The organism is Pseudoxanthomonas sp. PXM04 (assembly GCF_014851695.1).
Taxonomy (GTDB): domain Bacteria; phylum Pseudomonadota; class Gammaproteobacteria; order Xanthomonadales; family Xanthomonadaceae; genus Pseudoxanthomonas_A; species Pseudoxanthomonas_A beigongshangi.
Map to the genome: position 1 here is coordinate 110,767 of NZ_JACVAG010000004.1, position 55,105 is coordinate 165,871.

A 55,105-nucleotide genomic window follows, 5' to 3' on the forward strand; every position below is an offset into this window, starting at 1 on the left:
TGTCGGCATTGAGGGTTTCCCGGATCGGCTTGCCGTTGTCCCAGGTCTCGGCGTGCGCCAGCAGTTCCAGGTTCTGCTCGATGCGATCGGCAATCCGCAGCAGCACGTTCGCACGCTCGGTCACCGAAGCCTTGCCCCACGCCTCGCGCGCGGCGTGCGCGGCGTCCAGCGCGGCCTCGATGTCGTCGGCGTTGGAACGCGGCACCTGGGTGAACACCTTGCCGTTGACCGGACTGGTGTTGTCGAAATACTGCCCCGAACGAGGTTCCACCCAGCGCCCGCCGATGAAGTTGGCGTAGCGCTGCTTGAAGATGGCGGACGGGTCCACGGCCTGTGGACGGGGGGCGGCGACTGCGTTCATCGGAATCTCCTGGCTTGTTCGGTTGGGGTTCCCGTCCAACGCAGGCCGCGTGCCAGCTTTTGTTGCTGCGCCGCGCCACGCCGCTACGCCGCCATTCCGCAAGGAAACCGCGTCGCCGCTGCGGCAACGCAACAAGCGTGTCGCTTGCGGAGTGTCCGCGGGTGTGCTGTGTATCGGGACAGCGGGCGGTTTTCCTGTCGCAAAATGCGACACATCGCCCGGCGAGGACTTCCGGCATGTCCCGACCATCCGCTCCACCCGACGAGCAACGCATCGCGCAGGCCCGGCGCGCCTTCTTCGAGGCCGGGCGCACGCCGGTGGGCCAGGTACCGCCGGCCATCCTGCAATCGTGGCGGCGCTGCCTGGGCCTGGGACTGGCGGCGAATGCGCGCCCGGCGATCGAACCGATCGACGCGCCCCGCCTGCGTACCCTGCGCGAGCAGCACGAACAGCTCTGGCGACTGGCGCGCGCCGAGGTCGAAATGCTCGCCGCCGACGCCGCCAATACTGGCAGCATCGTCATCCTCACCGATGCCGAAGGCTGGATCCTCGACGCCGAGGGCAACGCCGAATTCCTCGACAAGGCCGGCCGGGTCGCACTGATGCCGGGCGCGTGCTGGAACGAAGCGCGGGTGGGCACGAACGCGATCGGCACCGCGATCGCCGACGCCCGCGCGGTCGAAGTGCGCGGCGCCGAGCACTACGCGGCGCCGCACCGCATCCTCAACTGCTCGGCCGCGCCGGTGTTCGATCCGTTTGGGCGCATGGTCGGCGTGCTGGACATCTCCGGCGACGCGATGGTCGCGCCCATGCACGCACTCGGTCTGGCGCAGTTGGCGGTCGCCAACATCGAACACCGCTACTTCGACGAAGGCATCACCGACGCCGACCTGCTGCGCGTGCATGCCAACCCGGCGCTGCTGGGCAGTGCGCGCGAGGGTCTGCTGGCGTTCCGCAACGGGCGGCTGGTGGCGGCCAACCGGGCCGGGCTGGCGCTGTTCGGACTGGAGCGGGCCGATCTCGGGCGCGCCTCCTACGAGGCGATGTTCGACGGCGCGCTGTCACGCCTGCGCGACGACGGCGTCCTACAGGACCGCAGCGGCCGCCTGCTGCACGGACACGTCGATGGGCCGACCCACTCGCGGCGCGCCCGCGCGGCATCGCCAATCACGGTGTCGGCGTCCGGTTCGGGAACCGAAGCCGGCGCACCGCTGTTCGACGCGAAACTGGAAGCCGAACTGGGACGCGCCTGCCGCGTGCTCGATGCCGGCATTCCGGTGCTGGTGCTGGGCGAGACCGGCACCGGCAAGGAAGTGTTCTCGCGCGAACTGCACCGGCGCAGCGCCCGCGCCGGCAAACCCTTCGTGGCGGTCAATTGCGCCGCGCTGCCGGAGGGGCTGATCGAGGCCGAACTGTTCGGCTACGAGAGCGGTGCCTTCACCGGCGCGCGCAAGGACGGCAGCATCGGCCTGCTGCGGCAGGCCGACGGCGGGATCCTGTTCCTGGACGAAATCGGCGACATGCCGCTGGCGTTGCAACCGCGCCTGCTGCGCGTCCTGCAGGATCGCGAACTGTCGCCGCTGGGCGGCGGCAAGCCGGTCAAACTGGATTTCGCCCTGGTCTGCGCGACCCACCGGCGACTGGAAGACGCGGTGGCCGAAGGCCGCTTCCGGGCCGATCTCTACTACCGCATTTCCCATCATCTGGTCGAACTGGCGCCGCTGCGCGAACAGCCCGGACGCGAAGGGCTGGTGCATTCACTGTGGCAGCGCATCGGCCAGGGGCGCCGGCTTTCCGACGAGGCGGTCGAACGGCTCGCGCGCTATGCCTGGCCCGGCAACCTGCGCCAACTGGTGGCGAGCCTGCGCACCCTCGCCGCCCTGAGCGAACCCGGCAGCCTGATCGGCGCCGATGCCCTGCCCGCCTACCTGCAGGCGCGCATGGATACGCCCGCCGTTGTCGCGCCGCCCGCATCCGCGCCGCTGGATTCGATGACCCGCGCGGCCATGCGCGCGGCGGTGGAAGCCTGCGACGGCAACGTCGCCCGCGCGGCGCGCCAACTGGGCATCAGCCGCAGCACCCTGTATCGCCAATTGGGCCGGGATCCGCGCCAGCGGCACTGACGCGCACGGGCGGCGCGCCGTTCAGCGTGCCGCCGCGCCGTCCACGAACAGGCGCGCGGCGTCGGCAAACTCGCGTTGCAGCGAAAGTCCCGGCACGGTCAGCCAGCGCAGCAGCGCGGCCAGGTACAGGTGGTGGAACCAGGTCGCCAGTTGCGCGGGCGGGAACCTGTCGCCCAGTTCGCCGCTCTCCTGCGCCGCGGCGATCAGGCGCTGCCACAGCGCGACGATGCCGCCATCGCCGATGTCCGCCTGCTCCGCCTCGTTGCCGAGGCTGGTGAAGCGGTAGCGCAGATAGGCCATCAGGTGTTCCGGATGCGCGCTGCACCACGCCGCTGAGGCGTCGAGGATGCAGGCCGCCCGCGAGGCGAAGCTCCGGCGGCGGGCGATGCTGTCGGCCAGGTGCGCCAGATCCTTCTCCAGTTCGGTATCCAGCCAGCGCGCCAGCAGCGCTTCCTTGGTCGGGAAGTGGTTGTACAGCGTGCGCTTGGCGACGTCGGCTTCGGCCGCGATCTGTTCCATGGTCACCGCCTCGTAGCCCTGTTGCTCGAACAGGCGGGCGGCGGTGCCGGTCAACAGGTCCAGCATCCGCGCGCGCTTGCGCGCCCGGCGCCCGGGTTCCGCGGTTTCATCCATGGGGCCTGCCTCTTACATCGGGTATACGATGTAAATTAGTATACGTCGTGCACATTTATTTCTGTCCATCCGCCGGGTCGTCCGGCGTCCGGAGACTCCCATGAAGTTCGCGGTTGCAACCTATGGTACCGAAGGCGATACCCGTCCCCTGGCCGCGCTGTGCCTGGCGCTGAATGCCGCCGGCCACGACACCCGGCTGCTCGCCGACGCGGCCACGCTCGGCTCCGCCCATGCCGCCGGCCTGGCGGCAACCCCGTTGTCCGGCGACATCCGCGGCGCGCTTTCGCCCGGACAGGCGCTGGCGACGGCGGTCGACCGCAAGGGCGGCTTCAACCGCACCGCCCGGGCGCTGGCCGATATCGCCAACGCCAACGTCATGCGCTGGATGGGCGAGATCCGGGATGCGGCGACGGGATGCGATGCGCTGATCGTCTCCGGGCTGGCGGCGTTCGCCGGGCTTTCGGTTGCCGAGGCGCTGGACATTCCGGCCATCGGTGCGGGCCTGATTCCGATCACGCCCACCCGCGATTTCGTCTCGCCTTTCCTGGCATCCGCTCCCGTTCCGCACGCGTTGAACGCGTTCAGCCATCGATTCGTCAACGGCCTGCTCTGGCGCGCTTTCCGCAGCAGCACCAACGAGGCGCGCGCGCGTGTGTTGGCGTTGCCGGCGAGAAAGCGGCTGTGGACCGAACATCCCATGCTGTATGGCGTGTCCCCCACCCTGCTGCCGCAACCGGCGGATTGGCCGGACAATGCGCGGGTCTGTGGCCAATGGACGCTGCCGGCGCCGGCGTGGACACCACCGCCCGCGCTGGAGCGCTGGCTCGACGCGGGCGAACCGCCGATCTACCTGGGCTTCGGCAGCATGGCCGGTTTCGACCGCCCCCGGCTGGTCCGGGCGATGGTCGACGCCGTCGCGGGCCGGCGCGCGTTGTTCCATCCGGGCTGGAGCGGCGTGGCGCGCGACGCGCTGCCGGACAACTTCTTCATCGTCGACGAGACGCCGCACGACTGGTTGTTCCCGCGCACCTCGCTGGTGGTCCATCACGGTGGCTCGGGCACCAGTCATTCGGCCACCCGCGCCGGCGTGCCTTCGGTGGTGGTGCCGTTCGCCGGCGATCAGCCGTTCTGGGCGGATCGGCTGCGCCGCCTGGGCGTGTCCGGTCCGGCGGTGAACGGAAAGCGACTGGAGGCCTCCGCGCTGGCGCGGGCGCTCGCGTTCGCCGACCGGACGGATACCCGTGCGCGCGCGGCCGAGCTCGGCCAGCGCATGCGGGCGGAGGATGGCGCGCGGGTCGCGGTGCGCGCAATCAAGCAACTGCTGTCAATCTGAGCCGTGCATCGTGGCGGAGCCGGCGACGGAACGCGTCGGCTTTCTTCCCCTCCAACGAGGAACGCCCGATGCCAATGTCCCGAGTCCTTCCCATCCTGCTGCTGGCCGGCGCGCTGCCGCTGCCAGGCGCCGCGACGGCGCCCGAGCCACCGGGCACCGCGCCTTCCACGGTGCGCGTGCGCGACCTGTATCCGCTGATCACCACGCCGGCGATGACCGCCGCGCGTGATTTCCATGTGCGGCATTTCGGATTCCGAGTCCTGTTCGAAGCCAACTGGTTCGTCTATCTGTCCGGTCCCGCCGATGGCGACGGTCGTGGCGCCACCCTGGCGTTCATGACCCCGGATCATCCTTCCCGCCCGCCGGGAGCCGAGGTCTTCAATGGCGAAGGCATGCTGCTGACCGTCGAGGTGGCGGATGCGTCGCTGCTGTACGAAAAGCTCCGTCGGGAAGGCGCGCCGATTCTGCATCCACTCACCGATGAACCGTGGGGCCAGCGGCGCTTCATGACCCGGGATCCCGCCGGCGTAAGCGTGGATGTGGTCCAGCAGATTCCGCCGCAAGACGGTTACTGGGAGCGCCATGCGCCGGCGGCGCGTTGAGTGGCCGCGCCGAATCAGCCCGTGGCCGTTTCGCCGCTCTCCGACAGGCTGTCGATCAGGGCGCGCGATGCCGCCGACAAGCGACGATGCGGTGCGTAGATGAGGGAGAACGGACGCGAGCGTCCACGCAGTTGCGGCAGCACCTCGACCAGGCGGCCCTCGCGAAGATGGCCGTCGGCGATGAAATCGTAGGTCTGGCAGATACCGGCGCCGCCGCTGGCCAGCGACACCACGCCGAGCACGTCGTCCGATACGGTCAGCCGATCCGGCGGCGTCCATTCCAGGTCACGTCCGTCTTCGCGGAACAACCAGGGCGCGATGCGCCCGCTGCTGGGCATCACGAACGGGATGCAGGCGTGCTCGGCCAGTTGCTCCCTTCGGGTCGGCGTGCCGACGCGGCGCAGGTAATCGGGTGATGCGACCATGCACAGCGCGGCATCCTCCAGCCGGCGCGCGGCCAGTCCGCTGTCGGGCAACGCGCCCAGCCGCACCGCCAGGTCGAAGCCTTCGGCCACCAGATCGACGTTGCGGTTGGAGATGTTGAGTTCGATGTGCACCTGCGGATGCTCGCGCGAGAAACGCGCCAGCTTTTCCGGTAGCCGGTAATGGCCGTAGGTGGTGGGCACGCTCAGCCGCACGCGTCCGGTCAAAGTGCCCGACCTGCCCTGCACCGTGCGCTCGGCTTCGTCGAACAGCGCGAACGCCGCACGCGCCTGCTCCAGGTACAGCTGGCCGGCCTCGGTCAATCCCAGCCGGCGGGTGGTTCGCCGCAGCAACTGGTTGCCGAGGCGGGTTTCCAGCCGCGCGATGGCGCGGCTGATGACCGAGGGCGTGGTGCCCAGGGCGACCGCCGCGGCGGTCAGCGATCCCTGCTCCACCACGATCACGAAGACCTCCGCGTCACCCAGGTGATCGAACCGGCGCGCCATCTTTGCCTCGGGAGGAAAAATAAATTGCCAGAGAGCGAGTTTATCGCGGTTCGGGCACGAAATAGAGTGGCGCCACTTCCGCCGGTCCGGCGGTCCATTTCGAGGAATGCTCCATGAAATCGCTCAAAGTCCTGGCCGCCGCCCTCGCGCTGGCGCTCCCCGCCGCCCATGCCGACGCGGCCCATGTGCTGGTCGTGCTGTCCGATGCGGACCACCTGGATCTCAAGGATGGCCGGGTTTTCCCGACCGGCTTCTACCTCAACGAACTGATGCAGCCGGTCAAGCTGTTCCTGGACGCGGGCCACCAGGTGACCTTCGCCACCCCGTCCGGCGTGGCGCCGACGGTCGATCGGGGCTCGCTGGACCCGATGTACTTCGGCGGCGACGCCGGCGCGTTGAAGACGCACCAGGATCTGCTCGACCGCCTGGCTGTGACCCGGCCGGCGCAATCGCCGGTGCTGAGCCTCGCCCGGGTCGAACAGATGGGCTACGGCCAGTTCGACGCGGTGTATGTGCCGGGGGGCCACGCGCCGATGCAGGATCTGCTGGCCTCGCCGGCGATGGGGCGCCTGCTGGCGGATTTCCATCATCGCGGCAAGACCACCGCGCTGGTATGCCACGGTCCGATCGCGTTGCTGTCCACCCTGCCGGGCAACGGCGCCTTCATCGGCGCGCTGGAAGCGGGCGGCAAGCCGGCGGCACCGGCCGACTGGATCTATGCCGGTTACCGGTTCACGGTGATCAGCAACCAGGAGGAGGAACAGGCCAAGGGCGCGCTGGGCGGTGGCGAGATGAAGTTCTACCCGCAGACCGCGCTGGAAACGGCCGGTGCGCGCCACGTCAGCAACACTTCACCCTGGGCCGCCAACGTGGTGATCGATCGCGAACTCGTCACCGGCCAGAATCCGGCGTCCGCGATCGGCGTGGCCAACGCCGTGCTCGAACGGCTGAAGTGAGGGTGCGGTGGATCCCGGGAACGCGTCGACCGCGTTCCCGGATCAATGCAGGCGCAGGCGCGAGTCGCGTTCGAGCGGCGGCGTGACCCGCAGGCTTTCCAGCGGCGCGCCCATGCGCAGCCAGACTTCGCGCAGGACGGCCTCGGCGCGCGGCCACGGCAGCATGCTCCAGCTGTCGAAGGTCTCGACGTACTTGTGGTGGAGGACGTCGATGACGTCGGCCAGCGGCTGCGCGTGATGGCGCAGGTAGGCGTCGTAGGCGAACCTGAGCACCGGCTCGTAGCGTGAGAACGACGTGCCCGGTTCATGGAAGTCGTGGGACACGTATTCCAGTTTCCAGTACCTCAATTCGGCCTGGACATCGACGACTTCGCAGCGATACCAGCGGCGCGCTGGGGGATGGATCGAACCCATGTGCCTAGCCTCCCGTGACGAGCGGCAGGAATATCACGCCGCCTGTATTCATATCGTCAAATGCGCCCTGAACAGCGCCGGCCGATAACGCTTTCGCCACACTGGCTCCACCCGCTCTTGCCATTGCCGAAGGCATGGTGGGCGCGTGGCACCGGCACACCCTCCTTTGACGATACGCCGGTCACGCCGACATTCAGCGGGGTTCGTTTTCCGCAGTTTCCGGACCCACGGACCATCGGCAGCCACAGGAGAACCCACGCCGGGCACACCGCTTCTCGCCCGGTGGACAAAGGGCCGGTCGATCGTCTGGATGACCCTTCGGTTCTCCACAGGAGCCTTTCGCAGGGCACATGAGCAAAGGCGACGGTCGGAAACGGCCGTCGCCTTTGTTTTTTTGATGCGGTTCCGCCGTCGTCGTCCGCTTTTCCCGGGTCGGCCGCGTCACGCGGCGCGACCCGGTCCCCCCATCAATTGCGGTCGAAGTCGTACTGCGCCGACGCGGCGTTGCTGATGATGCCCGACAACGGCAACAACTGGGTCAGGAAGCGGTTCCAGCGGGTCACGCCGGCCGGTCCCACCCACACCACGTCGCCGGCGCGCAGCGGGAAGCGATCCGCCAGCGCGAAGGCCGCGGGCGAACCGGCGTCCAGGTGATAGACGGTGGCCGGTTCGCGCTGCAGATCCTCCATGCCGCGGATCACGTAGACCGCGCTGCCCTTGGCGGTGGTCGGGTTCAGGCCGCCGGTGCGGCCGAGCGCCTGGGTCAGGCTCATGTCGGTGGTCTTGAAGTTGATCGCCTGCGGGCGCATCACTTCGCCGACCACGTAGACCTCCTTGCGGTCGTTGAACGGCAGGTACAGCCGATCGCCGGGCTTGAGGTAAACGTCGGCGGCGACCTTGCCATCCCGGTTCAGTGCATCCAGATCCAGCGGATAATCGTGCCCGTCGCGGGTCAGCACGAAGCCGGCGAGATCCGCTTCCTCCACGTTGATGCGCGCCTTGCCGACCGCCTGCGCCAGCGTCAGCGGCACGGTGGTGAATTCCTGTGGCGAGGTGTCGACGAACGCGCCCTGCAGGGCGACGCGTCCGCCGTGGCCGACCACGTTGACGTCGATCTGCGGGGAACGCAGGTACTGCCCCAGACGCGTGGACAGGCCGCTGCGCAGTTCCTCGATGGTCATGCCCTTGACGTTCATCTTGCCCGCGTACGGATAGAAGAACGTGCCATCGGGCTGTACCAGCCGACCGTTGGTGACGGCCTGCTGCTGGTTGCCCGCGGGCGTGGTCAGTTCCGGGTGATCCCAGACGGTGACGAGGATCGTGTCGCCGGGCTGGATGCGGTAAATCTCGGGCTTGTAGCCGGCAAGCTCGGTCGGCAGCGTGACCGCCTGGCGCGGCGCGGCGACCAGTTCGGGCGTGATCGCGACCATGCGCGCGTCGCTGCCCTCGACGGTGCCGCCATTGGCGGAACCGCGGTGGGTCATGTGCTGGCCCGCGCAACCGGCCAGCAGCGCTGCCAGCAACAAGGAAGTGGATAGGGATTTCACTCGCACACCTCTGTCAGCGGAAACGATGCGCGGCGCGGCATGGCCGTGCCCGCTCGGGCATGGTGTCAAGCGCGGCGTGAAAAGAACGGCGTCGGCAAGACAATGGCGGATGAACGCGCGTGCGCGAAGCGCCGGACGGTCACGCACATCCCTGTTCACCGACGCGGCCTTCACAAATGCAGATGGGCGGCGGTGAGCGCGACGATTTCCTTGAACGCGCGGCCGCTGCGCCACAAGGCGCGTTGCGAAGGCAGCCAGTAGCGCCACCAGCTGCGCGGCGCCCTGCCCTCGGGCACGGGTACCGGCATGACCCGCGCGCCCGCCTGCTCGAACAGCAGGGCCGCGCGCGGCATGTGCAGGGTGGAGGTCACCAGCAGCAGGCGCGGATGTTCGCGGCCGGCCAGTGGCAGGCTGTAGCGCGCGTTGTCGCGGGTGTTGCGGCTGCGTTCTTCCAGCACCAGCGCCGAGCGCGGCACGCCGAGGCGCTCGATCGCCTTGGCCATGCGCCGCGCCTCGGTGGTGTCGCCCTCGCCGCCTCCGCTGAGAATCACGATCGGGGCGCGTCCGGCCTGCCAGGCGCGCGCGCCGGCGGCCAGGCGGCTGTAGCGCAATTGCTCGGGACGTACGTCGGGCCTTTCCAGCCATGCATAGTGGCTGCCGCCGCCGAGCACCACGATGGCGTCCGCGCGCGGAAGATCGGCCGCATCCTCGACCACCGGATAGCGGAATTCCAGCAGCCCGCGCAGGGTGTCGGAAGCGAAGGGAAACGACCACAACGCCGACCACATCACCGCCGCCATCGCCACGCCCGCTCCGATCCGGCGACGGCGCCACCACCACAGCAGCGCCGCCAGCACCAGCAGCGACAGGGTGAGCGTGGGTGGATAGGTCAGTGAAACCGCGAACTCCCGGAGCATCGACGCCGCGCCTCCACTCATATGACGATTCCGCGGCTGACGTAGATGTAGAACACCCCGCAGGAGGCCAGCAGGCCGGCCCGGATCAGCAGCGGGTTGCGCAGCGGCGCGATGCGCGCGTGGCAGAGCACCGCCGCCAGGATCATCGACACCGCCAGCCAGGCCGGCAACAGGTAACGGTTGGAGAAGAAGCCCCAGCCGATCAGGAAGAACGGCAGCGACATCACCAGATAGACCGAGGTGCTGTCGAGGATGCGCTGGCGCCACTGCGCCTGGACCAGCGGCGCCAGAAAATGCGGCAGCAGGTACCAGAAGATGGTGAATACCGCGAAGTCGATGCGCACGCCGGATCGGTACAACGGATTGGCGGTGTACTCCATCACCACGTCGTAGAAGCCGGGCGCGCCGGCGCGCACCGCCAGCATCGAGAGTCCGGAGACGTAGGCCAGGAACGCACCCGCCGCGACCACGCGCAGCCAGCGCGTGCTCAACAACAGCGCCGGCGCGCAGGCCAGGTACATGGCGGACGACAGGTGCAGGCTGGCCGCGAGCGCGCCGGCCAGCGCGAACGTGCCCCATCGCCGCCGATGGAACCCGAGCAAGGCCACGAACACCAGCGGCGCCGCCAGGCCCTGGCGGATCGCGTTGATCGAGGCGTTGGTGAACATCGGCGAGATGAACAGCAGCATCAGCGAGGCGCACAGCAGGGTCTGCCAGCTCACCGGCGTTTCCAGGTAGAACCGGTAGCGGCGCACCGCCAGCGCGACCATCACCAGCAGCAGGCCGAACAGGGCGAACTGGTAGCCGGTGACGCCCAGTCCCAGCTTGTACAGGGCGTAGCTCAGATAGACGAAGCCCGGTTCCAGCCGGGTTTCCGGCATGCCCTGCACCAGATTCTCGAAGAAGCCCGCATAGGTCTCGGTGTCGCTGCCGATGTCCAGCGGACGGGTGCCGACCAGCCAGCACGCGAACAGCGCCACCCCGCCCAGCAGGATCATGCCCAGCCACCACCGCGCCATCGCCTCGCCCTGGCTGCGCCGGCTGGCCTGCAGGTAGCGGGCCTGGACGGTGTTCACGAGGCGATTCCGGTCTGGCGCGAACGCATGGCCAGCAGCAGGCGCCGGCGGGTGCGCCGGACCAGCCCGATGCTGCGCGCGAACCAGTGTTCGGCGGGCGTGACCAGGCCCTTGCGCAGCAGCTCGCGCCGGACTTCCTTGCCGGCGCGGTGCATCGCGTCCAGATCCGCGCTCAGGCCGCCGGCGCCGAAGGTCGGCTTGTGCCAGTACGCGAGCACCTGGTTGAGCTTGGCGCAGCGGTAGCCGGAGAAGCCTATCTCCGCCCACAGCAGGAAATCCTCCACCCGGCGGAAACGTTCGTTGAAGCGGAACGGCAGGTCCCGGCGCAGCACCACCGAGGCGGTCGGGAACGGATTGTTGAGCAGGAAGCGGCGGCGGCCGATCGCGGTCGCGCGCACCGGCGGGCGCAACGGCAAGGTCCTGGCGCCGCGTTCGCGGACCGCCATCCGGTGCGCGACCAGGGCCAGATCCGGATCCGCCTCCAGCACCTCCATCTGCAGCGCGATCTTCTGCGGCGCCCAGGTGTCGTCGGCGTCGAGGAAGGCCACGTACGGCTGGCTGGCGCGTTCCCAGCCCAGGTTGCGCGCGCGCGACGGCCCGCCGTTGGCGGGCGCGGCCACCACCACCACCCAGCCCGGCGGATGCAGTTCGGCCAGCGCGTGCAGCGCGTCCAGGGTGCCGTCCCCGCTGGCGTCGTCGACCAGGATGACTTCCACCGGGCGCCGGGTCTGCGCGACCACCGAGGCCACCGACGCGGCAATCGTGCCGGCGCAGCGATAGCACGGAATCACCACGCTGACCGGCGCGGTGGTGGAGGGATCCGGCGGAAGATGCGGCTTCATGCGTGTGCGTGCTCCAGCGCCCATGGTGCGCATTTGAATATGTCCTCGGCCTGGTCGGCGTACAGGGCGGGTGAAGAGCACTCCGGTTGGCGTTCGCGCAGCAAGGTGGCGATCACATCGCTGAACGGATACCCCTGCGCGGTGGTGATGCGCCGCCGCTGCGGCAGCCCGATGTCATCGGCGAAATCGCGGCACTTGCGGTGGTAGTCGACGATCGCGAACGGCACCCCGCACAGCCACGAGACGATGGCGCCGTGCAGGCGCGCGCTCACCATCGCGTCGCAACGCCCGATGGCGGCCACCATCGCCAGCGGATCCGGCTGGGTATAGCGCAGCACCTCGACCGCGACGCCGCCCTCGCGCAGGCGCCGCGCGATCGCGTCGGCCAGTTCGCTGTCGCCGTGGCGCGGGTGCTCGTTGAGGCTGAACACATCCACCACCAGCCGGCGCACGCGCGATTCGGCCAGGAGGGTTTCGACGAACGCGTCCTCCCAGGCGCGCATCGCCGGCGCGCCGTGCGCGCCGCCTTCCGTGTAGCGGCACGGCGCCACGCCCACGCGCAGGGGCGCGCCGGGTTCGGGCTGCGCACGCACCGGCATCGACACCAGGCGCGGCAACAGCACCGCCAGATCGCAGCCGGCGTGCGCATGCGCGGACAGGCCCATGCGCTGGATCCATTCGTGCGAGCGGCGATCCCGCACCGACAGGTAGCTGAAGCGATCCAGGAAGGATGCCGCCGCGGCTTCCTGCTCGGTGTTCGCGAAGGGCCCGATCGAGACCCCGATTGCGGACAGTCGCAGGCCGCGATGGCGGCGTGCGGCCTGCATCATTGGCTTGCGGAACGATTCGCGCGCGGTGATGACGGAACCGCCGCCCATCACCAGCACATCCGAACCGACGGTCGCGCTGGCGAAACTGAGCAGCCGGCTGCCCTTGCCCAGCGCCCCGCCCGCCCCGTACCAGTCGAGCGGATAGAACGCCGGCACGGTGCTGACGCCGGCCATGCCGGCCAGCGGCGGGCCGACCAGGCGCGGCGAGGCGTTCCAGTAGCGTTCGGCCGCGCGCGTGCAGATCACGCCGAACAGGTCGTCACCGAAATTGCGCATACCGTAGTAACCGGTGAAAGCGACACGGGGCTTGTCCATCAGTCCAGCTCCAGTGCGTCGACCCGGCGGGCGCCGCGATACATCAGGCCCAGCAGCAGCGCCTCGGCGATGACGGTGGCGATTGCCGCGCCCATCTCGGCGAAGGCGGGAATCAGCGCCAGGTTCAACAGGACAGCCGCCAGCGCCGCCAGCGCCATCGCGTAGACCCGGTAGCGCATGTGACCCTCGGTGAGCAGCACCGAACCGACCGCGGTGGACAGGAAGCGCAGCGGCACGCACAGCGCCAGCACCTGCAGCAGCGGCACCACCGTGCGATAGCCGGCACCGAAGACCTGCGTCGCCAGCGGCGCGGCGAACGCCAGTACGATGCCGCCGACGATGCCGCTGGCCAGCATGGCCACGGTGCCCCAGCGATAGACCTGGCGGAACCGGGGGCGGTCATGCACCGCCCAGCGGTGCAGCTTGGACAGCAGGAACTTCTGGTAGACCGTGGTCGGGAACAGGTAGATCGCGGTCATCACCGCCAACGCGATGCCGAAGTGGCCGGCCGCCGCATCTCCGGCCAGGTACTTCAGCAGCACCGTGCCGATCTGGAAGAACACCGGATACAGCACCGCCGCCATGCCGTACGGCCACGCCTGCACGCACAGCTGGCGCACGCCTGGCGGACGCGCCTGCAAGGCGGAAACATCCTGCGCGCCGTGGCCGCGCAGCGCCCAGTCGCCGCGCGCCATCGACCGCCACTGCGGCATGGCGGCGAACACCGCCAGCACCGCGACCGCGCTGTAGCCCAGCGCGACCATTTCGATGCGCATGCCGGACCAGGCCAGCGCATACGCCGCCACCAGCAGGCGGCCCAGCGGCATCCACAGTTGCCACGCGGCCAGTGCGCCGTGACGTTCCTCCAGGCGCAGCTTGCTGCCGATCTGCTCGACCGCCAGCAGGCCGATGATCACCGGCAGCAGCAGCCACAGCAGTTGCCGGGTACGGGCATCGACCGGGGGCCCCCACTCCGCCCAGGCGGCCACGCCGATCAGCGCCAGCGTGGTGCTGGCGACGATGAAGCGTTCTGACGCGCGTCGCCAGCGCTGGGCCTGCCAGCCCTCGGTGCCGAACACCTTGAGCCGGAACTGCGACAGCCCGAAACCGGCCAGCGGCGCGATCAGGGTGATGGTGGCGAGCGAGGACGCGAACAGGCCGTATTCGGCCGGACCGAACCGGCGTGCCAGCAGGGTCTGCGCGGCGAATACCGCCACGGCGCCGGCGGCGGTGGCGAGCCACAACAGGGACAGCGCGTTCAGGGCGGGACGCAGCGGCATGGGCAGGATCCGGTTCATCATCCGGCCATCGCTCCCTGCAACTGCAACGGCACCAGCTCGCCGTAGACCTCGCAGGTCTTGCGGATGACCACCTTCTCGTCGAAATCGCTGAGCGCGCGCGAGCGGGCGCGTTCGCCCAGCCGTCGCAGCAGATCGCGGTCGTCGTCCAGGCGCGCGATCACCCGCGCCAGCGAGTCCGCGCTGCGCGGCTGCACGTGCAGGCCGTCCTCGCCGTCGCGGCTCACCACCTCGCGGCAACCCGGCAGGTTGGTGGTCACCAGCGCGATGCCGCAGGCGCCGGCCTCGATCAGGCTCTTCGGCACGCCTTCCCGGTAATAGCTGGGCAGTGCCATGACATCGACCGAACGCAGCAGCGCCGGCATGTCCTCGACATGCCCCAGCCACTCCAGCGTGCCGCGCGCGTGCCAGGCCTCGACTTCGGCCGCGGGTACCGAATGCGGATTGCCCGGATCCGGCATGCCGGCGAGCAGGAAGCGGACGTCGCGGCCCTGCGCGCGGAGGCGTTCCGCGGCGGCGGCGTATTCGCACACGCCCTTCTCGCGCAGCAGGCGCGCGGCCAGCAGCACCCGCAGCGGGCGCCGCCCGCCGCTGTCGGCATCGCGCAGCAGAAAACGGCTGAGATCCACGCCGGAGCCTCGGATCAGGCGGATGTTGTGCGGCGGTGCCAGGCGCGCGTCGGCGAAGGCCTGCGCGTCGTCCGGGTTCTGCAGGATCACCCGCGAATGCTCGCCACCCAGCGCACCGCGCATCAGCAGCGACACCAGCGGCCGCAGCACGCGCGCCTTGGCCCGGTCGCTGGAAAAGACATAACCCAGGCCGGTGACCGCGTTCACCACCGCCGGCACGCCGGCCGCACGCGCCGCCAGCGCGCCATAAACGGCGCACTTGAGGGTGAAGCTGTGCAGCAGGTCCGGCCGCTCCTCGCGCAGCACGCCGATCAGCCGGGCCAAGGTGCCGGCCTCGCGCCAGGGGTTGAGGCTGGAGCGCTGCATCGGCAATGGCCGCCAGCGGATGCCGTGCTGCTCGAAGCGATGGCCAAACTCGCCCGGTGGCGACACCATCACCACCTCCATGCCCATGGAGCGCAGTTGCAAAGCGGTGGAGAGTCGGAAGTTGTAGAGGTACCAGTCTGTATTCGCGAACAGGATGAACTTCATGCAGGCGCCGTGGGGGGAAGCGTCGCCGCAATTCTAGAAAGTCGAGCCCGCAAAACCGTTCACGCGCTCACCACCAAATCGGCACGTTGCCCAACAAACGGGCAGAAAAAAGGCGGCCCGGAGGCCGCCTCTGCACGCGCTCGTCATTCTGCTGAGCGCCAGTTCACTTGCCCGTTCGATTACTTGGCGTAGCCGTTGCTGGTCACCCGGATGTCGTAGACGTCGCTGACCCGCGCCACGTGCGCGCCGTTGCCCTTGTTGCCGTCGACGAATCCGGTCATGTAGGTCAGCGGATAGACGGTCTTCTGGACGCCGTGCAGGCGGGTGTTGTTGTTGCGCGAGATGTTGCCGCTGTACTGGTAGCTGCGCGTCCCGCTGCCGAACATCATGCCGACCAGGTAGTTGTGGCGGATGGTGTTCTGGGCGATGTAGCCGCTGTCCGGACCGATGGTCAGGATGCCGTGCCCGCCGTTGTACTCGATGGTGCAGCGCTTGATGGTGACGCCCTTCACCCGCTTGTACACCAGGATGCCGTTGCCGGCGTTGCCGTGGATATGGCAGTTCTCGATGTGCACGGTGGAGGTGGTGCGCAGGTCGCCGACATCCGGCTCGATGTCGATGCCGCAGGCCGGCGCGATGCCGTTGCAATCGCTGAATTCACTGTCGTACACCTTGACCCCCAGCGCGTGGCCGATGGTCAGGCCCTGGCGGCGGTTGCCGGTGCAGACCACGTTGGCGATGACCACGTCGCTGCAGGGGATGGTCGGTGCGTTGGTGACCATCGCACCGCCGATCGAGATGCCGTCGCCCCAGCACTTGGAGACATGGATGTCGCGCACGGTGACCTTGGACGAACCACGGATCATGATGCCGTGGCCCCATTCCCCGGTCGTACCCAGATGGGTTTCGCGGTCGCCGATGATCTGGCCGCCGGAAATCTCCACGTTGCTGACCTTGTAGGCCATCAGCACGTACGCGCGTTCCTTGTCGTTGCGCTTGGCGCGCAGGCGGGCGCCATCCTGCAACAGCAGGTGCATGTTGCTGCGCAGGCGGACATTGCGGGTCGGGTCGATGACGTAGTCGCCCGCCGGCACCACCACGGTGCCACCGGTCGAGGGAAGCGCGTCGATCGCGTACTGGAACGCGGTGGTGTCGTCGGTGGCGCCGTCGCCGCGGGCGCCCCAGTCCTTCACATTGAGCGTGGTGCTGCCGCGGGCCCGGACCGGAGGGGCGTAGACAGCGGCCAGAACCTTGGGAATCCCCGTCGTGTAGAGCGCTACCGGCAGTGCCAGCAACAAGGATTTGCGCAAAAATTCGCGCCGAGGCGTCCCTGCCTCGCGCACGTCGTGCACGAGTGCATTGTTTTTCACAGCCATGACCCCTGCGGGCCAAATGGCCCGGTAAAAGGAAAACAAAGGAATTGGCCCGGATGAGAACCGTGGCCGATGGGGAATATAGGGAAGTTTTCCTCGCGGCGCGCGAGAAGATCTCGTATCTGTGAAACGGCTCAACTACTGCTTGCGGAAGGATTCATTTTCTGCGGCAAAACGCGGTGTTTTCTCTACCGGAATCCATGGTCGAGTCCGCTTTTTTCACGCGGTTTTGATTGCTCGCAGGACGAATGAAATAAACCACTACCTTGTGGGAGTGACGTAAGTCGCGAAGCGTGGTGGCATCCCCATCGCGACTTACGTCGCTCCCACAGGATAGTGGCTGGGACTCAGCGGCCTGGGCGGCTGCTGGGGTCTATCTGGATGGACGAGGCGCCGCGGGCGACGTCGAGGTTCATCCAGCCGGCTTCCTTGCCGGAGCGTTTCGCCACCTGGGCGGCGTTGCCACGCAGTTGGTTGTCGCGCAGGCGGAAGCCGCTGCTGCGCGCGCGGACGGTGATGCCGCGCAGGCCGTTGCCACGGATTTCGTTGCCCTCGATCAGGCCGCCCGTGGCGGCGCGCAGGTGCAGGCCGTCGCCACGGTTGGACAGGATCCGGCAGCGGCGGACGGTGACGTCGTGGACACGCTCGTACAGCTGGATGCCCGCTCCCTGGTTGCCCTGCACCAGGCAGTCCTCGATCAGCACGTCGCGTGCGTCGCCTCCCGGGTCGGGTTCGATGTCGATGCCGCAGCCCGGCAGCACCCCGCCGGTGTCGAGGAAAGAAGAACGCAACACCCGTACATGGCGGGAGCGGCCGATGGTAAGTCCCTGCCGGCGGTTGCCCTGGCAGACCACGTCCTGGATCAGCACGTCGCGGCTGGGCAGCGGCGGCTGGCCGCGAACACCGGACAGGCCGCCCACCGAAATGCCATCGCCCCAGCACCGGGTGATGTACAGGTCATGCAGGCGGATCCGGCTGGACCCGCGCACCATGATCCCGTGTCCCCATTCACCGGTGGTGCCCAGATGGCGCTCGCGATCGCCGATGATGCGTCCGCCCGACACCTCCACGTCGTCGAGTTGTTGCAGCAGCAGTACGTAGGCGCGCGGCGCGGCATTGCTCATCGCGACCAGGCGGGTGTCGGCCGCCATCGAGAAGTGCATGCGGCTGCGCAGGCGCAGGCTCCGCAACGGGTCGATCGGGTAGTTGCCGGCGGGAACGACCACGGTGCCACCGGCTTCCGGCAGCGCGTCGATGGCGGCCTGGAACGCACGGGTATCGTCGCCCTGTCCATCGCCGCGCGCGCCGAATTCACGCACGTCCAGGCGTACGCTTCCACGCGCCGACGCCCCGGTGCCGGCGGCGGGCAAGGCCGCAAGCGCCGCGCCCGCGACCAGACCATGCAGGCAGCGGCGTCGCTGGCGGTCCATCGTCAGGCGGCTTTCTCCCGCGCGGCCGTCGCCACCCCGCGCGCGGCCAGCCAGGGCAGCACGATGGCCAGCAGGTAGAACTTGGACGCGTGGTACTTGTTGTCGAGCCGGCGCCGGTTGCGCTCCAGCCAGGGCACCGCGCCCGGCAGCAGCTCCGACAGGTCGCGGGCGAAGCCGTGCACCTGGTCGAAACGCTGCGCGGCCAGCCCGCACAGATCGAATCGGAAACTGCCCTTGCGCTGCACGTACGGCAGTTCGGCGAAACGGGTTGCGATATGGCGCCGGATCAGCATCTTGTTGACGCCGGTTTCCGGATCGACCTTCTGCCGGCGCGGCACCTCCAGGTGGATCCATTCGCGCAGGTCGTGATCGCAGAACGGATAGGCCGCATCCAGTCCCAGCGCATGCGCCGTATACAGGCCCTTGGCGAAGGCGCCGGCCGAACCGGCGATCGACATCGACATGTCGCGCCATTCCCAGGCGCTGGTGGCGGTGGCGATTTCCTCCTGGAACAGGGTCACCCGCGCCCGCGAGCGCCGCGATATGGGGTGCCCGAACAGCGCGTCCACCTCGGCGTCGCTGAAGCGCGAACCCGGGAACACCCGCTCGATCGGGGTCATCTGCAGGGTGCCCAGCAGGAAGCACGCCTCGAAGCTGCGATCCACGCCGGGCAAGGCGGTGACGTCCACCGGCAGGCGCATGCCGCGCGCCAGCTTGCCCAGCAAGTGGTGCTGGCGATCGACCGGGGTGCCGAAATAGCTGTCCGCGCCCAGTCCGTCGATCACGCCGTCACCGCCACGCGCACGCACTTCCGTGCCCAGGTCCGCATAGGACAGCAGCGCGAAGTCGGCGGTCAGTAGCGGCATCCGCCCGACCAGTGCCAGATAGCGGTCATAGGCGCGGCCCGGATCGCAGACCAGCGATTCGTGGCGCAGGCCGAGTCGCCGCGCGACCTGCTGCGCCGATTCGACCTCGTTCTCTTCGCGTCCGCCCAGGTAGGTGATGCAGGTCGCGTCGGGACGCGCGTCCGCCAGCGCGATCGCCAGCGTGGTCGAATCCTTGCCGCCGCTCTGCAACAGCCACGGAGAGGACATTCCGGCGCAGGACCGCTCGATCGCCTCGCACAGCTTGCGGTGATAGACCGCGATCCAGTCCTGCGGATGGCGCGCCACCTCCGGCACTTCGCCGGCATTGCGGAACTTGAAACGGAACCGTGGCGCGGTGTGCATGTCCTGGTCCGGCGAGAAGCCGAACGTGACCAGCTTGATGCCCTCGTAGATGGAATGCGGCGGATACACGAAGGCATTGCGCAGCAGGTCCGCCACCGACACCGGGTCGATGCGCTGCGCATTGGGCTCCGACAACGGGGAAAAGTCGGGCTTCCCGTAGTACGGGGACATGGTGATCTGCATGGTTCCTCCTTGTCGTTGCGATCCGCGTGCTCAGCGCGACCCGGCGGTGCGCGGCGCCGGCAGGTACTCGTAGTACGTATAGGCGTACTGCCCTGCCCCGCGCTTCTCCACGCCGTTGAAGATGGCGCCCTTCACCTCCACGCCGTTCTGCTCCAGGCGCTGCTTGGCCAAGGCGATCTCGCGCTGCTGGTTGAGACCCCAGCGCACCACCAGCAGACAGGTGCCGGCGTGCTGCCCGATCACGGCCGCATCGGTCACCGCCAGTACCGGCGGGGTATCGATCAGCACGATGTCGTAGTCATGCGCCACGTTCTTGAGCAGCGCGGTGAAGTTCTCGTGCATCAGCAGTTCGGACGGATTGGACGGCACCGCGCCGCGCGAGATGAACGACAGGTTGTCGGCCCCGGCGACCCGGCGGATGGCATCCTCCAGTTCGATCCGGCCGAGGATCAGATCCGACAGTCCGCCTTCCCAGCGCACGCCGACGGCGTCGTGCAGGGTGCCGCGGCGCATGTCGGCGTCGATCAGCAGGACCCGCTGGCCGGTCTGGGCGATGGTCACCGCCAGGTTGGCGCAGACGAAGGTCTTGCCCACGCCGGGGCTCGGCGCGGAGATCATCAGCAGGTTGTTGCGGGTCTTCATCCGCGCGAAGTGCAGGCTGGTGCGCAGCGTGCGCAGTGCCTCCATCGCCAGGTCCGACGGCGCGCTCAGCGCCAGCAGGCGCTGGCGCCGCTCGCGGCGGCGGCCGCCGGTGCGCTGGGTGAGCTCGCGGCCCTTCTCGCTGAAGGGAATCGAGGCGTATACCGGCAGGCCCAGCAGCTCGATGTCGACCGGATCCTCCACCCCGCGGCGGAACAGCTGGCGCATCAGCACGAAGGCGATCATCAGCACGGCGCCGAGCGCGGTGCCGGCGGCCAGCACCGGCAGCGGCTTGGGCCAGGCCGGGCTGTTGAGGTTGACCGCGGCCGGATCGATCACGCGGGCGTTGCCGACCGCGCTGGCGCGGGCGATGTTCAGCTGCTGCGCCTGGTCCAGCAGGTTGGCGTAGGTCTGGTTGGTCACCTCGACGTCGCGGTTGAGGCGGAACAGGCCCTGCTGCGTATCCGGCAGGTCGCGGATCTGGCCCTGCAGGGCGGCGCGTTCGCCCTGGAACTGTTCGATCTGCCGCTGCAGGGTCTGGTAGGTCGGATGCGAGGGGGTGAAGCGGTTGGCGACCTCGGTCATCTGGATGCGCAATTGCTGGATGCCGGCATCCAGGGCGATGGTCCGATCCAGCAACGCCCGGTTCTGCACCGCCACGTCCAGGGTCTGGGTCCGGGTCTGGAACTGGTTGAGCGCCGCCTGCGCCTTGGCCAGTTCCTCGCGCACGTTGGGCAACTGCTCGGTCACGAACTTCAGCCGGCTGGCCGCTTCGGCGGACGTGCGGGCCACGTTCTGGTGCACGTACTCGCGGGTCACCTCATCCAGCACGCGACGGGCGCGCTCGGGATCGGCGTTGGCGTAGGTCAACGCGATGACGCCGGAATTTCGGCCCTGCTCGGTCGCGGTGATGTCCTGCTTGAGCGCCGCCATCACCGTGGTCGGGTCCCGCCGGGTCACGTCGAAACGCATGCCCGGGTTGGCGACCAGGCGGCGCACCAGCAGTTCGGTGCCGCCCGCGCGGGCGGGCACGCCGGCCTTGCCGCGCAACAGCACGCGGCCGTCCGGAGTGGAAAGCACGTACTGCCCGCCTTCGCCGGCGGTGATCCGCAACTGCGCGCCGGTCAGTTCGCGCGGGACTTCAAGGTGTGCCACTTCCAGCACATCGCCGCCCCAGCCATAGCCGCTCAGGCCCAGCCATGGCGACGACAGCGCCCCGGGGTGGGACTTCTGGTAACGGCGGGCGATGAATTCACCCAGCAGCGGCAGACGCGCGGGCTGCACGTCCACGTCCAGATCCAGTCGCGTCATCGCCTCGCCGATCACCCGGCGCGAGGTCAGCAACTGCACTTCGGTCGCGCCCGGCGAGGTGGAAATCGGCGGCGGGCCCTGCATGGCGGCGTTGGTGCTGACGCCCGGCGGGATCGCCGGCCGGTTTTCCACCTGCACCACCGCGTTGGCCTCGTACGTCGGCGTCACCACCAGCACGTACAGCAGGCTGGCGAGGAAGAACGCCGCCGTGCCCAGCAGGATCATGCGCTTGTTCTGGTTGAGCGTCGCCACCAGGGTCGGCAGATCGACATCGCCCTCGCGGGGCGCGGGGCCCGGGGTCAGATCCGGACCGGGCGGAAACGTCCGCGTGATGAGTTGAGTGGCCATGGGGGAGTCACCTCGTTGCCAGATGGGATTCACGCAAGCCGGTCAGGACGCTTCGCGCACGCCATAGGCGTAGCGGATGTCCTGGGCTTCGGGGGGATGGGGCGGATGTCCGCCGGTACGAAGGCGCAGCAGCGCGTCGGGTACCTCGTCGCCGGGAAGCCCCGCACGGGCGTCGCCCGTGGTCGCCGTGGCCAGCGACTGGTATACGGCAGGTTCGCTGAGCAGGGTCAGCACGCGGCCGGCGATGGCCAGCGCGGTGGTACCGATGGCGATGCCGTTGCCCTCGCCATCGGGCGTGTCGCAGACGCGCAGCACCGGCTTGCCCTGCAACTGGCCGGGGAAACCGCCGCCCTGCCCGGCAAGTACCAATTGCGCACGTTCGAGCAGGTGCAGCCAGGCCAGGTAGTCGGTCAGTTCCAGGATATGCACGTTGGCGAAGGCATGCAGCGCGGCGGAAACATCGCCGGCGGCGCCATTGCCGGAGGATTCCTGCGGCCACACGATGTCCACGTCCGGGCGCCGGCGCGCGATCATTTCCAGCGCCTCGGCCAGTTGCACGGCGGCGTCCTGGTCCGGCGCGCAGGCGACCATCAGCAACGGGTTCTCATCGCGCAGGAACGGGAAACGCCATGCGATCGCACTGGCCAGCCTGGGTTCGGCGCGCAGCACATCCAGTCCCGTGCGCAGGGTTTCGGCGACGATGCCCTCCTGCACCAGCAACCGCTCCTCCGGCACGCCCTCCAGGCGCAGGCGCCGGCCCGCGTCCTCGCTGGCGGCCACGTGCAGCGCCGCCAGCGACTGGACGATGCGCCGGCTCGCTTCGTTGGGCCAATGCGAAGGGGTCGCCGCGCTCGCGTCGCCGTCCACGCACACCACCGGGACGTCATCGGCATGCGCGGCCAGGCTGAGCGCGAACGTGGCCGGTGCGTTGCCGGGCACCAGGACCACGTCGGGGCGTATCTGGTCGAGCAGCTCGCGCGCGCCGGTGACAAGCGCGTCGGCGCCGTCGTCGCCGGACAGGCGATCCTGGGCCTTCAGGCCGAACAGGCGCAGCGCCGCCTCGCCGTCGGTGCCAGGCACTTCGGACAGGCACACGCTGGTCTGGAAACGGGCGTCATCGGCGAGCCGCTGCGCGATCGGCGCCACGCCCATCGCGTCCGGCGTGGCCGCGACCACGCACAGGGCGCGCACCGGGCCATCGCCATCGGCGCCGCGGACGACCGGATAGGGTTCGTGGTCCTCGCTGCTGACGGCGCCAGGCGGCACGAAGCGTCGCCCGGCGTGCGGGGACGGCACGAACCGGGCCAGCCCGCGCGACGGCCAGCTGAAACCGCGCGTGCGCAGTTCGAGCAGGCGCGGCAGCCCGAGCAGGTAGATCACGGTGGCGGCGATGAACGACAACAGGTTGACGATGTCCGGCACCGCCCGCAGGACGTAACCCAGCAGGGCCAGGACGATGCCGATCGACACCATCAGCGCCAGGGTCACGCGCGGCGAGAAGCCGCTGTCCATCAACAGATGGTGCAGATGCTGGCGGTCGGCGCCGAACGGCGAACGTCCCGCGCGGATGCGCCGGTACATCACCGCCAGCGTGTCCATCACCGGCAAGGCGACGCACCACAGCACGTCCACCGGCGCCAGCCGGCCGACCCGCGAGTGGCTCAGGTAGATCAGGCTCCAGCCAAGCAGGAATCCGATCGCGGTGCTGCCGGCGTCGCCCATGAAGATCTTGCGTCCATCCGGCCAGCCCAGGTTGGCGAAGATGTAGGGAATCAACGCCGCGAAAAGCACCTGCAGCATCAGCATGGCGCCCACCGCGGTCCAGCCCGCGCGGTCGTACAGCAACACCGAGCCGATGCAGACCAGCGCGATCGAGGCGGCCAGGCCGTCGATGCCGTCAAGCATGTTGAATGCGTTGATCAGCCCGATGACCGCGAAAATGGTCAGCGGGATGCCCCAGATGCCCAGCCGGATGTCGCCCGGCAGCAGCCCTCCCATGTGATCGACGTAGTAACCGGTGCTGAGGATCACCAGGGCGACGATCGCCGATTCGATCAGCAGGCGGGATTGCACGGTCAGATGGACCACGTCGTCGGCCACGCCCATCGCCACGATCAGGGCGGCGCCCATCATCACGCTCATGACGAAGCGGTCGATGAAGCCCAGGTAGGCCAGTCCCACCAGCAGCCCGATGAAGAAGCAGATGCCGCCGATCAGCGGCACCCGCCCGTTGTGCTGCTTGCGGGTGTCGGGCCTGTCCACCAGACCGACCCGGCGCGCCCACGGGCGCATCGAGAAGATGGCGAACAATGTCACCGCCAACGCAATCGCGCTGGCGGCGATGATCCTCGGATGCTCCATCCAGAAATCCTCGCTACTCACTAGTCCGTGATGGCCATCCTGTCCAACCGGTCATCCCTGGCAAAACCACTGTCCCGCGTGATGTGTGCGTTAGTGGATCGTTCCGTTTCCAATCTACGGACAGCATCTTGATGAGCGCATGAAAGCGTGAACTGCGTAAGGGCATCGGCTCAGCTGTGTGCAGGCAGCGCGAACAATCGTGAATCGGAGCCGATCGGCATCCGCTCGCACCAGGCGCGCGCCGACTCTCCGATCAGATCGAAGGTGCGAACGAAGGCGTCGCGCGGCTTTCCGCAGGGATCGCGTATTTCCTGGCGACCTTTCCATCTGCCCAGCAGGTGCATGCGGTTGCGCAGCGGTGGCGCGATCGCCTCGAGCGCACGCAATTGCCTCTGCTCCATCGCCAGCACCAGATCCGCCTCGACCAGCATGCGCAGATCGATCTGGCGGGCGACATGGTGATCCAATCGAAGACCATTCTCGGCAAGCAATTCGGCCGCAATCGGATGCAGGCCATCACCCACCCGCGCCGCCAGCCCGGCCGAACGCACCCGCAGGCCGGCCGCGTGCCCGTGCGAACGCAGCACCGCCTCGGCCATCGGGCTGCGGCAGATGTTGCCGACACATACGATCAATACCTGGTACATCGCGACGCCATCATGTTCATGCGGTGCAGCCTGCCAGCGCGGCCGTGTCGAGCGTGTATGCGCACGCTCTTCACATGCTCGTCAGCGTTTTCGTTCTATGCAGGATGCGGGCAGATGAACGGCATGCCGGATTTTCCATACCTCGGTCCAGTTGGAATCCATTGCGGTCCGTGCGGAGCATCTCGCCAAGAATGGAAATCCAAATGGGCCCCGGCATCCGCCGGGGCGACGAATCTCCATCCCTGCCCATCACGAGAGAGCCCACCCATGCCCCTGCTGAAAATCCGACTGACCGGAAGCGAGGCCGATGTCGCCACCGTGATGAGCGTGGTGCATGGCGTGGACGGTGTCGAACGGGTCGAGGAAGTGGCGGATTTGATGCCGCACATGGACGACGAGGATTCCAGCTCGGCCGGGCTGGTCGACGATCAGGGCGCCGGTGGCGTGCATGCCATCGAGATCGAAGTGCCGGGACCGCATACCGGCGACGAGGTGCGCGAACTGATCATCCGCAGCGCTGAAAGCCTGGGAATGGCGGTGGAATTCGTCGACGATTTCTGAACGGACCTGCCGCGCCCTTGGGCGCGGCAGGTTTCCACTGCATCTGAGACGGCGCCTGCTGCTGCGGCGTGCCTACATCATCTTGTCGCGCGCCTGCTCGGCGCGCGCGGCACCGATGGCGGTTTCGACATTGCGTTCCTCTTCCGGCGGCGGCAACACGGCCGGCAGGCCCAGCGACTGGATCCACAATTCGCGGGCCCAGCCGCGCGTGTGGTAGAGGTGGTGATCTTCCTGTTTCTCCACCTGATCGTGCGCGGCCTTGAGGATCTTGCCTTCCTGCTTGCCCGCCTTTTCCGCGACCCGGCCGATCAGCTCCCAGTTCTGGTGGTCCTTGGTTTCGGCCAGGACCACGCATTCGGCGGCGACCAGTTCGGCGGCGGCGGCCCCCGCTTCGGCCATCGCCATCCGGATGGCCTTCACCAGCGAACGACCCTGATGGGCGACCACCTCACGGCCGGGACTGGCCGCCTCGGGATCCTTGCCGAGCTGTTCGAACACGTCCAGCAGGATCTGTTCGTGCTGGCGGGTTTCCTCCAGATACTTTTGCCACTCTTCCTTCAGGTCCTCGTTCTGCACCGCCTCCAGGGCGGCGGTGTAGACCTGGATGCCGCCGCGCTCGGTTTCCAGCGCCTGCAGCAGCAGTTCGTTCACTTGGGTCTGGTCGGTCATGGATGAGCGTGCCATTGGATACTCCTTGCCGTCGGGTGGGAGAAACAAAAGATTCGTGGCGACTCGCCAACTTGCCGATGTTCTAGCCTCGGCCGTGCAAACGCGCCGTGACAGCGCGACGCCTTCGCGTGCATCCGCCTTTAACGCGGCGATGCACACACGCTCTTGCCGGACTCGGGAGTACAACCGGATCGTCCTCCTCTCCGGCGTGCGCGGCACGCGGAATTCCAGATGAGTCCGCCAGCCGATTCCGCCTGCTGCTACCTGCCCGAACGCGCGCCCCCGGTCAACGTGCCGCTGGCGATCTATGCGTGCTCGATCGACGACGTGACCGGCTGGTTCAGCGGCCGCTACGATGGCCGCGCATGGCACGCGGAACTGGCATCGGACGATGAGGAAGGATGGTACGTGCTGGGTTGGCGACAGCCGCATGCGCCCCTCGACGATGCCTGCGTGGCCTGCGGGGGATTGCCGACCCATCCGCTGGGACATGAGCCGCCGTTGCTGCGCACCGCCCCGCCCCACTAGGCGTCGCCGGCCCGCGGCGGATGAACCCGCGCTTTGCGGCGCCCGCTTCTTAACGAAGCGTGGATCCGCCCTGCACCCGCGATTTCCCCCGCGTGGCGGAAACTCGCGGGCGTGGATGCCGGAGAACATCCCGGCCGGCTGCATATTCAGTGGACGCACTCCCTCGCGGAGCCTCGCCTTGACCCGCAGCCCCACAGGAGAACCGGCCCGAGGCCACAACGGTCGCCGGGAATGGCGGGTCAACCTCGTCTGGATCGCCAACCGGTTCTCCGCTTCCCGCACACGTTCTCTTGATGCGGTCGCGGGAAAGGTGCAGTCCTGCAAGCCAAGCAGGAGATGCGCATGGGCAAGACGTCGATCGAAACCCGCCTCGCCGAACTGGAAGCCCTCTGCCGCCGCCTGGAGCCGGCGGTGGAGCGGCGCATGCAACGTCAGGATCAAGTGGTCGAAAGCGTACTGGAGCACTTCGGCAGGCTCCAGGGCCAGCTCGCGGTCATGGGCTACGTGGCGTCCACCGTCATGCAGTCCGTGGACGAACCCGTGCAGACACGGCTGATCGCCTGCCTGCAGGTCGCGGCCGAGAATTTCCCGCTCGGCCTGCCGCCCCAGTTCGAGGACGGCTTCCGCGAATCGGCCGAGGCGCTGATCCCGGATATTTGGACCCTGCATTGATCCGGCTGGCGAGGTGTCCGTCGACCATGATCCGTCGCATGGCCGGATCGCTCACGTCCTGGCTGGAAGTTCCGGCGGCGGCGCCGGGCCAAGGTGTTCCAGGGTCCCGGCCAGATCCATCGGCCGGGCCAGCAGATATCCCTGCACCTGATCGCAATGGTGACGATGCAGCCAGTCCAGCTGCGCGCGGGTTTCCACGCCTTCGGCGACCAGGGTCAGGCCCAGGCTGTGCCCCAGCGTGATCATGGCGTGGCAGATTGCCGCGCTGCGGTCGTCATCGGCGACGTTGCGGACGAAGGTCTGGTCGATCTTCAGCGCGTCCAGCGGCAACTGGTGCAGGTAGGACATGCTGGAGAAGCCGGTGCCGAAATCATCCAGCGAAGTGCAGATGCCGTGTTTCTGCAGCGTGCGCAGGGTCCGCATGGTGCCTTCCGGGCTGTCCAGCAGCATGCTTTCGGTGACCTCGATGTGCAGCGCGCCGCGCGGCAGCCCCTGGCGCTCGTGCAGGCGGATCAGGCGTTCGGCGAAATCGGGGCGGCGCAGCTGCGCCGGCGACACGTTCACCGCGATCGGCAGATCCGACCAGCCGGCCGCGACCAGCTTGCGATGGCATAGCGCCGCCTCCTCGATCACCCAGTCGCCCAGTGTCGTGATCAGCCCGGCATCCTCGGACAGCGGCACGAATTGCGACGGCGGCACGAATCCGCCATCGGCCTGCGGCCAGCGCAGCAATGCTTCCAGGCAGACCGGCCGGCGATCCTCGAGCCGGTAGATGGGCTGGAAATGGAGCATGAAGTCGCGCTGTTCCAGCGCCACGTGGATGCGCCCGATCATGCGCAGCCGTTCGCTGGCGGCCTGCGCCATCGGCGCGTCGAAGATGCGGATGGGCACGTCCTGCGTACGCGCCACGTGCGCGGCCAGCGCGGCATGGCTGACCGCGTTCTCGAACGATTCGCCGTCGAACCGGGCCACGCCCACCCACGCCTCCAGGCTGCGCCGCGAGCCGCCCTGCTCCACCGGCAAGGTCATCGCGCGATGCAGCGCGGCAACCGCTTCGTCGACATCCACGCCGGGGCGCAGCGCGACCACGAATGCCTCGGATGGCACGAACGCGGTCTCGCCCCATGGATCGGCCAGCGTCTCCAGGCGGCTGGTCAGGGTATCCAGCAGGCGCGTCGCGACCGCCTGGCCCAGGCTGTCGATCACCAGCTCGAGCCCGCGCAGTTGCACGTACGCCAGCGCATAGCTGCCCTTGCCCTCGGCCGCCAGCGCGGCCTTCAGGCCGGGAAGGTTGAGCAGGCCGGTGGCGGTGTCATGGCTGGCGCGGTAGTTCAGTTCGCGCTCGTAGGCGAGCGTTTCGCTGATGTCCTCGGCCAGCACCAGCCGCGCGGGCCGGCCGTCGTAGCTGATGGTGTCGGTGCGCACGTGCACGTCGATCACGCTGCCGTCACGCTTCAGGTGCTTCCAGACCTCGCCTTCGTGCGAGGGCGCCGGCTCGGTCAGCGACTGCAGCATGTCCACCGAACTGCGCGGCGGGCGGATGTCCATGATGGACATCGAGAGGAATTCCTCGCGGCTGTAGCCGTAGTGGCGCTCGGCCGCCGCATTGACCTCCAGGAAGCGCAGGGTTTCCAGGTCGAAAACCCAGAACGGCATCGGATTGCGCTCGAACAGCAGGCGGTACTGGCGTTCGGTCTCCAGCAGCCGCGCCTGTGCGCTGCGTTCGTTGGTGATGTCCACCAGGGTGCCGGTCATCGCGGCGCCGCCTTCCTGACCCTCGACCGCGCCGCCGCGGGTCAGCAGCCAGCGTACCTGCCCGTCCGGGCGCACGATCCGGTACTCGGCGGTGAAGGGTTCGCGGCTCTGCCAGGCCTGGGCGAAACGCGCGCGCAGCGCATCGCGATCATCGGGATGCACGAGCGCGTAGAACTCCTCCCGGTCGGCGCTGTTGCGTTCGGGTCCGAATCCGAAGATCTCCGATACCTGTTCGGACCATTCCACCCGCGGCGGCGACTGGCGCACGACCCAACTGCCGGTCTTGCCGATGCGCTGCGCCAGCCGCAGGCCTTCGCCGGCGCGGCGCACTTCCGAGATCAGGCGCTTCTGCGCGCGCGCCGCCTGGCGGGTGTGGCGCATGAGATACAGCAGGCTGGCCCAGTACAGCACGTAGACGGCCAGGGATCCGAACAGCAGTAGATACCAGGGGTGCAGGATTTCCTTGCGTCCCAGCCCCGCGCTGACGAACACGCCATAGTCGTCCAGGTGCAGGCGCGAGGTGATCCGCACCACCCCGTCCACGCCGCTGCGGCGAATCATCGCGCTGCTCGCGTATGGCGGTCCGGACGGGAGGATCTCGGGGTAACGGCGTCCCACGTAGTGCGCCGCGTCGCGGCTGCGCGCCAGCACCGTGCCACCGTGATCCATCACCGTCACCACGCCGTCCCGCCCGGTGTCCAGGCCTGCGACCAGGCGCTGGATTTCCGCCACCCGCAGGCGCGCCACGATCCAGCGGCCGTCGTCCATCGACGTCAGCAGCGGCAACAGCCATTCGCCATCCAGTTGCTGGAGCGCGCCGAAGCGCAGGGCATGCGTCGGCGACCCGCGCGGCGGCGGCGGAATCCGCAGGCCATGGCCGGGGGTGATCGCGCGCCCGGCCGCATCCACGATGACGATGCTGTGCAGTTCCTGGTGGCGGCCCACGACGCCGGCCACCGCTTCGCCGAGCAGCGCCGACGCCGATTCGGGGACGGTGCGGAACGCCTGCTGGGCATCGCCGGCGATACCGGCCATGGCCCGTTCCAGGTTCCGCAGTTCCAGCCGCAGCAGCCTGGCCGTGCCTTCGGCCAGCGCCATGCTCTGGCGCCGCGCCGCGTCCAGCCTCAGTTGATGGTCGCGGTAGACGAAATAGCCCAGCAGATACGCGAGCACGAGCGCCAGCGCGATGCCCGACCAGGCGACCGTCCGGGTGGAGCGAACTATGGGCAATTCCTTGTGCGTATCCGTCATGGCGACGCTGAGCAGCCAGGTAGCGGAATGGTCGATGTCCCCCGGGCGCCACCATACCCCTGTAGGCGCTCAAGCGGAAGCCGGTGGCCTTGGGGGGCCGCCCGGCGGTCGGCGACGGGCGATCAGGCGCTCGATCCAGGCCAGCACGACCAGCACGGACAGCGTGGCCGCGGTGATCAGGAACGCCAGCAGGTCGTAGTCGAATCCCACCGCCACGCCGATCACCGCCACCATCAGCAACGAAGCCGCGGTGGTGATGCCCGTCACCGTACCGGCGCCGCGCTGGGCGAAGATGGTGCCCGCGCCGATGAAGGACACGCCGGCGATCACCGCCTCCACCAGCCGGAACGGGTCCACCGTGAGGATGGGGCTTGGCTCGCGCATGCTCTCGGCCATCACCAGGCCACCGATGCCAACCAGGAAGGCGGCCGCGCCACCGACCAGCATGTGGGTGCGGAAACCCGCCGGCCGGTTCTTGATTTCGCGCTCCACGCCGATGCTGCCCGCCAGCGCCATCGCGTACACCACTTCCAGCAGCACGTTCCATTGATCCGCGAATCCGGAAACCATGCCGTCGTCTCGCAGCCCGGGAGATCGCAGCCTCGCGCGGCGGCAGTCAACGCGCCGTGCGCGAAATGTTGGCGCGGGATGAAGACCCATCCACATCGCGCTCACGCCGCGCTACCTAGGATGAAACCATGGAAAGCGAAAGTACCCTGGCAGCGGAACCACCGCTGATAGAGGATGACTGGGCGCTGTTCCTGGATGTCGACGGTTCACTCGCCGAACATGCGCCCACGCCGGATGCGGTGCGGATTGATCCCGCGATCAAACAGGCCCTGCCCGCGCTGTCCCGCAAATGCGGCGGCGCGCTGGCGCTGGTGAGCGGTCGATCGGTGGAAGCGCTGGACGCCCTGTTCGATCCCGTGCATATCGCGGCGGTCGCCGGCCTGCACGGACTGGAACGACGCTGGCACGCCGGATGGAATCCGGCCCCGGCGATGGATGCCGGTTTTCTCGCGCTGGCGGCGGAAGCCGAGGCGATCGCCGCGCGTTTTCCCGGTGCGTTGATCGAATGCCGCGGTGGCTGCCTGTTCCTGCACTGGCGCGCCGCGCCTGATGCAGCGCCGGAACTGGGCGCGTTCGCCGAGTCCGCGCGGACGCGGCTGCCGCGCCATCGCCTGCATCCCGGCGCGCACGGCATCGAGATCCGCCCGGTCGGAATGGACAAGGGCGCGGCGATCGCGGCCTTCATGCAGGCGCCGCCGTTCCAGGGCCGGCGACCGGCCTTCATTGGCGACGATCCCGCCGACGAGCCGGGTTTCGCCCAGGTCAATGCGCTGGACGGCGTCAGTGTGCTGATTGGCGCGGCGCGCACCAGCGCGGCGCGCCATCGACTGGCCAATCCCGGCGCGGTGCGCCGCTGGCTGCTGGATTCCCTACACGACGAGGTATTGGCATGAACATCGAATCACGGCACCGGCCGGTGGCTCGCGGCGAGGGGGACGCGGGACGCACGGTGCTGGTCTCCAACCGGGTCGCCCTGCCCGGCGAAACCCAGACCGGGGGCCTGGCGGTGGCGCTTGCCGCGGCCATGGAAGATGGCCCCGGCCTGTGGCTGGGCTGGAGCGGTCGCATGGCCAGCGACGCGCGCCTGCCGCTGGCGCGCACCCGCGCCGGCCGGCTGGAGTATGCATTGCTGGATCTGCCCGCGGACGAATTCGACGCCTACTACCACGGCTTCGCCAATCGGGTGCTGTGGCCGCTATTCCACTACCGCATCGATCTGGTCGACTACCACCGCGAGCATCACGAGGCCTGGTGGCGGGTCAATCGCAGGTTCGCCGAAGCCCTCGCCGGCCAACTGCGCCCGGATGACACCGTATGGGTGCACGACTATCACCTGATTCCACTCGGCCAATGCCTGCGCGAACTGGGCATCGACAACCGTATCGGTTTCTTCCTGCACATCCCGATGCCGCCGCCGGACGTGCTGTCCGCCCTGCCCGTGCACCGTCGCCTGCTCGCCGCGCTGGCCTGTTACGACCTGGCCGGTTTCCAGACCCGCACGGATCTGGACAACTACCGGCATGCGTTGCGCCAGCAGGACATCCGCACGCAGGGCCGCAGCGGCGCGTTCCCGATCGGCATCGATGTCGAGGCGATCGTGGCCTGCGCGCAGAGCGACGAAGCCCGCATCGCCGAACGCGATCTGCGCGCCAGCCTGTCGGGCCGGCGGCTGGCGATCGGCGTGGATCGGCTCGACTACTCCAAGGGCCTGCCGGAACGCTTCCGCGCGTTCGAGCGGCATCTGGAAAGCGGCGCGCCCTCCGCCGGACAGCTCACCTACCTGCAGATCGCCCCGCCCAGCCGCATCCAGGTACCCGAGTACCAGGAGGTGCGACGCGAACTGGAAGGATTGGCCGGCCACATCAACGGTCGCCACGCCAAGCCCGAGTGGACGCCGATCCGCTATGTCAACGACAGTTTCCCGCAGAGCGTGCTGGCCGGCTTCCATCGTGCCGCCGCGATCGGCCTGATCACGCCGCTGCGCGACGGCATGAACCTGGTCGCCAAGGAATACCTCGCCGCGCAGTCGCCGCTGGATCCGGGGGTGCTGGTGCTGTCGCGCTTCGCTGGCGCGGCCGAGGAGCTGACCGAGGCATTGCTGGTCAATCCGCACGACGCCGATGCGGTGGCCGACGCAATCGACGCCGCCGCGCGCATGCCCCTGCGCGAACGCCAGGATCGCTGGCACGCGTTGATCGCGAAGCTGCGCGGCAACGACGTCGGCCATTGGGCGCGTGGATTCCTCGAGACGCTGCGCGATGGCGGTGGCTCCGAAGCCACCGTGAAGGCGCTGCCCGACACGCGGCCCGATGTATTGGCGGGAGTGCGCGCGCGATGAAGATTGCCCAGATCTCCCCCCTGCTGGAGGCGGTGCCGCCCCGGCTGTACGGCGGCACCGAACGGGTGGTTTCCTACCTTACCGAGGCGCTGGTCGCCGCCGGCCACGACGTGACCCTGTTCGCCTCCGGCGACTCACGCACCTCGGCCACCCTGGTGCCGGGCCGCGACTGCGCGATCCGGCTGGACGAGTCGCCACTGAAGTCGCCGGTGGCCGCGCACCTGGCGATGCTGTCGGACGTGGCCCGGCGTGCCAACGAATTCGACATCATCCACTTCCACATCGACCTGCTGCCGTTCCCGCTGTTCGAGCCGGTCGCCGCGCACACGATCAGCACCCTGCACGGGCGCCAGGACAAGAAGGATCTGCCGGCCTTCTACCGGCGCTGGCCGGAATTCCCGCTGGTCTCCATTTCCGAAAGCCAGCGCCGGCCGATTCCCTGGGCCAACTGGCTGGGCACGGTCTACCACGGGCTGCCGGAGGATCTCTACCAGCCGGCGGAAAACCCGGCCGGCGACTACCTGGCGTTCCTGGGCCGGGTGTCGCGCGACAAGCGACTGGATCGGGCGATCGCGATCGCGCGCCGGGTCGGCCTGCCGCTGCGCATCGCGGCCAAGGTCGACACCCACGACCGCGTCTACTTCCGCGAAACCATCCGCCCACTGCTGGAGCAGGACGGCGTGGAGTTCATCGGCGAGATCAACGACGAGGAGAAGCCGGCCTTCCTCGGCAACGCCCGCGCCCTGCTGTTTCCCATCGACTGGCCCGAGCCGTTCGGGCTGGTGATGATCGAGGCGATGGCCTGCGGCACCCCGGTGATTGGCTGGCGCTGCGGTTCGGTGCCTGAAGTGGTGGACGAAGGCGTCACCGGCCATATCGTGGATTCGATCGCGGCGGCCAGCGCGGCGGTCGAACAGGTGGAACGGCTCGACCGCGCCCGCATCCGCGAAGTGTTCGAGCAGCGTTTCTCCGTCACCGCGATGGCGCGCGAATATGTGGGGCTCTACCAGACCCTGCTGACGCGTCCGGACCTGCGCATGGCCAAGGGTTGAACGATGGAATCAGCCGCCGACGCCGCCCTGTACACCCGCTATGTGTTGAAGGACGGCGACAGTTTCCTGGTCGCCAACAGCTACGGCGACATCGCCGGTCCCGCCGAGGGTTTCTTCATCAGCGACACCCGCGTGCTGTCGGGTTACAGGCTGCGGCTGGGCGACGAGGCGGCGACCCTGCTCAGCGCCGCGGTGACCCAGGACAACGTGCTGTTCGTCGCCCATCTCACCAACCGCGCGCTTTCGCCGCTGGACGAAGCCGGTACGCCGCAGGGGCTGATCCACATCAGCCGCAACCGCTTCCTGTGCCAGGAGCGGATGTACGAGCGCATCAGTTGCGTCAACTACGGCGAACAGCGGGTCACCCTGCCGCTGCGCTTCACCCTGGCGGCGGACTTCTGGGACATGTTCGAGGTGCGGGGCAGCCGCCGTTCCGCACGCGGACGACTGATGGAACCGGAGCCCGGCGAGATCGGCTACGGCTTCCGCTATGTCGGCCTGGACAACGTCGAACGCGCCTCCTACATCCGCTTCTCGATGGCGCCGGTGTTCGCCGGCGCCGGCGAGCTGGAATTCCCGCTGGTGCTGGAACCGGACGAGGTCCGCGAGTTCTACATCGAGGCCGGCGCCGACCCCGGCGAACCGCCCTCGCGTGAACGCTACCGCTACCAGGCCGCACTGGCGCGCCGGCGCATGCGTTCGCGCCAGCGGCGTGGCGCGCGCATCGTCAGCAGCGGTCCGCTGTTCGATCAGTGGATGCGCCAGTCGCGTTCGGACCTGGCGCTGCTGACCAGCGATCTGGAAACCGGACCCTACCCCTACGCCGGCATTCCCTGGTTTTCGACCCCGTTCGGCCGCGACGCCGTGATCACCGCGCTGCAGACGCTCTGGCTCGATCCGGGGCTGGCGCGCGGCGTGCTGCGCTTCCTCGCCGAACACCAGGCCAAGGAGGACGCGCCGTTCCTGGACGCGTCGCCGGGCAAGATCATGCACGAGACCCGCAAGGGCGAGATGTCCAGCCTGCGCGAACTGCCGTTTGGCCTGTACTACGGCGGCGTCGACACCACGCCGCTGTTCGTGATGCTCGCGCATGCGTACTGGCGCCGCACTGGCGACGATGCATTCATCCGCGGACTCTGGCCATCGCTGGAAGCGGCCATCGGCTGGGTGGAGCGCGTCTGCGACGCGAACCCGCTGGGCTTCCTCGACTACGCGCGTGGCGAGCGGAGCGGCCTGAGCAACCAGGGCTGGAAGGACAGCGGCGATTCGGTGTTCCATGCCGACGGCCGGCTCGCGCCGGGCCCGATCGCGCTCGTCGAGGTGCAGGGGTATGTCTACGCGGCGTTGCGCGGCATGGCGGCGCTGGCGACGCTTTCCCCGGACGAGGAAAGCGCCACCCGGCGCGCCGCCGCCTGGGAGGCGCGCGCCGCTCGGCTCCGCCAGGCGGTGGAAACGCACTTCTGGGACGAGGAACTGAAGTTCTACGGGCTGGCGATCGATGGCGAAGGCCAATTGTGCCGGGTGCGCACCAGCAATCCGGGCCACCTGCTCTATACCGGCCTGGCCGCGCCCGAGCGCGCCGCCGGGGTCGCCGCGCAATTGCTGTCCTCGCCGTTCTTCACTGGCTGGGGCGTGCGCACGGTCGCGCGTGGCGAGGCGCGCTACAACCCGATTTCCTACCACAACGGTTCGGTGTGGCCGCACGACAACGCGTTGTGCGCCAGCGGCATCGCGCGCACCGGTTTTCGTGGTGGCGCGCCAAGGCTGCTGCGCGGCGCGTTCGAGGCGGCCGTGCACTTCGACATGCGCCTGCCCGAGCTGTTCTGCGGTTTCTCCCGCACCCAGGGCGCGCCGCCGGTCGCCTATCCGGTGGCCTGCCTGCCACAGGCATGGGCGGCCGGATCGGCGCTGATGCTGCTGCAAGCTTGCCTGGGCATCGACATCGACGGCCGCGGCGAGATGGTGGAGATCAACCAGCCCGAACTGCCACCGGGCATCGAGGATGTCACCATCAGCGACCTGCGGCTGGGCGCGCGCCGGTTCGATCTGGCCTTCCGCAAGGTCGGCGAACGCATCAGCGTGTTCGCCGAGGGCGAAGGCGCGCCCGGGCTGGCGGTCTGCATCCGCCAGTAGGGCGTGCTCACAGGTATCACGCTCAGGCCAGCGGCACGCCGGCTTCCGGCAGGCGCCGCAGCAGTTCGTACAGCAGCGCGCCGCGCACCGTCGCGACCCGGCGCGGGCCTTCGACATACACCGACAGGTTGAAGAAGATCTTGTTGTCCTTGACCTCCTCGACCAGCACCACCGGTTCCGGCTGCGGCAGCACGTCGGGGTTGGCTGCGATCACCTCGCGCGCCACCGTCACCGCCTTCTCCACGTCGGTCGTCGCCGCCGGCAGCGGCAGCAGGATCTTCACCAGTCCCTCGGAGCGGGTCAGCGTGCGGTTGCGCACCACCTTGGTGATCAGTTCGGAGTTGGGCACCAGCACGGTGGTGCGATCGGCCATGGTGATCTCGGTGGCGCGCACGTTGATCCGGCGCACGTCGCCCTCGGCGTCGCCCACCACCACCCAGTCGCCGACCCGCACCGGGCGCTCGGCCAGCAGGATCAGGCCGGAAATGAAGTTCTGCACGATCGCCTGCAGGCCAAAGCCGATGCCCACGGTCAGCGCGCTGGCAATCCAGGTGATCTTGTCCAGGCCCACGCCCATCGCCGCCAGCGCCATCGATATCGCCACGACCACGCCGGCATAGGTCGCCACCGACACCAGCGAACTGCGCATGCCCGGATCCAGCCGCGTGGTCGGCAGATAGCGGCTGCTGAACCAGTGTCCGAACAAGCGGGTGGCGAGCATCACCGCCGCGAACACCAGCAGCGCCCGCAGCAGATCGCCCGCGCCCAGCCGGAGCTGGCCGATCGCGATCACCGCCGTGCGCGGATGCAGGCGTGCGAACAGTTCGGAAGGCCCCAGCCCGTAGGGCGCGGCCAGCAGCACCAGCGCGCACAGCAACAGAAGCAGGCGGACCACGCCGTAGACCAGCGCGCCGACCTGATCGACCTTGCGCGGCTCCAGTCCCAGTCGCCACGCCAGCACCCGCCCGGCGCGGCCACCGCCGCCCAGGTAGGCATCAATGGTGTCGCCGCTGGCCGCCGCCAGCAGATAGGTGAACACCAGCACCACGCCGCCCCACAAGGTCTGTTTGATCAGGAAACCGCCGGCGGCGTAGTAGCCCAGCAGCGTGGCGAACAGGCTGCCCAGGATCAGCCCCCAACCCACCACCACCACGCCGCGCAGAAGGACGCGATGGCGTCCCGTCGGCGCGTCGGCGGGGTTCGTGCGCAGGGCCAGCCCCAGCCGCGACCACACGCTCGCCAGCACCGCGGCCAGGAACACCGCCAGTCCCGCGGTCGCCAGGCGCGACGCATAGCCCTGTCCAGGCAACCAGCGCACCAGCAGGATCTCCAGCCAGGTCGCGGCGGCGACGGACCCCGCCAGCAACCACGGAACGTGGCGCATCCGCGCGGCCACCTCGTCCGGAATGTCGGGCAGGCGCAGGCCCGCATCGCCGCAGGACAGCACATTGCGGCCCAGGCTGGCCATGAACACCGCGAAGGCCAGAACGCCGATCAGCGGCCCCAGCAATGCCGACAGCGGCGAACCGGCTGGCGCGCCCCATCCGAGCACCTGGCCAATCGCGATCAGCAGGACCGCGCTGCACAGGGTGGTGCCGGCGACCCGCAGCAACGCGGGCAGCGACCGCCGGATGCGCCCTTCGGGCAGGCGCGGAACCAGTTTCGAGATCGACCAGGGAACCAGCCACAGCGTCCCGGCCCAGGCCAACAGCAGCGCCGCCAATCCCCAGAACCGTTCCGCCACCTGCCGCCGCAGCTCCTGCCATGCGCCGGCGAGATCGCGCTCGATCGCGGGCATGGCACGTGTCCATTCCAGCGCGGCGCCCTGCCACAGCCGCCGGCTGTAGGGCGGTGCGTTGTCGCGCTCGCCCACTTCCTCCAGCACTTCGCGCGCGGTGGTCTGCGCCGATTCCGACGGCGTGCCGACGGAGGATGAGGAAGGCGGTGCGGAGGCCGGAGCCGTGGCGAACGCCCCAGCCATGCAGGCTACGGCGATCATCGCCAGCACCCGCGCCGGCCAGCGCGTGGCGCGAGGGGGTCGCTGGCGATGGAAAAAACCGGAAATTGCGCGCATGTCGAAGCGGAAACGGAGGAATCCGACCCTACCCGAGCACGCGGACCCGTCATGTGAAGGCCACGGTTGCACACGGTCTTCGCGTCTCCGAACCCATCATCGATCATCCCTTCGAGGGAGCAGCGCCATGCCGAACGAAACGATGCCCGCTTTCGTGATGGTCGAGGACACCGCCGTCACCCACGTATTCCCCGTCTCCGACCGTCCTGGCCGCTGGACCAGCGGGCAGTTGCCGGTGATCTACGCCGCCTGCAGCGCCGCCGCGGCGATGCTCGAACATCGTGCGCATCTGGAAAGCACGCCGGTCAATCAACTGAAGTTGATCGAGGCGCGCGTTCCGTCCGGTTCGCTGCATGTCATCGAGGTCGCCGAGGATCTGCTGTGGCGGGAGCGTCCCTACCGGACCGAAGTGCAGGCGCTGGGCGACGCCTGGCTCGCTACCGGCAATACCCTGGCGGCGCAGGTGCCCAGCGCATTGTGTCCGTGCGAGCACAACCTGCTGCTCAATCCGCGCCATCCGCTGTTCACGCGGATCAGCTACCTGGCCGCGCACCGTTTCCGGATGGATCAGCGGCTGGGCTGAATCGGCCTCGCACCCACGCGTGACAGGATGCGCGCGTGGGTCGCGCGATCACCTTCATGAACATCAACACGGCATGCACATCGCATCCCGATGTGGCCGTGTCCGCTTCGCGTTGCCCTAACAGCCGTTGGGTGATGCTCACATGCTGGTGATCCACGAGAGTGAACATGCCGAATCCATGCTTTGCCATCGTCGACGACGACACCGAGTTCGCGTCGATGACCCTGGACATGGCCCGGCGCCGCGGCTTCACGGCACATGCCTTCCATCGCGTCGCCGATGCCGCGCCCTGGCTGGCGCGCCACGACCCCGAGCTGACCCTGCTGGACATGCACCTGCCGGATGGCACCGGCTTCGACGTGCTCGAGCGCATCCCGGTGCAGCACCAGGGACAGATCGTGTTCGTCAGCGGCAGCAGCGATATCGAGCATGCGCGGCGGGCGGTGGCCTCCGCCGCCTCGGCCTACCTGCCCAAGCCGCTGCCGCCCACCCGCCTGATGGGCCTGCTCGACGATGTGCGCCAGTCGCACCATGCGCGCGAGGCCGCGCTGCGCGACGACGGCGATGGACTGCTCGGCGAGAGTCCACCGATGCAGGCATTGCGCCAGGAGATCGCCCGCGCGGCGCCCCACGACGTGAGCGTGCTGCTGTTCGGCGAGACCGGCAGCGGCAAGGAACTGGCGGCGCGTGCCATCCATGCGCAGAGCGGCCGCGGCGGCCGTTTCGTCGCGGTCAACTGCGGCGCGCTTCCGGGCGAACTGCTCGCCAGCGAGCTGTTCGGCCACGAGCGTGGCAGTTTCACCGGCGCCGCCGCGCGCCACCTGGGTTTCTTCGAGCAGGCCCAGGGCGGCACGCTCTTCCTGGACGAGATAGGCGACATGCCGCCGGCGCTGCAGGTCTACCTGCTGCGCGCACTGGAAACCGGCGTGGTCCAGCGAATCGGCGGCCAGGGCGAGGTGCCGATCGATGTGCGCGTCATCGCGGCCACCCATCGCCTGTCGGCGGACGGCTGCGGCGATCTGCGCCAGGATCTGTATTTCCGCCTGGTCCGCTATCCCATCGAGGTGCCGCCGCTGCGTGCGCGCAAGCAGGACATCCCGCTGCTGGCCACCGCCTTCGTCGATCGGCTCAACCGGCGCACCGGGCACGCCCGGCGGCTGGAGGAACGCTGCCTGCCGGGCCTGATGGCGCACGCCTGGCCGGGCAACGTGCGCGAACTGTCCAGCGCGATCGAACTGGCTTACCTGCGCAGCCAGGACGACAGCGTGCGCGCGGTTCCGCTGCAACTGGACCGGCGCGGATTGCCGGGCGACGACGACCCGGCGAGCGTGCGTTTCCAGGTGGGCATGACCTTCGCCCAGGTGGAGGCGGAAATGCTGCGCAAGACCCTGGCCTTCCACGCCGGCGACAAGACCGCGACCGCCCGGGCCCTGGGCATCAGCGTGCGCACCGTGCACAACCACCTGGCCAGGAAGCGCGACGATGTCTGACTGGCAGCACGATCTGCGCAACGAGTTGAACCTGATCCTGTATGCCAATTCCATCGCGCGGGAAGCGCTCGCGCAGGGCCAGATCGATGACGTCCGCTCCGGCCTGGACCGGATCGACATGGCCGTCGTCCAGTGCGGCGCGTTGCTGGATCGCATGACCATCGGCGGTTCCCCGCGGCAGGGCGAGACCGGCACCGCCCCGCGCGGGTGATTGATTCCGCGGTTCGCGGTTTGCCGTTTTCCTCACCTCAGTGATGACGCGTGGACGGCGTGCTCCCGGATAGCAGGGTCCCGCCATCCTCCGGCTCCGTACTTCCCTCGCCGCCCTCGATGCCACGCTCGCGCGTCTGCTGCCGGCGATTCGCGCCACGCGCTTCGCCACCGCGCGCGCCGATCCGGGCCATGTGCGTGCGATCCTGGCTGACCACCTCGCCGCCCTTGCGTCCCGCTTCGCGGGCTTCTTCGGAATCGAACTGATGCGCGTTGCCGCTGCGGTGCGCGGCGCGCCCGCCCTTGCGTGCGATTTCGCGTTGCCGTTCCGGATCCATCGCGGCGAATCCGCGTGGCTCCCGGCGCCTGCCCTGGTCCTGTCCGCGCGGGGCGGAGGTCGCAGTGCCGTGGGTGTTCGTCGAGGAAGGATTCAATGACAGTGGGGTACGGGACATGGGAACGCCTTCTGTTGGGAGAAATGCGGCGACTGGAGATAACCGGCGCCGTGGCGTACTCCGCAATGTCCATGCCAACGGTGGAGCTCGCGCAGGCGCGTCCAAGCGGCTGCGCGGGCGGCACATGCTGCATCCCGTGAAATTTCTGCGTCAGGGTGAAGGCGGCGTCGCACGTTTGCGCGCCGCATGGTCCTGCAGGCACGACGCGAGTTCGTCACCGACCTTGCCATCGCACTCGGTCGCGGTGGGCGGCGGCTGGGTCAGGTGGACCGGCTCGTCTTTCACCGCGGCCTTGTCATCGGCACCCGCATCGACCCTTTCACCGGGCGGAGTGCTGCTGCCCGTGCTGGCCGGGGGAACCGAAGGATCGTCCCGGCGGTCGCAGGCCGGCATCACGGCCACGGCCATGGCCCACACAAGGCCGGCGATCATCCAGCGTTTCATGTTCCACCTCCGCGCCGTCGCGCTTCATTCGTCTGCCGCTTATCCACGCAAACCGCGTGCCGATCCGCTCCGCGCACAAACTTCCTTTCGGCGCAAAAGCTGCCTGCCGAGGCCGGCCGGCGCCGTCGGCGCCCGCGCCTGCCGGCCTGTGGCGATGGCATGCCGTTTGCGTGCCGTCCACGGACGGAGTGGCGCACCACGCTCCTTTCCACTCCTTTCTTCCAGGAGCAGGCAATGGACGAGAACAGACACGACGAGAGCAGACACGACGACGGCAGGCACGTGGGCGTCGAACTGAAGGCCGCGATAGGCGAACTGCGGCAACTGGCAACGCAGCTGGCAGACGCCAGCCGCGAATGGTGGCAGAACCGGAGACAGGACATGAACCAGTACAACCGGCAATACGGCAGGCAACACGAAGGCATGCGTCCGGAAGACAGGCATCCCGACGACGAGCGTTCCTCGCGTGGCTATGGCGAAGGCTATGGCACCGCCGGTATCCAGCCATCGCGAACGCGCGCACAGGCCCGGGAAGAAGGCCGGTTTGGCGCGGACGAGTACGAGCGCTGGGGACGCGGCCGCGAGTCCGACGAGGATGTGCGCGGGCAATATGGCGGTGGAAGCGGACGCTCCGGATTCAGCGGCCGCGGCGATGCCGGCCAGCGCGAATACGGACGGGGCTTCGACGATAGCGACTTCGCCGGCGGTTATCGTCCGGCCGGGCGCACGGGCGACCGCGAAAGCGGCTATTACGACCCGCCGGGCGAATACAGTCAGGCCTGGGGACGCGAGCGCGATCCGGGCCGGATCTACGGGCCCGAGGATTTCAGCCAGCGCTACGCGCAGGGCGACGTGTTCGCCGGAAGCGGCTATGGACGCAGCGGGCGCTATCCACGCGAACCCGGCGTCGGCTACGGCAGCAGTTCCGGCTACGGTTACGGCCAGTCCTCCGGCGGGATGGGTCGCAGCCCGTCCGACTGGCGCGACGACACCCGCGCCGGGGCCTCCGGGTATGGCCAGGAATCCGGCCAGCGGAATTTCCGCGGACGCGGGCCGCGCGGCTACACCCGTTCCGACGAGCGCATCACCGAGGATCTCAATGAACGCTTTACCGACGACCCTTGCCTGGACGCGGACGATCTGCAGATCAGCGTGAGTGGCGGCGTCGCCACCCTGAGCGGCACGGTGGAACAACGCTGGATGAAGCACCGCGCCGAGGACATCGCCGATGCATGCGGCGGCGTGCGCGAGGTCCACAACGAGATCCGGGTGACGCCGAGCATGGGACGGACCGGAGACGCCGGGCTCGAAACCCCGACGACCTCCGAAGCCGGCGGTCGCAATCGCGGCGCGACAAGCCGTCCTGCCACCACCACCGGCACCACGCCCACCGGGGGCAGCACCCACTGAGGCGTGTCCACGCCAACCATGACCACGGCCGCCTGCACGGGCGGCCGTGAGGAGGCGAATCCGCATGAAGCATCGGACATCCCTGATCGCGTGGCTGGCCCTGGCCACCGGCGCGGTCGTGCTGTTCCGCCATCTGGCCGCGCGGCCGCGCGAGGGCACCGCCGGCGCGGATTTCGACGACGACGCCTTCGTCGCCTCGGCACTCGCGCTGGGACTGCGCGAACGCCGCCTGGCCAACGGCATCCTGGAACATGCCGAGGATGAATCGCTGCGCACCCTCGCCCGCATGATCCTGGCCCAGCACCAGGCCGAGGACGGGATATGGGCGGGCTTCGACACCTCGACCGCGGGCGAGGACGGCGCGACCCGCCTGCCCGGATTCCGGCCCGCGGAGTACGAGCACCACGCCGCGCTTGCGCTGCAGTCCATGCTGGATGAAGCCTGGCCGCTGTTCGACCAGGCCTCGCAGCGGTGCACCCACGATGACCTGCGTGACTGGGCGCTGCGCATGCTGGCGTGGCTGGAGGAATCCGAACAGGTCCTCGCGCCAATCCTGGAACGCGTCGCGCCGGATGTTCCCGGCCGGCCCCAGCCCAGTCCCGAAGGCGTCTACTAGTGGCGTCCATCCGCCAGGCGCGCGTCTCCATCACTCCACGACAGGAGCCATCCCATGGCCCGATGCGATGTATGCGGCAACGATTACGACAAGAGCTTCACCCTGACCCAGCAGGGACGTACCGGCACCTTCGATGCCTTCGAGTGCGCGATCCACGCCTTCGCACCGCGCTGCGCGCATTGCGGCTGCGCGGTCATCGGCCATGGCGTAGAGAGTGACGGCACCATCTACTGCTGCGCGCACTGCGCCAAGCAGTCCGGCGAAACCGGGCTGCGCGACCGCACCTGACGACGGTCGCGCCCCGCCAGGCCTGTCCCGCTAGCCGTAGGGTCCGCCCATCACCGGCAGCACCGCGCCGCTGATATAGGAGGCGGTGATCGGCGAGGCCAGGAACACGTAGGCCGGCGAAAGCTCCTCTGGTTGCGCGGGACGGCCCATGTCGCTGTCCTTGCCGAACGTGGCCACCTTCTCCGCCTCGCGGTCCGCCGGGTTCAGCGGCGTCCACACCGGTCCCGGCGCCACCGCGTTGACCCGGATGCCGCGTGGCAGCAGGTTGCTCGCCAGCGATTTGGTGAATGCGTGGATGGCGCCCTTGGTCGCCGCATAGTCGAGCAGTTCCTTGCTGCCCAACAGTCCGGTTTCTGATCCGCTGTTGATGATGCTCGCCCCCTCCCCCAGGTGCGGCAGCGCCGCGCGGGTCATGTTGAAGTAGCCGCCGATGTTGGTCTGCAGGGTCTCGGCCAACTGTGCGTCGCTGATGTCCTCGAGCCGTTTGGCGTGTTGCTGGAACGCGGCGTTGTTGACCAGGACGTCCAGCCCGCCGAAGGACGCCACCACATCCGCCACCGCGCGCTCGCAAAACCGGCCATCGCGCACATCCCCGCTGATCAGCAGGCACTGGCGTCCTTCGGCTTGCACATGGCGCGCAGTTTCGCGTGCATCCTCGTGCTCGTCCAGGTACACGATCGCCACGTCGGCTCCTTCGCGCGCGAACAGCACCGCGACCGCGCGTCCGATGCCCGAGTCTCCGCCGGTGATGAGCGCCCGCAGGCCCTGGAGCTTGCCGCTGCCGCGATAGTCAGGGGCCAGGAAGCGTGGCGGGAGCTCGAGTTCGGCTTCATTGCCCGGCTTGCGCAGATGCTGCCGGCTCAACGGCGGTTCGGGTTGCCTACGACTTCCGGCCTGCACCGGCTGCTTTTTCGTCGAAGGTGCCCGAGCATTCCTGTCCATGGCTTCTTCCTGCAGGCGCCGCTGTCTCTGCGCCGTCTTCGCCGCGGTGTCCGCGCTGGCGGCCGATGATGTCTTCCTGGCGGCGCTGCCAGGCGAAGCCTTCTTCGCCGCCTTCTTCGCCGCCTTCTTAGTCGTCTTCTTTTCGCTGCGTTTCATGTTCACTCCCGGTTACGGAAAAACAGGAACGATTTTGGCTTTGCAACTGAACAAGTACGCTAGAACCGGTGCTGTGAGCGCAATGCAAACGCATCCTCTTCACGCGCTCTGCACTTGAAGTGAAATTTTTTCGCGCGTCCGGAAACCAGTGCCTCCATGCGAATGCGCATGTGCATTCGCGTTGCCGTTTCCAGTCATTTTCGAGTGGCATGCAATCTGCTAAGTAACCGCATCCCCCACAGATCAGGATGCATCCCATGACCAAAGCCGTGCCGATGAAGCTTCCCGCCGACTTCACCTGGGTGGAAGCGACCGCCGACGACACATGGGCCGGGGCAAGACTCATGCTCGAGGGTCGCAGGGTGCTGGAAATCCATCCCTGCCGCGACGGCTGGCTGGTGAGCGTGCAACTGCACGACCCGCTCAACCCGCAGGCCAATGTCGCCGTGCGTTCGGTGGCGGCGGGCATGCGCTGGGCCGCGCGCTGGGCCCGCAGCCGCATCGCACGCCTGCGTGTGCTCGCGGCCGGCGAGCGCCGGCATGCCGTCGCGGTCGCGCCGATGCCCCTGCCGATCCCGGCGAGCACGACCGTCGCGCCGCGCAGGCCCTCGATCCAGGAACTGGCCGATGCCTGATTCGCGCGCGCGCCCCGACGCCTGAGCGCGATGCCGCGCGTACCGCCCACGCAGGTACCGCTGGCCAAACCGGTCGAGACCGTTCCCGCCGGTTCGCTACGGCAGTTGCGGCTGCGCGCGGCGGACTGCAGGGCATGTCCGCTCTGGCGCGAGGCCACCCAGACCGTCTTCGGCCGCGGTCCGGCACGCGCGGCGGTGATGTTCATCGGCGAACAGCCTGGCGATCAGGAGGATCGCCAGGGCGAGCCGTTCGTGGGACCGGCCGGGCGCCTGCTGCGCGAACTGCTGGAACAAAGCGGACTTGCGGTGGAGGAGGTGTACCTGACCAACACCGTCAAGCACTTCAAGTTCCGCCAGCGCGGCAAGGTGCGCCTGCACCAGCGCGCAAATGCCGGCGAACAGGCCGCGTGCCGGCCGTGGCTGGCCGCCGAACTGCTGCGGCTGCGGCCGCGCTGGGTGGTGGCGCTGGGCGCGATGGCCGCGCAGACACTGTTCGGCAATGCGTTCCGGCTGACCCGCGAGCGCGGTCGCTGGCGTGCATTGGATGAACGCACCGAGGCCATCGCCAGTTGGCATCCGTCCGCCATCCTGCGCATGCAGGGCCAAGCGCGTGACCAGGCGTTGCGCGAACTGCGCCGTGATCTTCGCCAGGTTGCCGCGCGCGTGGCCGGCGCGACGTTCCCTCCCTAGTTACCCTCCCCTGCATCCCTGTCCCGACAACGAGGAGCGCATGCCATGAAGAGCAAACCCGAGGCACCATCCCGCAACAACCCGGACAGCGATGAGCAAAAGGCGCATACCGCCGATCGCCTTCGCAACGACAAGGCGCGCTGGAAGGAACACGACCAGCCGGACGTGCCACGCGGAACCGGCCGGCGCAATCCGGAGCGCGACTATCCGGATCCGCTCGGCACCGGCGATCGCAACCGCCGCTGAATTCCCGCACGCTTCCATCGGGATTCGGCGGATCGTTCACGCCGGTACCACCGGCGCGCTTCCAGACTGGAGCCGTTCCTCCAATGGAGCACGCCATGAACCGCGACCGCAAGGATCCGCCCGCACCGGACGAGTATCGGGACGCGCCCGAGACACCGCACGAACGGCAGAAACGCAAACAGCGTGAAAGCGAGAACCAGGACGAATCACTGGAGGAAACCTTCCCCGCCAGCGATCCGGTTTCGCCGTTCGTCCCCGCCAAGGCGCCGGATTGACCGCTCAGGCGCGATGCCGGCGATGCCACGCCGCGATCGCCGACGGGACGCGCGCGTCGAGCGCCAGGTCCAGTGCGATCTGTTCGTCGCAGAGGTCCCGCAACGCCTGCGCGAACGGATGACGCGCGGAGGATTCCGGTTCGACGCCCGCGTCGAGCATCGCCTGCCAGATCGCCTCGGCCCGGCCATAGGGGTCATCGCTGCCGCGAAGCAATGCGTCGCGCAGCCATGGCCGCGCAGGATGCAGGTGGAAACCTTGCTCCGCCATCGCGTCCATGTGGGTGCGGATGTCCCGCTGGGCGCCCCGGAACCACTCGGTATGACCACCCGCGGCAGCCACCGACAACAGCGGCGCGGGCGCGTTGTACTCGCGCAGCGAGCGTTTCAGCGCGGTTTCCCACGCCTGCGCCTCGGCCAATGCGTCGGCCTGCAGCAGCAGGGCGTGGTCGAGATCGAAGAATTCGAACCAGCGCGGCGCCAGGCCGCGGATGCGGCCCAGCGGATCCCGCGAGATGCCGAGCTTGACCAGATCCTCGCCGGCGCAGGGAAACAGGTACAGGAACGCGCTCATGGCCTGGCTCAGCGCGGTGCCCGCTCCTCGCGCGAGCGCGCGGTCCGATCGCGCCGCAGGGCGCTGATCACGATGCCCACGCCCAGGCCGGCGCCCAGCAGGAACAGCAGCAACGCGACGGTTGGATAGCCCCACAGGGTGCTGCGGGTTTCCACCCGCATCATCAGCGAGGACGCGACGATCAGCGCGGCAGTCACCAGCCCGGCAGCAATCCGGTTGGCGATCTTCTGCAGGTTTTCCATCAGCCGCGATTCCTCCAGCCCGGCCACCCGCAGTTGCAGCTTGTTTTCCGCCACCAGCGACAGCGCGTCGGACAGCTTGCGCGGACCTTCCCGCAGCAGGGTCTGGATCTCGATCAGTTCGCTGGCGACGTTGGACGAGGAGAACGATTGCCGCAGGCGCGCGCGCATCACATGCTGCAGGTGTCGTTCGACGACCGCTTTCGGATCCATCTTCGGTGCCAACTGGCGGCAGACCGCATCCAGGTTCAACAGCGCCTTGCCCAGCAGGCTCAGTTCCGGCGGCGTGCGCAACCCGCTGGTGGTGGCGACCCGTACCAGTTCCAGCACGACCCTGCCGGCCGAGGCCGAGGCCGAATGCGCGTTGTAGTGACTGACCAGGTGCCCGACCTCTCGCACGAAACGCTCCTCGTCGTAATCCTCCAGCCGGGTGCCCATGGCGATGGCCTCGTCGGCGGCCTGTTCACCGCGTCCGTCGACCGCGGCGAACAGCAGTTTGAGCAGGCAGTCGCGTCGCTTGGGCGGCACGTTCACCACCATGCCCAAATCGAACACCGCGAGCCGGCCGTCACGGGTCACCCGCAGGTTGCCCGGATGCGGATCGGCATGGATTTCACCATGCACGAAGATCTGGTCCAGATAGCCGCGCAGCAGCGCCGATGCCAGCAGATCCATCGGCTGCTCGGTCCGGCGCACGCCCGGAATCTGATCCACCCGGATGCCCTCGGCCAGCTCCATGGTCAGTACCCGGCGCCGGCTGAGATCGGCGACGGGCGCCGGTACCCATAGTTCCGGAAACGGCGCCAGGTGCAGGCGGAACCGCAGCAGGTTCTCGGCCTCGGCCTGGTAGTCCAGCTCGGCCAACAGGGTACGGCTGAATTCCTCCAGCCAGTCGGCGAAGCGCACCCGCCGCCCCATTTCGGTGAAGCGATCGGCATTGCGGGCGAAGCCGCGCAGCAGTTCCAGATCCCCGAGCAGTTGCTGGGCGATGCCGGGCTTCTGCACCTTGACCGCCACCGCCGTGCCGTCGCGCAACCAGGCGCGATGCACCTGAGCCAGCGACGCCGAGCCCAGCGGTTCCGGTTCGAACCCGGAGAAGGCATGGCTCACGCGCACGCCGAGTTCGGTTTCCACCACTTCGCGGACGGCCTCGAACGACACCGGTTCCACCCGTTCCTGCATGCGTTCGAAGGAACTGGCGAAGGCCGGCGGCACGATGTCCGGCCGGGTCGAGAGCATCTGCCCGATCTTCACGAACGCCGGGCCGAGTGCCTCCAGATCCTGGGCCAGCTCCTGGGGCGTGCCTTCCGGTACCTGCAGCGCGGCATCCTCCAGGCTGGTATCCAGCCCGGAGAACAGGCCCGAGTTCCGGTAGCGGAACAGGAAGCGCAGGATCTGTCCGCGCCGCCTGCCCGCTCCCTGTGGCGGTTCGGCGTGATGGGCGTGCGATTCCATGACCGGATTCCTGATCGGGAATTCCATTGTCAGGGCGCGATGATCACGCCAAGTGAAAGCCGCCGCGATGACGGGGCGGCGCGCTCATCCGCGGCCGAGATGTTCCTCGATCAACCGGCGCAGGGTCGCCACTTCCACCGGCTTGGCCAGGTGCGCGTCGAATCCGGCTTCGCGCGAGCGTCGCTTGTCCTCCTCGTGGGTCCAGCCGCTGAGCGCCACCAGGGTCAGCGCCGCACCGCTGTTCAGGGCACGCATGCGGGTGGCGGTGTCGTAGCCGCTGATGCCGGGCATGCCCAGATCCATCAGCACCATCTCCGGCGCGAAACCGGCGAAACGCGCCAGTGCCGCTTCGCCATCGTAGGCCACCGCGACGTCGTGGCCGGCGAACTCCAGGTACTCGGCGATGGCGTCGGCCGCATCGCGGTTGTCGTCCACCACCATCACCCGATGGCGGTTTCCAGGCGTGGTGTAGTCGGTGGCCATGTCGTCTTCTCCCGGATTCGATGTGTTGACCAGCGGCAGTTCGACTTCGAAGTGGCTGCCGTGGCCGATGCCGTCGCTGTGCGCGCGCACGCGCCCGCCGTGCAGTTCGACGATGCTGCGAACCAGGGTCAGGCCGATGCCCAGTCCGCTCAGCATCTGCTGCTTTTCCTGCCGGATCTGGGTGAACAGGTTGAATATCTCGCCAATCCGCTCGGGCGGCATGCCCACGCCGTTGTCGGCGACGCTGACCCGCAGCCAGCCATCTTCCCGGCGCGAACCCAGGGCGATGCGGCCCGGCGCATGGGTGAACTTGGCGGCGTTGTTCAGCAGGTTGGAGAACACCTGCGCCAGCCGAACCGGATCGCCGTCGACGATGCAGGCGTGCGGTGACAGCGCCACCTCCAGTTGGTGCCCGGCCTGCTCTATCCATGGCCGGCTGGTATCGATGGCGACCTGCAGCACCTCGTTGACGTCCAGCTGCTCGCGGCGGAGCTCGATGGTGCCGTGGGTGATCCGCGAAACCTCCAGCAGATCCTCCACCAGCCTTACCATGTGATCGACCTGTCGCTGCATCCGCGCGAGCGCGGGCGCGAACGGCGCATCGCCCGCCTCCACCAGCAACTCCAGGGTGGTCCGCAGCGGCGCCAGCGGATTGCGCAGCTCGTGGGCGAGGATTGCCAGGAACTCATCCTTGCGCCGGCTCTGGTCGGCCTGAAGTTCCAACAGCTCGCGCTGGCGCGCGTGCAGGTTCTTGAATTGCTGGATATCGGCGGTCGTGCCCAGCCACTCGACGATGCGTCCGCGCGGATCCTTCAATGCGCGCGAACGGGTGGAATGCCAGACGTAGCTGCCGGTGCCGGCCTGGCGCACGCGGTGTTCGACCTTCATCTCCTCGCGTTCGCCCGCGCGTGCCCACGCTTGCAAGGTCGCATCGCGGTCCTCAGGATGGATCGACGCCAGCCAGCCCAGCCCGACCGCGTCCTGCTGGGACTGGCCGGTGAACTGCTCCCATTGCGGGCTGGCCCAGGTCCAGTGGCCGCGATCGGAGGATCGCCACACCAGCAGCGGGATGCCCTCGATCAGGGTGGAAAGCCGCCATTCGCTCTCGCGCAGCGCGCTTTCCACCCGCCGGCGCTCGGTGATGTCCTGGGCCACCGAGATGCCGCCGGCCACCTTGCCGTCGCGCCACAACGGCACCGCGCCGAACACGATCCAGCGCTCCACGCCATCCAGGTAGATATGGAAATCCACGGTCGGCGGCACGGTTTCGCCGCGCAGCGCCCGCGCACTCGGATACTCGCTCGGCGCCAGCAGGTTGCCTTCCGCGTCGTAGGCGCGCCAGCGGGAGCGCGGCTCGCGCGACGGCAGCACGTTGCCGACCAGTTCCTGCAGATGGGGGTTGGCCATCAGGTAGCGGCCCTCGGTGTCGAACAGGCCGATGCCCACCGGCACGTGCTCGATGACCGCGGCCAGCTGCGACTGGCTTTCGCGCATGGCGTCGGTGATCCGGCGGCGATCACTGATGTCGCTGAAGAGGATGCCGACCTGGTGGCCGCCTCCTTCCAGCGGGAACGCGTAAACCTCGAACCAGCGTCCACCCATGCCCACCGTCTGTTTTTCGAACCGTCGCGGCTGCCCGGTGAGCGCGACCTCGCCGTACAGTTCGTACCAGGAGGCTTCCAGATCGGCGACGACCTCGCGCGCGGTGCGTCCGACCACCTCGCCCAGGCCGGTGTGGCGCGCGAACGCGCCGTTGACCTCGACGAAGCGGTAGTCGCAGGCATGGCCATCGGCGTCGAACAGCACGTCGATGATGCAGAAGCCCTGATCGATGGACTCGAACAACTGGCGGAACCGCGCCTCGCTGCGGCGCAGTTCCGCCGCCACCCGCGTGCGCAGCACCGATGCCGAGGTGCGCTCGCCGACGTCCCGCACCAGCGCCCGTTCGGCGGAAGTCCAGACACGTGGATCGGCGTGATGCACCGCCAGGATTGCCCGGGAATCGCCGTCGCGCACCAGCGACACGCTGATGTGCGCGCGGATTCCGCTGTCGCGGTAGGCGCGCCGTTGCAGCGCCGACAGGCCCCGGATCGCCGCGGTGTCGTCGCAGCAAAGCACTTCGCCGCGGCGCATCGATTCGCCCACGAAGTCGCCGAAATCGTCCAGCCGCTGCTGTCCCGCCAGCGGCGGCAAACGCCCGTTGCCGGATTCGACCTGCAGGGCGAATCGCTCCCCGGCCTCGTCCATCTCGGCATAGCAGACGCGATCGACGCGCAGGTGGCGGGCCAGATGCGCGGCGGCGAACGCCATCACCTCACGGGGATCGCGGATCCGCCGGATGCCATCCTCCAGCGCCAGCAGGACGGACTGGCTGGCCGTTTCGGGACTCTGAACTTCCAGCATGGGACCGGTCCCTGGATGATCCCGGTCAAGCTGTGACAAGTCCGGTGAAGGCCATGTCGAGGACACTGGACAACGGGTTCAGGCGCGTTCGGCCAATCCCGGCCAGTCGGGGTGGCCGCTGGAGTCGTACCACTGCTGGGCGCGGTGCAGCGCCTCGGGCTTGCTCAACGAGCGCTCGGCGTAGAAGTACCAACGCGCCCCGGTACGCTTCTGCGACTGTTCGTGGACCAGGCGGAATCCCTGCCCCAGATCCGCACCGACGTCGCCCTGCACCAGTTCGGCGTGCTCGGGGGAAATCAGCAAAGAATAGATTCCGCTCATGGATGCGACCCTCCGGCCCCCTTATCGCATATCGGCCCGTTGAATCCCTGCACGCGCTCTTCGCACCCCGCCCCCGCGAACCGCCATTGATTCAGGTCAATGCCGCCGACCGCCAGCGCGCTAACCTGCCCGCAGTCCATCCGGGGAACCGCCGCACATGCATCCAATCCTTCGCGAAATCCTGCTGGAGCCGGTCGGCTGGCTCGCCATCGGCGGCAGCCTGGTGATGTTCGGCATCGGCATCTGGGTCAGCCTGTTCCTGCGCAAGAAGATGCGCGAGGAGGAGCGTCGCCGCGGCGGCAAGTAGCCGCCGGAACGCATGGCGCCGGCCACCGGCCTTCGTATCTGCCGGGCGTGGCCGGATTCGTTTTTGGGGAAGCCGCAGCGGCTGGGGAGTTCAGCCCTGCGGCACTCCGGTCATGTCCGGCAGGTGGTGGGCCACGCCCTTGTGGCAATCGATGCAGGTCTTCTTCTGGGTGCCCAGCCACAGCTTGTGGGTCTGGGCCGCGCGCGATCCCTGCCGGGTCAGGTCCATCGACGAATAGTCGTGGCAGTTGCGACACTCCAGCGAGTCGTTGGCCTTCAAGCGCTCCCACTCGTGCATCGCCAGTTCCAGCCGGTGATCGAGGAACTTCTCGCGGGTATCAATCGTGCCGAACACCTTGCCCCAGACTTCCTTGGACGCCTGCATCTTGCGGGCGATCTTGTTGGTCCAGTTGTGTGGCACGTGGCAGTCCGGGCAGGTCGCGCGCACGCCGGAACGATTGGTGTAGTGGATGGTCGTCTTCAGTTCCTGGAAGACGTTGTCGCGCATTTCATGGCAGCCGGTGCAGAAGGTCTCTGTGTTGGTCGCTTCCAGCGCGGTGTTGAAGCCGCCCCAGAACACCACCCCGACCACGAAACCGGCCACCGTCAGGAACCCCAGGCTGTAGTGCCGGCTGGGTGAGCGCAGGGTGCGCCAGATGGGCAGCACGCGTTGCTTGATCCGTTCCCACATGGCTCACTCGCTCCCCTGCTTGGCCGACGTCGTCGGCGCGGCCGGCGTGGTCGCGATGACGCTGTCGATATCCTGGAAGTTGTTCGCCACCAGCGGCTTGGCATCGGTCTGCACCACGTGGCACTGGTTGCAGAAGTAGCGGCGCGGCGAAATCGTGGCCAGGAACTGATCGTCCCGGTCCATGTAGTGGGTCACGCTGACCGGCGGCGCCTGGAAAGTGGCGGCGTTGGCGCGCGCATGGCACAGCATGCAGCGGTTGCTGTTCTTGTCGACCTGGTAGCCGTCGATGGCGTGCGGAATGGTCGGCGGCTGCATCGGATAGGCGCGTACCCGCTTGATGTCGGTGTTCTCGACCCGCGCCATCGGCGGTGGCGCGCCCTCCTGATCGATCGGCACGCCGCGGCGGATGGCGTCGATCTGCGCACCGGGCGGCGGCGCGTCGACCGCGGGAGGCGCGACGCCGGCGGCTTCGGCCGGCGCCGCCGTCTCCGGCGAGCGGTGGCTGCCGAACATCCAGCCGGCGACGAACACCAGTATCCCCAGCACCACCGTCAGGCCCACGGCGATCAGCAATGGCTTGTTGCGCATGGCGAAGCTCCTAGACGGCCAGCACCTTGACGGCGCACTTCTTGTAGTCGGTCTGCTTGGAAATCGGATCGGTCGCGTCCAGGGTGACCTTGTTGATCAACTGGCCGGCATCGAACCACGGCACGAAGATGACCCCGGGCGGCATCCGGTTGCGGCCGCGCGTTTCCACCCGCGACAGCATCTCGCCGCGTCGCGACACCACCTTCACCTCGTCGCCGCGCTTGAGCCCGCGCTCGCGCGCGTCGTCGGGATTCATGAACACCACCGCGGCCGGGAAGCTGCGGTAAAGCTCGGGCACGCGCATGGTCATCGAACCGGAATGCCAGTGCTCCAGCACGCGCCCGGTGACCAGCCAAAGGTTGTAATCCTCGTCCGGCGACTCGGCCGGCGGTTCGTAGGGCAAGGCCCAGATCACCGCCCTGCCGTCGGGATTGCCGTAGAACTGGAAGCCGGTGCCGGCCTTGACGTAGGGATCCGCGCCTTCGCGATAGCGCCAGCGGGTTTCCTTGCCGTCGACCACCGGCCAGCGCAGTCCGCGCGCCTTGTGGTAGGCGTCGAACGGCGCCAGATCGTGGCCGTGGCCGCGACCGAACGCGGCGTATTCCTCGAACAGGCCCTTCTGCACGTAGAACCCGAACGCCGCCGACTCGTCGTTGGCGTAGCCCGCTTCGATATCGCCGACCGGGAACCGATCGACGTTGCCGTTGCGATACAGCACATCGAACAGGGTCTTGCCCTTGAACTGGGGATTGGCCGCCAGCAGCTCGGCCGACCAGCATTCGTCGGTGGTGAAGCGCTTGGAGAATTCCATCAACTGCCACAGGTCCGAGCGCGCCTGTCCCGGTGCCTTGACCAATTGGTGCCAGAACTGGGTGCGCCGCTCGGCGTTGCCGTACGCGCCCTCCTTCTCCACCCACATCGCCGCCGGCAGGATCAGGTCCGCGGCCTGCGCGGTGACGGTGGGATAGGCGTCGGACACGACGATGAAGTTGTCCGGGTTGCGGTAACCGGGCCAGGTTTCCTCGCGCAGGTTGGCCGCCGCCTGCATGTTGTTGTTGACCATCACCCAGTAGGCGTTGAGCTTGCCGTCCTTCAGGGCGCGGTTCTGCTCGACCGCGTGATAGCCCGGTTTGGGCTTGATGGTGCCG

At 68.5% G+C, this 55,105-nt stretch carries 52 protein-coding genes and 2 pseudogenes (2 of these 54 running past the window's edge); 23 read left to right on the plus strand and 31 right to left on the minus strand.

The genetic code is table 11. The annotated features are described in order from the left end of the window. Positions 1–361: the 5' end (the start) of an aldehyde dehydrogenase gene (gene adh, locus IB228_RS11380; protein WP_183636326.1), read on the minus strand. 1,169 nt of this gene lie to the left of the window's left edge; the window shows 361 of its 1,530 coding nt (coding positions 1–361); its start codon is at positions 359–361; its stop codon lies off the left edge, out of view. A gap of 236 nt (positions 362–597) precedes the next feature. Here adh and IB228_RS11385 point away from each other — a divergent pair, with 236 nt between their 5' ends. Continuing rightward, a complete protein-coding gene (locus IB228_RS11385; protein WP_183636328.1) occupies positions 598–2,484 on the plus strand; it encodes a sigma-54-dependent Fis family transcriptional regulator in 1,887 nt (628 codons plus the stop codon). A gap of 21 nt (positions 2,485–2,505) precedes the next feature. On the opposite strand, the gene IB228_RS20065 is transcribed toward IB228_RS11385, so the two are convergent. Then, positions 2,506–3,117, minus strand: a complete 612-nt coding sequence (locus tag IB228_RS20065) for a TetR/AcrR family transcriptional regulator (RefSeq protein WP_183636331.1) — start codon at positions 3,115–3,117, stop codon at positions 2,506–2,508. Positions 3,118–3,217: 100 nt separating this feature from the next. On the opposite strand from IB228_RS20065, the gene IB228_RS11395 reads away from it, so the two are divergent. Both IB228_RS11395 and IB228_RS11400 read left to right on the plus strand, forming a co-directional pair. Beyond that, a complete protein-coding gene (locus IB228_RS11395) occupies positions 3,218–4,450 on the plus strand; it encodes a glycosyltransferase (RefSeq protein ID WP_192198550.1) in 1,233 nt (410 codons plus the stop codon). Positions 4,451–4,524: 74 nt separating this feature from the next. Then, positions 4,525–5,052 (plus strand): VOC family protein, encoded by a 528-nt coding sequence (locus IB228_RS11400; RefSeq protein WP_225562405.1) that lies wholly within the window; start codon positions 4,525–4,527, stop codon positions 5,050–5,052. 14 nt (positions 5,053–5,066) lie between these two features. Here the strand turns inward: IB228_RS11400 and IB228_RS11405 are convergent, their stop codons facing one another. Next, positions 5,067–5,981, minus strand: a complete 915-nt coding sequence (locus tag IB228_RS11405) for a LysR family transcriptional regulator (RefSeq protein WP_192198552.1) — start codon at positions 5,979–5,981, stop codon at positions 5,067–5,069. Between the two features lie 113 nt (positions 5,982–6,094). Here IB228_RS11405 and IB228_RS11410 point away from each other — a divergent pair, with 113 nt between their 5' ends. Further along, positions 6,095–6,937: a type 1 glutamine amidotransferase domain-containing protein gene (locus IB228_RS11410; RefSeq protein ID WP_192198554.1), complete on the plus strand. Its 843-nt coding sequence runs from the start codon at positions 6,095–6,097 to the stop codon at positions 6,935–6,937. A gap of 42 nt (positions 6,938–6,979) precedes the next feature. Here IB228_RS11410 and IB228_RS11415 read toward each other — a convergent pair whose 3' ends face one another. From IB228_RS11415 to IB228_RS11480, 14 genes are all read right to left on the minus strand, one after another. Further along, complete coding sequence (locus tag IB228_RS11415) at positions 6,980–7,351, minus strand: hypothetical protein (protein WP_141452827.1); 372 nt, start codon at positions 7,349–7,351, stop codon at positions 6,980–6,982. A gap of 467 nt (positions 7,352–7,818) precedes the next feature. Continuing rightward, positions 7,819–8,898 carry a polysaccharide biosynthesis/export family protein gene (locus tag IB228_RS11420; protein WP_318289099.1) on the minus strand — a complete coding sequence of 360 codons (1,080 nt, stop codon included), beginning with the start codon at positions 8,896–8,898 and terminating at the stop codon, positions 7,819–7,821. Positions 8,899–9,068: 170 nt separating this feature from the next. Continuing rightward, the gene (locus IB228_RS11425; RefSeq protein ID WP_192198556.1) at positions 9,069–9,836 is read right to left on the minus strand and encodes a YdcF family protein; all 768 of its coding nucleotides are present in this window, start codon (positions 9,834–9,836) and stop codon (positions 9,069–9,071) included. After that, the gene (locus IB228_RS11430; protein ID WP_183636348.1) at positions 9,833–10,891 is read right to left on the minus strand and encodes an EpsG family protein; all 1,059 of its coding nucleotides are present in this window, start codon (positions 10,889–10,891) and stop codon (positions 9,833–9,835) included. The genes IB228_RS11425 and IB228_RS11430 overlap by 4 nt, the downstream gene beginning before the upstream one ends. Next, complete coding sequence (locus IB228_RS11435) at positions 10,888–11,733, minus strand: glycosyltransferase family 2 protein (RefSeq protein WP_192198558.1); 846 nt, start codon at positions 11,731–11,733, stop codon at positions 10,888–10,890. The genes IB228_RS11430 and IB228_RS11435 overlap by 4 nt, the downstream gene beginning before the upstream one ends. Beyond that, on the minus strand, positions 11,730–12,878 hold the full coding sequence (locus tag IB228_RS11440) for a polysaccharide pyruvyl transferase family protein (protein WP_192198560.1): 1,149 nt from the start codon (positions 12,876–12,878) through the stop codon (positions 11,730–11,732). Before IB228_RS11440 ends, IB228_RS11435 begins: the two co-directional genes overlap by 4 nt. Continuing rightward, positions 12,878–14,158 carry a polysaccharide biosynthesis C-terminal domain-containing protein gene (locus IB228_RS11445; RefSeq protein WP_192198562.1) on the minus strand — a complete coding sequence of 427 codons (1,281 nt, stop codon included), beginning with the start codon at positions 14,156–14,158 and terminating at the stop codon, positions 12,878–12,880. Before IB228_RS11445 ends, IB228_RS11440 begins: the two co-directional genes overlap by 1 nt. Before the next feature lie 17 nt (positions 14,159–14,175). Next, complete coding sequence (locus IB228_RS11450; protein WP_183636361.1) at positions 14,176–15,336, minus strand: glycosyltransferase family 4 protein; 1,161 nt, start codon at positions 15,334–15,336, stop codon at positions 14,176–14,178. A 179-nt stretch (positions 15,337–15,515) separates the two neighbouring features. Beyond that, on the minus strand, positions 15,516–16,646 hold the full coding sequence (locus IB228_RS11455; protein WP_192198564.1) for a right-handed parallel beta-helix repeat-containing protein: 1,131 nt from the start codon (positions 16,644–16,646) through the stop codon (positions 15,516–15,518). 410 nt (positions 16,647–17,056) lie between these two features. Beyond that, complete coding sequence (locus IB228_RS11460; protein ID WP_192198567.1) at positions 17,057–18,139, minus strand: right-handed parallel beta-helix repeat-containing protein; 1,083 nt, start codon at positions 18,137–18,139, stop codon at positions 17,057–17,059. A 2-nt stretch (positions 18,140–18,141) separates the two neighbouring features. Further along, the gene (locus IB228_RS11465; protein ID WP_183636367.1) at positions 18,142–19,551 is read right to left on the minus strand and encodes an asparagine synthase-related protein; all 1,410 of its coding nucleotides are present in this window, start codon (positions 19,549–19,551) and stop codon (positions 18,142–18,144) included. A gap of 30 nt (positions 19,552–19,581) precedes the next feature. After that, positions 19,582–21,849 (minus strand): polysaccharide biosynthesis tyrosine autokinase, encoded by a 2,268-nt coding sequence (locus IB228_RS11470; RefSeq protein WP_183636369.1) that lies wholly within the window; start codon positions 21,847–21,849, stop codon positions 19,582–19,584. Positions 21,850–21,891: 42 nt separating this feature from the next. Further along, entirely contained in the window at positions 21,892–24,210 is a 2,319-nt protein-coding gene (locus IB228_RS11475) for a UDP-N-acetylglucosamine 2-epimerase (protein ID WP_183636371.1), read from the minus strand. 170 nt (positions 24,211–24,380) lie between these two features. Then, positions 24,381–24,857 carry a low molecular weight protein-tyrosine-phosphatase gene (locus IB228_RS11480; protein ID WP_183636373.1) on the minus strand — a complete coding sequence of 159 codons (477 nt, stop codon included), beginning with the start codon at positions 24,855–24,857 and terminating at the stop codon, positions 24,381–24,383. A 267-nt stretch (positions 24,858–25,124) separates the two neighbouring features. Between IB228_RS11480 and IB228_RS11485 the strand changes: the two genes are divergently transcribed. Further along, positions 25,125–25,418 carry a hypothetical protein gene (locus IB228_RS11485; protein ID WP_192198569.1) on the plus strand — a complete coding sequence of 98 codons (294 nt, stop codon included), beginning with the start codon at positions 25,125–25,127 and terminating at the stop codon, positions 25,416–25,418. Between the two features lie 72 nt (positions 25,419–25,490). On the opposite strand, the gene IB228_RS11490 is transcribed toward IB228_RS11485, so the two are convergent. Continuing rightward, a complete protein-coding gene (locus IB228_RS11490) occupies positions 25,491–26,102 on the minus strand; it encodes a hypothetical protein (protein ID WP_183636379.1) in 612 nt (203 codons plus the stop codon). A gap of 216 nt (positions 26,103–26,318) precedes the next feature. On the opposite strand from IB228_RS11490, the gene IB228_RS11495 reads away from it, so the two are divergent. Together IB228_RS11495 and IB228_RS11500 are read left to right on the plus strand one after the other, a co-directional pair. Beyond that, positions 26,319–26,615 (plus strand): hypothetical protein, encoded by a 297-nt coding sequence (locus IB228_RS11495; RefSeq protein ID WP_183636382.1) that lies wholly within the window; start codon positions 26,319–26,321, stop codon positions 26,613–26,615. A 342-nt stretch (positions 26,616–26,957) separates the two neighbouring features. Further along, complete coding sequence (locus IB228_RS11500; RefSeq protein ID WP_183636385.1) at positions 26,958–27,287, plus strand: hypothetical protein; 330 nt, start codon at positions 26,958–26,960, stop codon at positions 27,285–27,287. Positions 27,288–27,338: 51 nt separating this feature from the next. Here IB228_RS11500 and IB228_RS11505 read toward each other — a convergent pair whose 3' ends face one another. Both IB228_RS11505 and IB228_RS11510 read right to left on the minus strand, forming a co-directional pair. Further along, on the minus strand, positions 27,339–30,293 hold the full coding sequence (locus tag IB228_RS11505) for an EAL domain-containing protein (protein WP_192198571.1): 2,955 nt from the start codon (positions 30,291–30,293) through the stop codon (positions 27,339–27,341). 69 nt (positions 30,294–30,362) lie between these two features. Then, the gene (locus IB228_RS11510) at positions 30,363–30,863 is read right to left on the minus strand and encodes an MgtC/SapB family protein (RefSeq protein WP_183636391.1); all 501 of its coding nucleotides are present in this window, start codon (positions 30,861–30,863) and stop codon (positions 30,363–30,365) included. A 128-nt stretch (positions 30,864–30,991) separates the two neighbouring features. Between IB228_RS11510 and otsB the strand changes: the two genes are divergently transcribed. From otsB to IB228_RS11530, 4 genes and pseudogenes are all read left to right on the plus strand, one after another. Further along, a complete protein-coding gene (gene otsB, locus IB228_RS11515) occupies positions 30,992–31,756 on the plus strand; it encodes a trehalose-phosphatase (RefSeq protein WP_192198573.1) in 765 nt (254 codons plus the stop codon). Beyond that, a pseudogene (locus IB228_RS11520) lies at positions 31,753–33,123 on the plus strand (trehalose-6-phosphate synthase); the annotation flags it as partial. The gene otsB and the pseudogene IB228_RS11520, both read left to right, overlap by 4 nt. 74 nt (positions 33,124–33,197) lie before the next feature. Next, positions 33,198–34,253: a glycosyltransferase family 4 protein gene (locus IB228_RS11525; RefSeq protein ID WP_183636401.1), complete on the plus strand. Its 1,056-nt coding sequence runs from the start codon at positions 33,198–33,200 to the stop codon at positions 34,251–34,253. Between the two features lie 3 nt (positions 34,254–34,256). Next, on the plus strand, positions 34,257–36,386 hold the full coding sequence (locus tag IB228_RS11530; RefSeq protein ID WP_183636404.1) for an amylo-alpha-1,6-glucosidase: 2,130 nt from the start codon (positions 34,257–34,259) through the stop codon (positions 36,384–36,386). Between the two features lie 22 nt (positions 36,387–36,408). On the opposite strand, the gene IB228_RS11535 is transcribed toward IB228_RS11530, so the two are convergent. Further along, complete coding sequence (locus IB228_RS11535; RefSeq protein WP_192198577.1) at positions 36,409–38,460, minus strand: mechanosensitive ion channel domain-containing protein; 2,052 nt, start codon at positions 38,458–38,460, stop codon at positions 36,409–36,411. A gap of 127 nt (positions 38,461–38,587) precedes the next feature. Here IB228_RS11535 and IB228_RS11540 point away from each other — a divergent pair, with 127 nt between their 5' ends. The 3 genes from IB228_RS11540 (at position 38,588) to IB228_RS11550 (ending at position 40,744) form a co-directional block, all read left to right on the plus strand. Continuing rightward, entirely contained in the window at positions 38,588–39,043 is a 456-nt protein-coding gene (locus tag IB228_RS11540) for an RES family NAD+ phosphorylase (RefSeq protein WP_192198579.1), read from the plus strand. A gap of 167 nt (positions 39,044–39,210) precedes the next feature. Beyond that, positions 39,211–40,533, plus strand: a complete 1,323-nt coding sequence (locus IB228_RS11545) for a sigma-54 dependent transcriptional regulator (protein WP_192198581.1) — start codon at positions 39,211–39,213, stop codon at positions 40,531–40,533. Continuing rightward, entirely contained in the window at positions 40,526–40,744 is a 219-nt protein-coding gene (locus IB228_RS11550; RefSeq protein WP_192198583.1) for a hypothetical protein, read from the plus strand. The genes IB228_RS11545 and IB228_RS11550 overlap by 8 nt, the downstream gene beginning before the upstream one ends. 37 nt (positions 40,745–40,781) lie before the next feature. On the opposite strand, the pseudogene IB228_RS11555 reads toward IB228_RS11550, so the two are convergent. Together IB228_RS11555 and IB228_RS11560 are read right to left on the minus strand one after the other, a co-directional pair. Next, positions 40,782–41,096 (minus strand): annotated as a pseudogene (locus IB228_RS11555) (KGG domain-containing protein); the annotation flags it as partial. 252 nt (positions 41,097–41,348) lie between these two features. Then, positions 41,349–41,642, minus strand: a complete 294-nt coding sequence (locus tag IB228_RS11560) for a hypothetical protein (protein ID WP_192198587.1) — start codon at positions 41,640–41,642, stop codon at positions 41,349–41,351. Between the two features lie 234 nt (positions 41,643–41,876). On the opposite strand from IB228_RS11560, the gene IB228_RS11565 reads away from it, so the two are divergent. The 3 genes from IB228_RS11565 (at position 41,877) to IB228_RS11575 (ending at position 43,956) form a co-directional block, all read left to right on the plus strand. Continuing rightward, on the plus strand, positions 41,877–43,052 hold the full coding sequence (locus IB228_RS11565) for a BON domain-containing protein (protein ID WP_192198589.1): 1,176 nt from the start codon (positions 41,877–41,879) through the stop codon (positions 43,050–43,052). Between the two features lie 64 nt (positions 43,053–43,116). After that, entirely contained in the window at positions 43,117–43,668 is a 552-nt protein-coding gene (locus IB228_RS11570) for a hypothetical protein (RefSeq protein WP_192198591.1), read from the plus strand. 54 nt (positions 43,669–43,722) lie between these two features. Then, entirely contained in the window at positions 43,723–43,956 is a 234-nt protein-coding gene (locus IB228_RS11575; protein ID WP_183636426.1) for a hypothetical protein, read from the plus strand. Positions 43,957–43,986: 30 nt separating this feature from the next. On the opposite strand, the gene IB228_RS11580 is transcribed toward IB228_RS11575, so the two are convergent. Next, entirely contained in the window at positions 43,987–44,913 is a 927-nt protein-coding gene (locus IB228_RS11580) for an SDR family oxidoreductase (protein WP_225562430.1), read from the minus strand. Here IB228_RS11580 and IB228_RS19805 point away from each other — a divergent pair. The 5 genes from IB228_RS19805 to IB228_RS11600 all read left to right on the plus strand — a co-directional run bounded on the left by IB228_RS19805 (position 44,897) and on the right by IB228_RS11600 (position 46,900). Next, on the plus strand, positions 44,897–45,172 hold the full coding sequence (locus IB228_RS19805) for a hypothetical protein (RefSeq protein ID WP_225562446.1): 276 nt from the start codon (positions 44,897–44,899) through the stop codon (positions 45,170–45,172). The two genes, IB228_RS11580 and IB228_RS19805, sit on opposite strands and share 17 nt — an antisense overlap. A 139-nt stretch (positions 45,173–45,311) precedes the next feature. Beyond that, positions 45,312–45,689 carry a hypothetical protein gene (locus IB228_RS11585; RefSeq protein WP_183636432.1) on the plus strand — a complete coding sequence of 126 codons (378 nt, stop codon included), beginning with the start codon at positions 45,312–45,314 and terminating at the stop codon, positions 45,687–45,689. A gap of 30 nt (positions 45,690–45,719) precedes the next feature. Further along, the gene (locus IB228_RS11590; RefSeq protein ID WP_192198595.1) at positions 45,720–46,379 is read left to right on the plus strand and encodes a UdgX family uracil-DNA binding protein; all 660 of its coding nucleotides are present in this window, start codon (positions 45,720–45,722) and stop codon (positions 46,377–46,379) included. Positions 46,380–46,424: 45 nt separating this feature from the next. Then, a complete protein-coding gene (locus tag IB228_RS11595; RefSeq protein WP_183641423.1) occupies positions 46,425–46,625 on the plus strand; it encodes a hypothetical protein in 201 nt (66 codons plus the stop codon). A 95-nt stretch (positions 46,626–46,720) separates the two neighbouring features. Continuing rightward, positions 46,721–46,900 carry a hypothetical protein gene (locus IB228_RS11600; protein WP_192198597.1) on the plus strand — a complete coding sequence of 60 codons (180 nt, stop codon included), beginning with the start codon at positions 46,721–46,723 and terminating at the stop codon, positions 46,898–46,900. Positions 46,901–46,904: 4 nt separating this feature from the next. Here the strand turns inward: IB228_RS11600 and IB228_RS11605 are convergent, their stop codons facing one another. The 4 genes from IB228_RS11605 to IB228_RS11620 form a co-directional block, all read right to left on the minus strand. Further along, on the minus strand, positions 46,905–47,471 hold the full coding sequence (locus IB228_RS11605; protein WP_192198599.1) for a GIY-YIG nuclease family protein: 567 nt from the start codon (positions 47,469–47,471) through the stop codon (positions 46,905–46,907). Positions 47,472–47,479: 8 nt separating this feature from the next. Then, entirely contained in the window at positions 47,480–49,165 is a 1,686-nt protein-coding gene (locus IB228_RS11610; protein ID WP_225562406.1) for an AarF/UbiB family protein, read from the minus strand. Positions 49,166–49,249: 84 nt separating this feature from the next. Then, positions 49,250–52,051, minus strand: a complete 2,802-nt coding sequence (locus IB228_RS11615) for a PAS domain S-box protein (protein ID WP_192198601.1) — start codon at positions 52,049–52,051, stop codon at positions 49,250–49,252. Positions 52,052–52,129: 78 nt separating this feature from the next. Continuing rightward, the gene (locus IB228_RS11620) at positions 52,130–52,372 is read right to left on the minus strand and encodes a hypothetical protein (RefSeq protein ID WP_192198603.1); all 243 of its coding nucleotides are present in this window, start codon (positions 52,370–52,372) and stop codon (positions 52,130–52,132) included. A gap of 157 nt (positions 52,373–52,529) precedes the next feature. Between IB228_RS11620 and IB228_RS11625 the strand changes: the two genes are divergently transcribed. After that, entirely contained in the window at positions 52,530–52,679 is a 150-nt protein-coding gene (locus tag IB228_RS11625; protein ID WP_141452787.1) for a DUF3149 domain-containing protein, read from the plus strand. Between the two features lie 90 nt (positions 52,680–52,769). Here IB228_RS11625 and IB228_RS11630 read toward each other — a convergent pair whose 3' ends face one another. The 3 genes in view from IB228_RS11630 to napA are tightly spaced (at most 10 nt apart) and all read right to left on the minus strand, a layout consistent with a single transcriptional unit that may run on beyond the window. Beyond that, positions 52,770–53,369, minus strand: a complete 600-nt coding sequence (locus IB228_RS11630; RefSeq protein WP_183636448.1) for a NapC/NirT family cytochrome c — start codon at positions 53,367–53,369, stop codon at positions 52,770–52,772. Between the two features lie 3 nt (positions 53,370–53,372). Further along, on the minus strand, positions 53,373–53,957 hold the full coding sequence (locus tag IB228_RS11635) for a nitrate reductase cytochrome c-type subunit (protein WP_192198605.1): 585 nt from the start codon (positions 53,955–53,957) through the stop codon (positions 53,373–53,375). Positions 53,958–53,967: 10 nt separating this feature from the next. Beyond that, a protein-coding gene (gene napA / locus IB228_RS11640; protein ID WP_192198607.1) for a periplasmic nitrate reductase subunit alpha crosses the window boundary here: on the minus strand, positions 53,968–55,105 show its 3' end. Its footprint extends 1,355 nt past the window's final position; 1,138 of the gene's 2,493 nt are visible here — the last part of the coding sequence; its start codon lies beyond the right edge, outside the window; the stop codon is at positions 53,968–53,970.

What these genes read in the sequence shown, in the direction of transcription:
- IB228_RS11385 (WP_183636328.1), top strand. Translation starts at nt 598, where the DNA reads ATGTCCCGACCATCCGCTCCACCCGACGAGCAACGCATCGCGCAGGCC.
- IB228_RS20065 (WP_183636331.1), bottom strand. Translation starts at nt 3,117, where the DNA reads ATGGATGAAACCGCGGAACCCGGGCGCCGGGCGCGCAAGCGCGCGCGG.
- IB228_RS11395 (WP_192198550.1), top strand. Translation starts at nt 3,218, where the DNA reads ATGAAGTTCGCGGTTGCAACCTATGGTACCGAAGGCGATACCCGTCCC.
- IB228_RS11400 (WP_225562405.1), top strand. Translation starts at nt 4,525, where the DNA reads ATGTCCCGAGTCCTTCCCATCCTGCTGCTGGCCGGCGCGCTGCCGCTG.
- IB228_RS11405 (WP_192198552.1), bottom strand. Translation starts at nt 5,981, where the DNA reads ATGGCGCGCCGGTTCGATCACCTGGGTGACGCGGAGGTCTTCGTGATC.
- IB228_RS11410 (WP_192198554.1), top strand. Translation starts at nt 6,095, where the DNA reads ATGAAATCGCTCAAAGTCCTGGCCGCCGCCCTCGCGCTGGCGCTCCCC.
- IB228_RS11415 (WP_141452827.1), bottom strand. Translation starts at nt 7,351, where the DNA reads ATGGGTTCGATCCATCCCCCAGCGCGCCGCTGGTATCGCTGCGAAGTC.
- IB228_RS11425 (WP_192198556.1), bottom strand. Translation starts at nt 9,836, where the DNA reads ATGAGTGGAGGCGCGGCGTCGATGCTCCGGGAGTTCGCGGTTTCACTG.
- IB228_RS11435 (WP_192198558.1), bottom strand. Translation starts at nt 11,733, where the DNA reads ATGAAGCCGCATCTTCCGCCGGATCCCTCCACCACCGCGCCGGTCAGC.
- IB228_RS11440 (WP_192198560.1), bottom strand. Translation starts at nt 12,878, where the DNA reads ATGGACAAGCCCCGTGTCGCTTTCACCGGTTACTACGGTATGCGCAAT.
- IB228_RS11445 (WP_192198562.1), bottom strand. Translation starts at nt 14,158, where the DNA reads ATGCCGCTGCGTCCCGCCCTGAACGCGCTGTCCCTGTTGTGGCTCGCC.
- IB228_RS11450 (WP_183636361.1), bottom strand. Translation starts at nt 15,336, where the DNA reads ATGAAGTTCATCCTGTTCGCGAATACAGACTGGTACCTCTACAACTTC.
- IB228_RS11460 (WP_192198567.1), bottom strand. Translation starts at nt 18,139, where the DNA reads ATGGACCGCCAGCGACGCCGCTGCCTGCATGGTCTGGTCGCGGGCGCG.
- IB228_RS11465 (WP_183636367.1), bottom strand. Translation starts at nt 19,551, where the DNA reads ATGCAGATCACCATGTCCCCGTACTACGGGAAGCCCGACTTTTCCCCG.
- IB228_RS11470 (WP_183636369.1), bottom strand. Translation starts at nt 21,849, where the DNA reads ATGGCCACTCAACTCATCACGCGGACGTTTCCGCCCGGTCCGGATCTG.
- IB228_RS11475 (WP_183636371.1), bottom strand. Translation starts at nt 24,210, where the DNA reads ATGGAGCATCCGAGGATCATCGCCGCCAGCGCGATTGCGTTGGCGGTG.
- IB228_RS11480 (WP_183636373.1), bottom strand. Translation starts at nt 24,857, where the DNA reads ATGTACCAGGTATTGATCGTATGTGTCGGCAACATCTGCCGCAGCCCG.
- IB228_RS11485 (WP_192198569.1), top strand. Translation starts at nt 25,125, where the DNA reads ATGCCCCTGCTGAAAATCCGACTGACCGGAAGCGAGGCCGATGTCGCC.
- IB228_RS11490 (WP_183636379.1), bottom strand. Translation starts at nt 26,102, where the DNA reads ATGGCACGCTCATCCATGACCGACCAGACCCAAGTGAACGAACTGCTG.
- IB228_RS11495 (WP_183636382.1), top strand. Translation starts at nt 26,319, where the DNA reads ATGAGTCCGCCAGCCGATTCCGCCTGCTGCTACCTGCCCGAACGCGCG.
- IB228_RS11500 (WP_183636385.1), top strand. Translation starts at nt 26,958, where the DNA reads ATGGGCAAGACGTCGATCGAAACCCGCCTCGCCGAACTGGAAGCCCTC.
- IB228_RS11505 (WP_192198571.1), bottom strand. Translation starts at nt 30,293, where the DNA reads ATGACGGATACGCACAAGGAATTGCCCATAGTTCGCTCCACCCGGACG.
- IB228_RS11510 (WP_183636391.1), bottom strand. Translation starts at nt 30,863, where the DNA reads ATGGTTTCCGGATTCGCGGATCAATGGAACGTGCTGCTGGAAGTGGTG.
- otsB (WP_192198573.1), top strand. Translation starts at nt 30,992, where the DNA reads ATGGAAAGCGAAAGTACCCTGGCAGCGGAACCACCGCTGATAGAGGAT.
- IB228_RS11525 (WP_183636401.1), top strand. Translation starts at nt 33,198, where the DNA reads ATGAAGATTGCCCAGATCTCCCCCCTGCTGGAGGCGGTGCCGCCCCGG.
- IB228_RS11530 (WP_183636404.1), top strand. Translation starts at nt 34,257, where the DNA reads ATGGAATCAGCCGCCGACGCCGCCCTGTACACCCGCTATGTGTTGAAG.
- IB228_RS11535 (WP_192198577.1), bottom strand. Translation starts at nt 38,460, where the DNA reads ATGCGCGCAATTTCCGGTTTTTTCCATCGCCAGCGACCCCCTCGCGCC.
- IB228_RS11540 (WP_192198579.1), top strand. Translation starts at nt 38,588, where the DNA reads ATGCCGAACGAAACGATGCCCGCTTTCGTGATGGTCGAGGACACCGCC.
- IB228_RS11545 (WP_192198581.1), top strand. Translation starts at nt 39,211, where the DNA reads ATGCCGAATCCATGCTTTGCCATCGTCGACGACGACACCGAGTTCGCG.
- IB228_RS11550 (WP_192198583.1), top strand. Translation starts at nt 40,526, where the DNA reads ATGTCTGACTGGCAGCACGATCTGCGCAACGAGTTGAACCTGATCCTG.
- IB228_RS11560 (WP_192198587.1), bottom strand. Translation starts at nt 41,642, where the DNA reads ATGAAACGCTGGATGATCGCCGGCCTTGTGTGGGCCATGGCCGTGGCC.
- IB228_RS11565 (WP_192198589.1), top strand. Translation starts at nt 41,877, where the DNA reads ATGGACGAGAACAGACACGACGAGAGCAGACACGACGACGGCAGGCAC.
- IB228_RS11570 (WP_192198591.1), top strand. Translation starts at nt 43,117, where the DNA reads ATGAAGCATCGGACATCCCTGATCGCGTGGCTGGCCCTGGCCACCGGC.
- IB228_RS11575 (WP_183636426.1), top strand. Translation starts at nt 43,723, where the DNA reads ATGGCCCGATGCGATGTATGCGGCAACGATTACGACAAGAGCTTCACC.
- IB228_RS19805 (WP_225562446.1), top strand. Translation starts at nt 44,897, where the DNA reads ATGGCTTCTTCCTGCAGGCGCCGCTGTCTCTGCGCCGTCTTCGCCGCG.
- IB228_RS11585 (WP_183636432.1), top strand. Translation starts at nt 45,312, where the DNA reads ATGACCAAAGCCGTGCCGATGAAGCTTCCCGCCGACTTCACCTGGGTG.
- IB228_RS11590 (WP_192198595.1), top strand. Translation starts at nt 45,720, where the DNA reads ATGCCGCGCGTACCGCCCACGCAGGTACCGCTGGCCAAACCGGTCGAG.
- IB228_RS11595 (WP_183641423.1), top strand. Translation starts at nt 46,425, where the DNA reads ATGAAGAGCAAACCCGAGGCACCATCCCGCAACAACCCGGACAGCGAT.
- IB228_RS11600 (WP_192198597.1), top strand. Translation starts at nt 46,721, where the DNA reads ATGAACCGCGACCGCAAGGATCCGCCCGCACCGGACGAGTATCGGGAC.
- IB228_RS11605 (WP_192198599.1), bottom strand. Translation starts at nt 47,471, where the DNA reads ATGAGCGCGTTCCTGTACCTGTTTCCCTGCGCCGGCGAGGATCTGGTC.
- IB228_RS11610 (WP_225562406.1), bottom strand. Translation starts at nt 49,165, where the DNA reads ATGGAATCGCACGCCCATCACGCCGAACCGCCACAGGGAGCGGGCAGG.
- IB228_RS11615 (WP_192198601.1), bottom strand. Translation starts at nt 52,051, where the DNA reads ATGCTGGAAGTTCAGAGTCCCGAAACGGCCAGCCAGTCCGTCCTGCTG.
- IB228_RS11620 (WP_192198603.1), bottom strand. Translation starts at nt 52,372, where the DNA reads ATGAGCGGAATCTATTCTTTGCTGATTTCCCCCGAGCACGCCGAACTG.
- IB228_RS11625 (WP_141452787.1), top strand. Translation starts at nt 52,530, where the DNA reads ATGCATCCAATCCTTCGCGAAATCCTGCTGGAGCCGGTCGGCTGGCTC.
- IB228_RS11630 (WP_183636448.1), bottom strand. Translation starts at nt 53,369, where the DNA reads ATGTGGGAACGGATCAAGCAACGCGTGCTGCCCATCTGGCGCACCCTG.
- IB228_RS11635 (WP_192198605.1), bottom strand. Translation starts at nt 53,957, where the DNA reads ATGCGCAACAAGCCATTGCTGATCGCCGTGGGCCTGACGGTGGTGCTG.